The sequence below is a fragment of the Ornithinimicrobium avium genome (assembly GCF_003351765.1).
In the GTDB taxonomy this organism is placed as follows: Bacteria; Actinomycetota; Actinomycetes; order Actinomycetales; family Dermatophilaceae; genus Ornithinicoccus; species Ornithinicoccus avius.
The window spans coordinates 3647699-3703200 of the sequence record NZ_CP031229.1 but is presented as its reverse complement, the minus strand read 5'-3'; the positions used below and the strand labels follow the sequence as shown (position 1 = coordinate 3703200).

At 68.9% G+C, this 55502-nt stretch carries 59 protein-coding genes, 1 tRNA gene, 3 rRNA genes and 1 pseudogene (2 of these 64 running past the window's edge); 7 read left to right on the top strand and 57 right to left on the bottom strand.

What is annotated here, in order from left to right:
- The 3 genes from DV701_RS17105 to DV701_RS17095 form a co-directional block, all read left to right on the top strand.
- Positions 1–60: the final stretch of a carbohydrate kinase family protein gene (locus tag DV701_RS17105; protein WP_114930124.1), read on the top strand. The gene continues 891 nt to the left of window position 1, outside the view; 60 of the gene's 951 nt are visible here — the last part of the coding sequence; its start codon lies off the left edge, out of view; it ends in the stop codon at positions 58–60.
- Positions 61–139: 79 nt separating this feature from the next.
- Positions 140–664, top strand: a complete 525-nt coding sequence (locus tag DV701_RS17100; protein WP_114930122.1) for a beta-class carbonic anhydrase — start codon at positions 140–142, stop codon at positions 662–664.
- Positions 665–693: 29 nt separating this feature from the next.
- Complete coding sequence (locus DV701_RS17095; RefSeq protein WP_114930120.1) at positions 694–1752, top strand: MauE/DoxX family redox-associated membrane protein; 1059 nt, start codon at positions 694–696, stop codon at positions 1750–1752.
- A gap of 41 nt (positions 1753–1793) precedes the next feature.
- Here the strand turns inward: DV701_RS17095 and glmM are convergent, their stop codons facing one another.
- From glmM to rplM, 3 genes are all read right to left on the bottom strand, one after another.
- A complete protein-coding gene (gene glmM, locus DV701_RS17090) occupies positions 1794–3140 on the bottom strand; it encodes a phosphoglucosamine mutase (protein ID WP_114930118.1) in 1347 nt (448 codons plus the stop codon).
- A gap of 172 nt (positions 3141–3312) precedes the next feature.
- Positions 3313–3813 (bottom strand): 30S ribosomal protein S9, encoded by a 501-nt coding sequence (gene rpsI, locus DV701_RS17085; protein ID WP_114930116.1) that lies wholly within the window; start codon positions 3811–3813, stop codon positions 3313–3315.
- 16 nt (positions 3814–3829) lie between these two features.
- The gene (gene rplM, locus DV701_RS17080; RefSeq protein WP_114930114.1) at positions 3830–4273 is read right to left on the bottom strand and encodes a 50S ribosomal protein L13; all 444 of its coding nucleotides are present in this window, start codon (positions 4271–4273) and stop codon (positions 3830–3832) included.
- A gap of 171 nt (positions 4274–4444) precedes the next feature.
- Between rplM and DV701_RS17075 the strand changes: the two genes are divergently transcribed.
- Positions 4445–4996, top strand: coding sequence for an ArsR/SmtB family transcription factor (locus DV701_RS17075; protein ID WP_114930112.1), 552 nt, complete (start codon positions 4445–4447; stop codon positions 4994–4996).
- Between the two features lie 6 nt (positions 4997–5002).
- Here the strand turns inward: DV701_RS17075 and pulA are convergent, their stop codons facing one another.
- The 47 genes and pseudogenes from pulA to rplJ form a co-directional block, all read right to left on the bottom strand.
- Positions 5003–7678 (bottom strand): pullulanase-type alpha-1,6-glucosidase, encoded by a 2676-nt coding sequence (gene pulA, locus DV701_RS17070; protein ID WP_114930110.1) that lies wholly within the window; start codon positions 7676–7678, stop codon positions 5003–5005.
- 97 nt (positions 7679–7775) lie between these two features.
- Positions 7776–8867 (bottom strand): NADH:flavin oxidoreductase/NADH oxidase, encoded by a 1092-nt coding sequence (locus tag DV701_RS17065; RefSeq protein ID WP_228255095.1) that lies wholly within the window; start codon positions 8865–8867, stop codon positions 7776–7778.
- A 97-nt stretch (positions 8868–8964) separates the two neighbouring features.
- Positions 8965–9081, bottom strand: a 5S ribosomal RNA gene (rrf, locus tag DV701_RS17060).
- Between the two features lie 124 nt (positions 9082–9205).
- Positions 9206–12331: ribosomal RNA gene (locus tag DV701_RS17055) — 23S ribosomal RNA — on the bottom strand.
- Between the two features lie 410 nt (positions 12332–12741).
- Positions 12742–14264 (bottom strand): 16S ribosomal RNA (locus DV701_RS17050).
- The 16S, 23S and 5S rRNA genes sit together here, the layout of an rRNA operon.
- A 419-nt stretch (positions 14265–14683) precedes the next feature.
- On the bottom strand, positions 14684–15658 hold the full coding sequence (locus DV701_RS17045; RefSeq protein WP_114931318.1) for a zinc-binding dehydrogenase: 975 nt from the start codon (positions 15656–15658) through the stop codon (positions 14684–14686).
- A gap of 10 nt (positions 15659–15668) precedes the next feature.
- Complete coding sequence (locus tag DV701_RS17040) at positions 15669–16541, bottom strand: tRNA pseudouridine synthase A (protein WP_114930106.1); 873 nt, start codon at positions 16539–16541, stop codon at positions 15669–15671.
- A 102-nt stretch (positions 16542–16643) separates the two neighbouring features.
- Positions 16644–17270, bottom strand: a pseudogene (gene rplQ, locus DV701_RS17035) (50S ribosomal protein L17, sunset domain variant); the annotation flags it as partial.
- Positions 17271–17298: 28 nt separating this feature from the next.
- Positions 17299–18321: a DNA-directed RNA polymerase subunit alpha gene (locus tag DV701_RS17030; protein ID WP_114930102.1), complete on the bottom strand. Its 1023-nt coding sequence runs from the start codon at positions 18319–18321 to the stop codon at positions 17299–17301.
- Positions 18322–18591: 270 nt separating this feature from the next.
- Entirely contained in the window at positions 18592–19200 is a 609-nt protein-coding gene (gene rpsD / locus DV701_RS17025) for a 30S ribosomal protein S4 (protein ID WP_114930100.1), read from the bottom strand.
- A gap of 10 nt (positions 19201–19210) precedes the next feature.
- Positions 19211–19636 carry a 30S ribosomal protein S11 gene (gene rpsK / locus DV701_RS17020; protein WP_114930098.1) on the bottom strand — a complete coding sequence of 142 codons (426 nt, stop codon included), beginning with the start codon at positions 19634–19636 and terminating at the stop codon, positions 19211–19213.
- Between the two features lie 100 nt (positions 19637–19736).
- Entirely contained in the window at positions 19737–20114 is a 378-nt protein-coding gene (rpsM, locus tag DV701_RS17015; protein WP_114930096.1) for a 30S ribosomal protein S13, read from the bottom strand.
- A 238-nt stretch (positions 20115–20352) separates the two neighbouring features.
- Entirely contained in the window at positions 20353–20466 is a 114-nt protein-coding gene (rpmJ, locus tag DV701_RS17010) for a 50S ribosomal protein L36 (protein ID WP_006592630.1), read from the bottom strand.
- A gap of 78 nt (positions 20467–20544) precedes the next feature.
- Positions 20545–20766, bottom strand: a complete 222-nt coding sequence (infA, locus tag DV701_RS17005; protein ID WP_114930094.1) for a translation initiation factor IF-1 — start codon at positions 20764–20766, stop codon at positions 20545–20547.
- 112 nt (positions 20767–20878) lie between these two features.
- A complete protein-coding gene (gene map, locus DV701_RS17000; protein ID WP_114930092.1) occupies positions 20879–21748 on the bottom strand; it encodes a type I methionyl aminopeptidase in 870 nt (289 codons plus the stop codon).
- A 23-nt stretch (positions 21749–21771) separates the two neighbouring features.
- On the bottom strand, positions 21772–22344 hold the full coding sequence (locus DV701_RS16995; RefSeq protein ID WP_114930090.1) for an adenylate kinase: 573 nt from the start codon (positions 22342–22344) through the stop codon (positions 21772–21774).
- Complete coding sequence (secY, locus tag DV701_RS16990; protein ID WP_114930088.1) at positions 22344–23672, bottom strand: preprotein translocase subunit SecY; 1329 nt, start codon at positions 23670–23672, stop codon at positions 22344–22346. The genes DV701_RS16995 and secY overlap by 1 nt, the downstream gene beginning before the upstream one ends.
- Positions 23673–23851: 179 nt before the next feature.
- Entirely contained in the window at positions 23852–24316 is a 465-nt protein-coding gene (gene rplO, locus DV701_RS16985; RefSeq protein ID WP_114930086.1) for a 50S ribosomal protein L15, read from the bottom strand.
- Positions 24317–24318: 2 nt separating this feature from the next.
- On the bottom strand, positions 24319–24501 hold the full coding sequence (rpmD, locus tag DV701_RS16980) for a 50S ribosomal protein L30 (RefSeq protein ID WP_114930084.1): 183 nt from the start codon (positions 24499–24501) through the stop codon (positions 24319–24321).
- Positions 24501–25151 (bottom strand): 30S ribosomal protein S5, encoded by a 651-nt coding sequence (gene rpsE, locus DV701_RS16975; protein WP_114930082.1) that lies wholly within the window; start codon positions 25149–25151, stop codon positions 24501–24503. Before rpsE ends, rpmD begins: the two co-directional genes overlap by 1 nt.
- 31 nt (positions 25152–25182) lie before the next feature.
- Positions 25183–25557 carry a 50S ribosomal protein L18 gene (gene rplR, locus DV701_RS16970; RefSeq protein WP_114930080.1) on the bottom strand — a complete coding sequence of 125 codons (375 nt, stop codon included), beginning with the start codon at positions 25555–25557 and terminating at the stop codon, positions 25183–25185.
- Positions 25558–25560: 3 nt separating this feature from the next.
- Positions 25561–26100 (bottom strand): 50S ribosomal protein L6, encoded by a 540-nt coding sequence (rplF, locus tag DV701_RS16965; protein ID WP_114930078.1) that lies wholly within the window; start codon positions 26098–26100, stop codon positions 25561–25563.
- Between the two features lie 25 nt (positions 26101–26125).
- Complete coding sequence (gene rpsH / locus DV701_RS16960) at positions 26126–26524, bottom strand: 30S ribosomal protein S8 (protein WP_114930076.1); 399 nt, start codon at positions 26522–26524, stop codon at positions 26126–26128.
- 133 nt (positions 26525–26657) lie between these two features.
- Positions 26658–26843, bottom strand: coding sequence for a type Z 30S ribosomal protein S14 (locus tag DV701_RS16955; RefSeq protein WP_114930074.1), 186 nt, complete (start codon positions 26841–26843; stop codon positions 26658–26660).
- Between the two features lie 3 nt (positions 26844–26846).
- On the bottom strand, positions 26847–27440 hold the full coding sequence (rplE, locus tag DV701_RS16950; protein ID WP_228255094.1) for a 50S ribosomal protein L5: 594 nt from the start codon (positions 27438–27440) through the stop codon (positions 26847–26849).
- 7 nt (positions 27441–27447) lie between these two features.
- The gene (gene rplX, locus DV701_RS16945) at positions 27448–27792 is read right to left on the bottom strand and encodes a 50S ribosomal protein L24 (protein ID WP_114930073.1); all 345 of its coding nucleotides are present in this window, start codon (positions 27790–27792) and stop codon (positions 27448–27450) included.
- Positions 27793–27795: 3 nt separating this feature from the next.
- The gene (rplN, locus tag DV701_RS16940) at positions 27796–28164 is read right to left on the bottom strand and encodes a 50S ribosomal protein L14 (RefSeq protein ID WP_114930071.1); all 369 of its coding nucleotides are present in this window, start codon (positions 28162–28164) and stop codon (positions 27796–27798) included.
- Positions 28165–28249: 85 nt separating this feature from the next.
- The gene (gene rpsQ, locus DV701_RS16935) at positions 28250–28624 is read right to left on the bottom strand and encodes a 30S ribosomal protein S17 (RefSeq protein ID WP_324616601.1); all 375 of its coding nucleotides are present in this window, start codon (positions 28622–28624) and stop codon (positions 28250–28252) included.
- A gap of 2 nt (positions 28625–28626) precedes the next feature.
- On the bottom strand, positions 28627–28878 hold the full coding sequence (gene rpmC, locus DV701_RS16930; RefSeq protein ID WP_114930069.1) for a 50S ribosomal protein L29: 252 nt from the start codon (positions 28876–28878) through the stop codon (positions 28627–28629).
- Positions 28878–29297 (bottom strand): 50S ribosomal protein L16, encoded by a 420-nt coding sequence (rplP, locus tag DV701_RS16925; protein ID WP_114930067.1) that lies wholly within the window; start codon positions 29295–29297, stop codon positions 28878–28880. Before rplP ends, rpmC begins: the two co-directional genes overlap by 1 nt.
- Positions 29297–30166, bottom strand: coding sequence for a 30S ribosomal protein S3 (gene rpsC, locus DV701_RS16920; RefSeq protein WP_114930065.1), 870 nt, complete (start codon positions 30164–30166; stop codon positions 29297–29299). Before rpsC ends, rplP begins: the two co-directional genes overlap by 1 nt.
- Positions 30166–30534, bottom strand: a complete 369-nt coding sequence (gene rplV, locus DV701_RS16915) for a 50S ribosomal protein L22 (RefSeq protein WP_114930063.1) — start codon at positions 30532–30534, stop codon at positions 30166–30168. The genes rpsC and rplV overlap by 1 nt, the downstream gene beginning before the upstream one ends.
- Before the next feature lie 26 nt (positions 30535–30560).
- The gene (rpsS, locus tag DV701_RS16910) at positions 30561–30842 is read right to left on the bottom strand and encodes a 30S ribosomal protein S19 (protein WP_097188198.1); all 282 of its coding nucleotides are present in this window, start codon (positions 30840–30842) and stop codon (positions 30561–30563) included.
- Between the two features lie 18 nt (positions 30843–30860).
- A complete protein-coding gene (gene rplB, locus DV701_RS16905; RefSeq protein ID WP_114930061.1) occupies positions 30861–31697 on the bottom strand; it encodes a 50S ribosomal protein L2 in 837 nt (278 codons plus the stop codon).
- 44 nt (positions 31698–31741) lie between these two features.
- Positions 31742–32044, bottom strand: coding sequence for a 50S ribosomal protein L23 (gene rplW, locus DV701_RS16900; RefSeq protein ID WP_114930059.1), 303 nt, complete (start codon positions 32042–32044; stop codon positions 31742–31744).
- Complete coding sequence (rplD, locus tag DV701_RS16895; protein ID WP_114930057.1) at positions 32041–32994, bottom strand: 50S ribosomal protein L4, sunset domain variant; 954 nt, start codon at positions 32992–32994, stop codon at positions 32041–32043. The genes rplW and rplD overlap by 4 nt, the downstream gene beginning before the upstream one ends.
- Positions 32995–32998: 4 nt before the next feature.
- Positions 32999–33664, bottom strand: a complete 666-nt coding sequence (gene rplC, locus DV701_RS16890) for a 50S ribosomal protein L3 (protein ID WP_114930055.1) — start codon at positions 33662–33664, stop codon at positions 32999–33001.
- 8 nt (positions 33665–33672) lie between these two features.
- The gene (gene rpsJ, locus DV701_RS16885; protein ID WP_114930053.1) at positions 33673–33981 is read right to left on the bottom strand and encodes a 30S ribosomal protein S10; all 309 of its coding nucleotides are present in this window, start codon (positions 33979–33981) and stop codon (positions 33673–33675) included.
- 423 nt (positions 33982–34404) lie between these two features.
- Positions 34405–34938 (bottom strand): YceI family protein, encoded by a 534-nt coding sequence (locus DV701_RS16880; protein WP_114931313.1) that lies wholly within the window; start codon positions 34936–34938, stop codon positions 34405–34407.
- 207 nt (positions 34939–35145) lie between these two features.
- The gene (gene tuf / locus DV701_RS16875) at positions 35146–36339 is read right to left on the bottom strand and encodes an elongation factor Tu (RefSeq protein WP_114930051.1); all 1194 of its coding nucleotides are present in this window, start codon (positions 36337–36339) and stop codon (positions 35146–35148) included.
- Between the two features lie 123 nt (positions 36340–36462).
- Positions 36463–38565, bottom strand: a complete 2103-nt coding sequence (gene fusA, locus DV701_RS16870; protein ID WP_114930049.1) for an elongation factor G — start codon at positions 38563–38565, stop codon at positions 36463–36465.
- An 84-nt stretch (positions 38566–38649) separates the two neighbouring features.
- Positions 38650–39120 (bottom strand): 30S ribosomal protein S7, encoded by a 471-nt coding sequence (rpsG, locus tag DV701_RS16865; protein ID WP_114930047.1) that lies wholly within the window; start codon positions 39118–39120, stop codon positions 38650–38652.
- Positions 39120–39494 (bottom strand): 30S ribosomal protein S12, encoded by a 375-nt coding sequence (rpsL, locus tag DV701_RS16860; RefSeq protein WP_010148679.1) that lies wholly within the window; start codon positions 39492–39494, stop codon positions 39120–39122. The genes rpsG and rpsL overlap by 1 nt, the downstream gene beginning before the upstream one ends.
- A 358-nt stretch (positions 39495–39852) precedes the next feature.
- Positions 39853–43779: a DNA-directed RNA polymerase subunit beta' gene (locus DV701_RS16855; RefSeq protein WP_114930045.1), complete on the bottom strand. Its 3927-nt coding sequence runs from the start codon at positions 43777–43779 to the stop codon at positions 39853–39855.
- Between the two features lie 125 nt (positions 43780–43904).
- On the bottom strand, positions 43905–47381 hold the full coding sequence (gene rpoB, locus DV701_RS16850; protein WP_114930043.1) for a DNA-directed RNA polymerase subunit beta: 3477 nt from the start codon (positions 47379–47381) through the stop codon (positions 43905–43907).
- Between the two features lie 473 nt (positions 47382–47854).
- Entirely contained in the window at positions 47855–48247 is a 393-nt protein-coding gene (rplL, locus tag DV701_RS16845; protein ID WP_114930041.1) for a 50S ribosomal protein L7/L12, read from the bottom strand.
- A 75-nt stretch (positions 48248–48322) separates the two neighbouring features.
- Positions 48323–48940, bottom strand: a complete 618-nt coding sequence (rplJ, locus tag DV701_RS16840; RefSeq protein ID WP_114930039.1) for a 50S ribosomal protein L10 — start codon at positions 48938–48940, stop codon at positions 48323–48325.
- Positions 48941–49271: 331 nt separating this feature from the next.
- Here rplJ and DV701_RS16835 point away from each other — a divergent pair, with 331 nt between their 5' ends.
- Together DV701_RS16835 and DV701_RS16830 are read left to right on the top strand one after the other, a co-directional pair.
- Positions 49272–49997 carry an esterase family protein gene (locus tag DV701_RS16835; protein ID WP_114930037.1) on the top strand — a complete coding sequence of 242 codons (726 nt, stop codon included), beginning with the start codon at positions 49272–49274 and terminating at the stop codon, positions 49995–49997.
- Positions 49994–50962, top strand: a complete 969-nt coding sequence (locus tag DV701_RS16830) for a P1 family peptidase (protein WP_114930035.1) — start codon at positions 49994–49996, stop codon at positions 50960–50962. The genes DV701_RS16835 and DV701_RS16830 overlap by 4 nt, the downstream gene beginning before the upstream one ends.
- Before the next feature lie 102 nt (positions 50963–51064).
- On the opposite strand, the gene DV701_RS16825 is transcribed toward DV701_RS16830, so the two are convergent.
- The 7 genes from DV701_RS16825 to DV701_RS16795 form a co-directional block, all read right to left on the bottom strand.
- Positions 51065–51271 (bottom strand): DUF6186 family protein, encoded by a 207-nt coding sequence (locus DV701_RS16825; RefSeq protein WP_114930033.1) that lies wholly within the window; start codon positions 51269–51271, stop codon positions 51065–51067.
- Positions 51259–51906: a hypothetical protein gene (locus DV701_RS16820; RefSeq protein WP_114930031.1), complete on the bottom strand. Its 648-nt coding sequence runs from the start codon at positions 51904–51906 to the stop codon at positions 51259–51261. Before DV701_RS16820 ends, DV701_RS16825 begins: the two co-directional genes overlap by 13 nt.
- Positions 51907–51992: 86 nt before the next feature.
- Positions 51993–52706: a 50S ribosomal protein L1 gene (gene rplA, locus DV701_RS16815; RefSeq protein ID WP_114930029.1), complete on the bottom strand. Its 714-nt coding sequence runs from the start codon at positions 52704–52706 to the stop codon at positions 51993–51995.
- Positions 52707–52872: 166 nt separating this feature from the next.
- Complete coding sequence (gene rplK / locus DV701_RS16810) at positions 52873–53301, bottom strand: 50S ribosomal protein L11 (RefSeq protein ID WP_114930027.1); 429 nt, start codon at positions 53299–53301, stop codon at positions 52873–52875.
- Positions 53302–53430: 129 nt separating this feature from the next.
- Entirely contained in the window at positions 53431–54252 is an 822-nt protein-coding gene (gene nusG, locus DV701_RS16805) for a transcription termination/antitermination protein NusG (RefSeq protein ID WP_114930026.1), read from the bottom strand.
- 70 nt (positions 54253–54322) lie between these two features.
- Positions 54323–54568 (bottom strand): preprotein translocase subunit SecE, encoded by a 246-nt coding sequence (gene secE, locus DV701_RS16800; protein ID WP_324616600.1) that lies wholly within the window; start codon positions 54566–54568, stop codon positions 54323–54325.
- 67 nt (positions 54569–54635) lie between these two features.
- Positions 54636–54708, bottom strand: a tRNA-Trp gene (locus DV701_RS16795).
- A 100-nt stretch (positions 54709–54808) separates the two neighbouring features.
- On the opposite strand from DV701_RS16795, the gene DV701_RS16790 reads away from it, so the two are divergent.
- On the top strand, positions 54809–55502 hold the 5' portion of the coding sequence (locus DV701_RS16790) for a pyridoxal phosphate-dependent aminotransferase (protein WP_114930022.1). It continues 539 nt past the right edge of the window; the window shows 694 of its 1233 coding nt (coding positions 1–694); it begins with the start codon at positions 54809–54811; the stop codon falls past the right edge of the window.

Genomic DNA, 55502 nt, shown 5'->3' with positions numbered 1-55502 from the left:
GCCTCCTGGACGGTCGCCCGGGCGGGGGCGGCCGCGCCGACCCGCGCCGACCTGGTCTGAGCGACCTCACCTGGCTCGGCCCGTCGCGGCGCTCGGGTCTACCCTGCCAGAGAACAGCCATCCCGCAGAGAGGTCCGCCGTGAGCACAACCCCCCGTCCGACCCAGGACACCGACCCCTTCGCCGACCTGCTGGCGGCCAACGTGCGCTACGCCGAGGAGAACGACCTCGACGGCTTCGACGGCATCGCCCGGGCGGGCGTGGCGATCGTGACCTGCATGGACTCGCGGATCGAGCCGCTGCACCTGGTCGGCCTGACCCACGGCGACGCCAAGATCTTCCGCAACCCCGGCGGGCGGATCACCGAGGCCGCCCTCGAGGCGCTCGTGCTCAGCGTCCACCTGCTCAACGTGGACCGGATCCTGGTCGTGCCCCACACCCGCTGCGCGATGGCGCAGATGTCCGAGGACGAGCTGCGCGCGAAGGTCACCGAGGTCTCCGGCATGGACGCCTGGTGGCAGCACTTCCACGTGGTGCCCGACCAACGGGCCGCCCTGGTCGAGGACGTCCGACGGGTCACCAGCCATCCGCTCGTCCACGGCCGCGCCCGGGTGGGCGGCTTCATCTACGACGTGGACACCGGCCTGCTCGAGCAGGTCGTCTGATCCTTGATGCGTCACGTAGTCTTGGGGGCATGCCCACCGCGCTCTCCCTCGCCCCGCTGACGCTCGTCGCGGTCCTCGTCCTCAGCGGGATCGCCAAGCTGGGCGACCCCGGCTCGACCGACAACATGATCCGGTTGTTGCGTCTGCCCTCCTTCCTCGGGCACCGCCTGGTGCCCCGTGCGCTGCCCGTGGTCGAGCTGCTCACCGCGGCCCTGCTCCTCACGCCCTGGCGCTGGACGTATGCCGTGGGCGCGGTCCTCGCGCTCGGACTCTTCACCGCCTTCCTCGTCGTGGTGGCGCGGGCGATGACCTTCGACCCCCGACCCACCTGCGGCTGCTTCGGGCGCGTCGGCGACCACCGGATCAACGCGCGCACCGTCTGGCGCAACGTCCTGCTCCTGGCGCTGGCCCTGGTCACCGCGGGCATCGCGGTGGGCCGCTCGGCGGCAGGCGCCCTCGTCGCCGGCTACGACCGCACCGACCTCGTGTGGCTGCTGCTGGCGGTGGCGCTGGCCACCGTGGCCGTGCTCGTCCTGGGCTCGCCGTCCGGCCGGCCGGTGCACGCACGGCGCACGCACCAGGCGGCCGCGCAGCCGGTGCCGGACGAGCTCGACTACGTTCGCGCCCCCATCCCGCGCGGGGTGCTCCTCTCCGAGGACCAGGAGGTGCGCACCCTGCACGAGCTGGCGCGCGGACGCGCCCAGCTGCTGGTGCTGGCCAACTGCTGGTGCGGCAGCACCGTGGACGCGGTGGAGCGCCTGCCGGGCTGGCGCCAGCGGCTCCCGGAGCTCGACATCCAGCTCGTGCACACGCGGCGCCCCTGGGACGAGCCCCGGCTGGCCGGGCTGGAGGGCGTGTGGTGGGACCCGGGCTCCTCGGTCTACGACGCGCTGCGCTCGGGGGTCAGCCCGGCGGCCGTCCTGCTCGGCGCGGACGGGCTGCTCGCCGGCGGGCCGGTCAACGGCGTCGAGGACATCGAGGCCTTCGTCGCCGACATCGCCGAGGAGCTCTCGGCCGCGGCCGAGGAGCTGCCCGGCGGAGAACCTGCCCACGACCTCGCCCAGGACGCCGCGGGCCGGTCCTCCTAGCACCGGCTCTCCTCTGAGCCGGCCCTCCTGCTGACGCTCCCCTAGAGCGCCAGGCGCTCCTTGACGACCGTCGCGAGGCGGTCGGCATACGCCTGGGCCCGGTCGTGGGTGTCCGCCTCGACCATCACCCGCACGAGCGGCTCGGTGCCCGACTTGCGCAGCAGCACCCTGCCCTGGTCGCCCAGCTCGGCACCGACGGCCGCGACCTGGGCCAGGACCTCCTCGTCGCTGTCCACCCCGTTCTTGTCCACGCCCTTGACGTTGACGAGGACCTGCGGCAGCCGGGTCATCACGCCGGCCAGCCGGCCCAGCGGCGTGCCGCTGGAGACGACGCGCTCGGCGAGGGCGAGCGCGGTGAGGACCCCGTCACCGGTGGTGCCGTGGTCGAGCATGATGACGTGGCCCGACTGCTCGCCGCCCAGCGTGTAGCCGCCGGAGCGCATCTCCTCGAGCACGTACCGGTCGCCCACCGCCGTCTGCACCACGCGGACGCCCTCGCGCTCCATGGCCTGGAGGAGGCCGAGGTTGCTCATCACCGTGGCGACCAGGGTGTCGTCGACGAGGTCGCCCCCCTCGTGCAGCGACAGCGCGAGGATAGCCATGATCTGGTCACCGTCGACCTGCTCGCCGTCGGCGTCGACGGCCAGGCAGCGGTCGGCGTCGCCGTCGAAGGCGACGCCCATGTCCGCGCCGCGCAGACGGACGGCCTCCTGCAGCTCCCCGAGGTGGGTCGAGCCGTAGCCGTCGTTGATGTTGAGCCCGTCCGGCTCCCCACCGATGACGTCCACGGTCGCACCGGCCCTGCGGAAGACCTCCGGACCTACCGCCGAGGCCGCGCCGTGGGCCGCGTCGATGACGACGCGCAGCCCGTCGAGCCGACCGGGCACGGCTCGCAGCAGGTGGTCGATGTAGAACTCGGCGCCGTCCGGGAACGGGCGGATCCGCCCCACCCCCGCACCCGTGGGGCGCTCCCAGTCGTTGCCGACCCGTTCGGAGATCCGGTCCTCGAGCTCGTCGGCGAGCTTGTGCCCGCCCCGGGCGAAGAACTTCAGGCCGTTGTCCGGCATCGCGTTGTGGGAGGCCGACAGCATCGCCCCCATCTCGGCGTTCATCCGGGCGGTCAGGTAGGCGATCGCCGGCGTCGGCAGCACGCCGGCGTCCAGCACGTCGACCCCGGCGGAGGCCAGGCCCGCCGACACCGCCGCCATCAGGAACTCCCCCGAGGCCCGCGGGTCGCGCCCGACCACCGCGGTGGCCCGGTGCCCGCCGAACGCGCCCTGGCCGCCCAGCTCGTGCGCGACGGCGACCGACAGCTCCAGCGCCAGCTCGGCGGTGATGTCCTTGTTGGCCAGCCCACGCACCCCGTCGGTGCCGAACAGTCGTGCCATGCTGCCTCGTCTCCTCGCGCGCTCGCGCGTCGTGCTCGTCGGGTCGTGCTCGTCAGGGTCGTGCTCGGGGCCTGCGAGAGCAGTATGCCGCACACGCCGGAGGCCGGCGGGAGCACCTGCTCCCACCGGCCTCCGGTGCGGGTCGGGCGCCGTCGTCGGGGACGGGCCGCGATCAGCGCTTGCTGTACTGCGGCGCCTTACGGGCCTTCTTCAGGCCGGCCTTCTTGCGCTCGGGGACGCGGGCGTCCCGGGTGAGCAGACCGGCCTTCTTCAGGGTCGGGCGGTTCAGCTCGGGGTCCACGCCGTTGAGCGAGCGGGCCACGCCGAGGCGCACCGCGCCGGCCTGGCCGGAGGGGCCACCACCGTGGACGCGCACGAGCACGTCGTAGGCGCCGTCGAGCTCCAGGGCCACCAGCGGTTCGTTGACGATCTGCTGGTGCACCTTGTTGGGGAAGTAGGCCCCCAGGCTGCGGCCGTTGATCTTCCACTCGCCGCTGCCGGGCACGATGCGCACGCGGGCGATGGCCTGCTTGCGACGGCCGGTGCCGGCGCCGGGGGCGGAGGCCGTCGGACGGGCCGCGGCCTCGACCGGGGCGGCCGACTCGGAGGTGTACTGGGAGACGGCGTTCTCGTCGAAGTCGCCCTGCTCGGGCGCGGTGTCGTTGTCGGTCATGTCTGTCACAAGTTCCTTACTGCGCGACCTGGGAGATCTCGAACGGCACGGGCTGCTGGGCCGCGTGCGGGTGGCTGTCGCCGGCGTAGACCTTGAGCTTGGACAGCTGCTGGCGGCCCAGCGAGTTCTTCGGGATCATGCCGCGGATCGCCTTCTCCACCGCGCGGGTGGGGTGCTTGTCCAGCAGCTGCTCGTAGCTCTCGGCGCGCAGACCGCCCGGGTAGCCCGAGTGGCGGTAGGCCTTCTTCTTCTCCAGCTTGGCGCCGGTCAGGGCGACCTTGTCGGCGTTGATGATGATGACGAAGTCACCGGTGTCCACGTGCGGGGCAAAGATGGTCTTGTGCTTGCCGCGCAGCAGGATCGCCGCCTGGGACGCCAGGCGGCCCAGGACGACGTCCGTGGCGTCGATGACGTGCCAGGCGCGCGTGATGTCGCCGGGCTTGGGGGTGTAGGTACGCACGGTGCAAACCTTCGTAGTCGGACGGGAGGACAACTCCTTAAGTCTACCGAGGTTCTACGCGGCCCCCAAACCGGGGATCATCGCAGGTCAGAGGGCTGCGAGCACCTCCCAGCGGCTCGGTGCAGCGACATTGTGCACATTTATTGTGCATCTGTGGCTAGGGTGGGCAGCATGTCCGACGCCCCCGCTGCCCTCCGGACCCTCGCCCACCCGGTGCGCAGCCGGCTGCTCGCCGAGCTGCGCGTGCACGGCGACGCCACGGCGACCGACCTCGCCGCCGCACTGGGGACGAACACCGGTGCCACGTCCTACCACCTGCGCCGGCTGGCGGAGGTCGGCCTCGTCGAGGACACGCGCACGGGCACCGGTCGCCGCCGGGTATGGCGTGCCGCCCCCGAGCGGGGCGGTCTGCTCTCGGCGGAGACCGCACCGGTCGACGAGGACGACGCCCAGGCCCTGGACTGGCTGGCCATGGACTACCTGGGGCACTTCGGCGACCGGGCGCAGGGCTGGCTGCGCGAGCGCGGCTCCTGGGACGCGACCTGGCAGGAGGTGTGCGGGCTGGAGGACCACGCGGTTCAGGTGACCGCCGAGCAGGCCACCGCGATGCGCGCCGAGCTGCTCGAGGTGCTCGAGCGCTACCGGCGGGTGGGCCAGGGCAACCCGCAGGCCAGGCGGCTGGTGGTCTACACCTGCGCGCTGCCGGTGGAGCGGCGCCGCTGAGGACCGCTAGCCGCGGGGACGGACGAGCACCGCGGCGGTGAGGGCAGGCACCTCGACCGACCCGGCCTGCGCGTCCCAGGTCGTCCCACGCACCACCGGGTCCGCCCCGTCCCGCTGCACGTCGCACAGCCTCCAGCGCTCCGGCGCCAGCCACGGCACGTGCTGGCGCACCGGCCCGGACGACAGGTTCAGCACGACCAGCACCCCGGAGAGCAGCGGGTCGACCTGCTCGCCCGCCGTGTCGTCGACGAGCATGACGACCACGTCCGGCCTGCCGTGCTCGGTCCCCGACACGGGGAAGGACACCTTGTCCAGCACCCTCCCGGACGACCCGAGCCGCAGGAGGGGCAGGTCGCGCCGGATCCGGAGCAGGTCGAGGGCGCAGTCGCGGGCGAGGCGCATGTCCTGCGTCGACGGGCGCAGGGCAGGGTCGCCCAGCAGCGGCGCCAGGACCGGCCAGCGCCGCCCGTTGTCCGGCTCCGGCGGCAGCCCGCGGCCGAACCCGTTGTCGCGCAGGCTGTAGTCGAGGTGGTTGAACCAGTCCCCCGAGTCGAAGCTGTTGCGGTCCAGGCTCTTGCTCCGCAGCACCTCGGTCCCCGCGTGCCAGAAGGAGATGCCCTGCGACAGCGTGACCGTGGCCAGCGCGAGGGTGTTGCGGCGCACGCGCTCGGCCATCGGGGTCTCCTGGGGCAGCTTGAGCAGGAGCGTGTCCCAGAGCGTCTCGTTGTCGTGCGCGTCGACGTAGTTGACGACCTCTTCCGGCGACGTGGCATAGCCGGCGGGCGCCGATCCGTAGGCCACGCCGGCCCCGGTCACCGGCTGCCCGCTCTCCTGGGAGAGGAAGCGCACGCCCGCGAGCCCGCCGGCCAGCCCCACCTGGAGCAGGTCGGTGTCGTGCGGCGACGCGCCGCCCGTGCCCAGCCCACGTCCCGAGCGCGGGTCGTCGTCGTGCACGTGCCCCCGCACGGCGTCGCGCAGCCGGTCGTTGAAGGTGCCGACCCCGGTGCCGGACAGCTGGCCCTGGGTCGCCTGGTAGAAGCGTGCGTTGCCGGCGACCTCCCCGAAGTTCCAGCCCTCGCCGTAGAGGTGGACGGCCCGCCCGTCGACGCCGTCACGCTCGGGCGTCAGCTCGTCGAGGGCCGCGCGGACCGCCTCGAGGTTGGCCCGGCTGTGGTGTCCCATGAGGTCGAAGCGGAAGCCGTCGACCCGGTAGTGGCGCGCCCAGAGCACGCAGCCGTCGACCATCAGCCGCTGGCCCATCGCGTGCTCGGTGGCCAGGCCCTGGCAGCAGGTGGAGGTGGCCACCCAGCCGTCGCGATCCAGCCGGTGGTAGTAGCCCGGGACGATCCGGTCCAGGACCGACGCCCTGTGCAGCCCGGAGTCGGTGGTGTGGTTGTAGACCTGGTCCAGCACCACGCGCAGGCCCAGCCGGTGCAGGTCACCGACCATGGTGCGGCACTGCGCGACCCTCCGGCCACCGTGCGCCTCCCCCGCGCTGGTCGTGTAGGAACCTTCCGGAGCCATGAAGTGCCACGGGTCGTAGCCCCAGTTGAACGCGTCGCGGTCCGCGGTCCGAGCGACCAGCACCTGCTGCCGGGTCCCCGCCGGGTCCTGATCGGAGAGCCACCGCAGCTCGTCGCGGTCCGGCGCGTCCCTGAGCGCGGGGTCCTCCTCGACCGAGGTGAGGTCGAAGACCGGCAGCAGGTGCACCGTCGTGAGTCCCGCCTCGGCGAGAGCGGCCAGGTGCCGGCGCCCGGCCCCGTCCGGCCCGAAGCCCAGGTAGGTGCCTCGCAGCTGCTCGGGCACCTCCTCGTCGTCCCGGGAGAAGTCGCGCACGTGCAGCTCGTAGATCGTCTGGTCCACCGCCCGGATCGCCGTCGGCACCGGTGCGGAACGCCATACCTCGGGAGCCCACGCCGGGTCCTGGAGGTCGACGAGGACGGAGTGGGTGGAGTCGATGGTCAGACCCACCGACCACGGGTCGGTGCTGCGCACCTTCTGCCGCCGGCCGGTCCGGGGTATGACGTGCAGCAGCTCGAGCAGGTAGCAACGGTCGGCCCATTCCGGAGTGCCGGTGACGGTCCAGCAGCCGTCGTCCCCGCGCGTCATCGCCACGACCGCCGGCTCGCCGGGCGGCGCCCACGCCCGATCGCGGTCCGGCCCCGGGACGGAATCCCACAGCAGCAGGTCGACGTGCTGGGCGGTGGGGGCCCAGACGGTGACGGTCGGCGTCCTGGTGCCGTCCTCGTCGGAGGTCCACGTCGGGCCGTAGGACCGGCGGGTGGCGCGGTCGGCGTAGAGGTCGTCGAGGACGCCTGCGACCTGGAGCGAGGTCGCGACCGCGAGCTCGCCGTCCACGTCCCGCCCGAGGAGGACGACCTGACCGGTGAGGAGCTCCTCGGCGCCCGCCGCGTCCTGCCCCGTCAGGTGCAGCGGGTGGCAGGCCGCCAGGTGGGGAAAGGTCTCGGCGACCGGGTGCGGCAGGGCCCCGTCGGCCAGGGCCAGCGTGAGCTCCACCGGGGGCGCCGGCGCGTGCACGGAGAGGCCGCCGCCGGGGGCCACCCCGAGCGTCCAGGTCAGGTCCTCGGCGGCGACGCCCTCGGGCATGGCGTGGACGGGCAGGGCGAGCAGGTCACGGGTCAGCCAGTGGGCGGCGGCCCGGTGCAGGTCGACTGGACGCATCGTCCCATCCTGCCCTGACCGTACGGGCGTGGCGCAGAGCGCCACGCCCCCAAGGGCGTGGGCGAGGAACGGCCGGGCGGGCCGCGCCTGCCAGCGCTCAGAACACGTGCCGGTCGAGGACCCGGCGGTACTGCGGCGGCCAGGGCAGCTCGTGGCCGAGCTCGTGGGCGGCACGGTGCCACCAGTGCGGGTCGGCCAGGGCGGCCCGGGCCAGCGAGACCACGTCGGCCTGCCCGGTGGCGATGACGTGCTCCGCCTGCCGCGCCTGGGTGATCATCCCGACCGTGGCGATCGGGATCCCCACGTCGGTGCGCAGGGCATGGGCGAACCGGGTCTGGTAGCCGGGCCCGACAGGGATGGTCGGGTCAGGCACGTTGCCGCCGGTCGAGACGTCCACGAGATCCACCCCTCGATCCTCCAGCCCCCGCGCGAGCTCGACGGTGCGCCGGAGATCGCCGGTGACCCCACCGGGGGACTCCTCGCTCCAGTCGGTCGCCGAGACCCGCACGAGAACGGGGATGCGTTCGGGCAGGACCGCACGGACGGCTTCCACCACCTCGTAGGTCAGCCGGCGTCGTCCCTCGTCGTCACCCCCGTAGCCGTCCGTGCGCTTGTTGACCAGAGGGCTGAGGAACTGCGCGAGCAGGTAGCCGTGGGCCGCGTGGATCTCTACCGCGTCGAAACCGGCGGTCACCGCACGCCGGGCCGCGTGGGCGAACGAGCGGACGATCCCGTCGAGCTCCTCGACGGACAGTGCCCGCGGGCCCGCGTAGGCGCCGAACGCATCCTCACCCGGACCCACCGTGGCCCAGCCGCCCTCCTCCGCCGGCACGCTCCCGGAACGGCGGTGGAACGGCGCGTAGACCGATCCCTTCCGGCCAGCGTGCGAGAGCTGCACCCCGATCCTGGAGCCGACCCGGTGCACCTGGGTGACGACCCGCTCCCAGCCGCGGATGTGCTGGTCCTCCCACAGCCCGGCGTCCCACGGCGAGATTCGCCCTTCGTTGGTGACGGCCGTGGCCTCGGTGACGATCATCGGCGCACCCCCGACGGCGAAGGAGGTGAGGTGGGCCAGGTGCCAGTCGGTGACGAAGCCCGGCTCGGAGGGGAGGCAGCTGTACTGGCACATCGGCGACACCCACACCCGTCCCTGCACGGTGAGCCCGCGCAGGGTCATCGGCTCAAACATCCGTACCAGCATCGGGCCATTCTGGCACGCGCGGATCCGGACATGACTGTGCCCCCGCACCGAGCGATGTCGGTGCGGGGGCACAATACCAATGTTGGTCCGGCGGTGTCCTACTCTCCCACACCGTCTCCGGTGCAGTACCATCGGCGCTGTCAGGCTTAGCTTCCGGGTTCGGAATGTGACCGGGCGTTTCCCTGACGCTATGACCGCCGTAACACTATCGAGTTGTTCGAACGTTGCCGCGCGTGCCGGGCGCCTGCCCGCACGGGGCGGGTGGGTGCCGGTCGGGGCGTGTTCGTATCTCGAGAGACCGTACAGTGGACGCGTAACATCTTTGTTGTTTTAAGTTGTCGGCTTATTAGTACCGGTCAGCTCCACACATTGCTGTGCTTCCACGTCCGGCCTATCAACCCAGTAGTCTAGCTGGGAGCCTCTCACCCCGTAGGGCATGGAAACCTCATCTTGGAGTGTGCTTCCCGCTTAGATGCTTTCAGCGGTTATCACGTCCGAACGTAGCTAATCAGCGGTGCCCTTGGCAGGACAACTGACACACCAGTGGTTCGTCCATCCCGGTCCTCTCGTACTAGGGACAGCTCTCCTCAAGTTTCCTACGCGCGCAGCGGATAGGGACCGAACTGTCTCACGACGTTCTAAACCCAGCTCGCGTACCGCTTTAATGGGCGAACAGCCCAACCCTTGGGACCGACTCCAGCCCCAGGATGCGACGAGCCGACATCGAGGTGCCAAACCATGCCGTCGATATGAGCTCTTGGGCAGGATCAGCCTGTTATCCCCGGGGTACCTTTTATCCGTTGAGCGACGGCGCTTCCACAAGCCACCGTCGGGTCACTAGTCCCGACTTTCGTCTCTGCTCGACATGTCTGTCTCACAGTCAAGCTCCCTTGTGCACTTACACTCGAAACCTGATTGCCAACCAGGCTGAGGGAACCTTTGGGCGCCTCCGTTACTCTTTAGGAGGCAACCGCCCCAGTTAAACTACCCACCAGGCACTGTCCCTGGTCCGGATCACGGACCGAGGTTAGACATCCAGAACGACCAGAGTGGTATTTCAACGTTGACTCCACGAACACTGGCGTGCCCGCTTCATAGTCTCCCACCTATCCTACACAAGCCGTACCGAACACCAATACCAAGCTATAGTAAAGGTCCCGGGGTCTTTCCGTCCTGCTGCGCGTAACGAGCATCTTTACTCGTAGTGCAATTTCGCCGAGTTCGTGGTTGAGACAGTGGAGAAGTCGTTACGCCATTCGTGCAGGTCGGAACTTACCCGACAAGGAATTTCGCTACCTTAGGATGGTTATAGTTACCACCGCCGTTTACTGGCGCTTAAGTTCTGAGCTTCGCCACCGAAGTGGCTGACCCGTCCCCTTAACGTTCCAGCACCGGGCAGGCGTCAGTCCGTATACATCGTCTTGCGACTTCGCACGGACCTGTGTTTTTAGTAAACAGTCGCTTCTCCCTGGTCTCTGCGGCCGTCGACGCCAACCCGCAAAGGGGTCTCACGTCTTCGGCCCCCCTTCTCCCGAAGTTACGGGGGCATTTTGCCGAGTTCCTTAACCACGATTCACTCGATCGCCTTGGTATTCTCTACCTAACCACCTGAGTCGGTTTGGGGTACGGGCGGCTCGGACCTCGCTAGGAACTTTTCTAGGCAGCATAGGATCACCCTGCTTCCCGCATACACGGTCACCATCAAGCCTCGGACACTGATGGGGCGGATTTACCGATCCCCGGTCCTGCGCTCTTGGACGTGGACAACCATCGCCACGCGGAGGCTACCTTCCTGCGTCCTTCCATCGCTTACCTACTACACGCTAGGGTCACGCGTTCCACTCCCCGCACCACCCCGAAGGGCGGTTGACGGAAAGCTTCAGGCGCTTAGCATCACGCGATTCGGTACTGGGCGGTCCTTCGCCGGTTCCGGAATATCAACCGGATGTCCATCGACTACGCCTGTCGGCCTCGCCTTAGGTCCCGACTTACCCAGGGCAGATTAGCTTGACCCTGGAACCCTTGGTTATTCGGCGGAGGAGTTTCTCGCTCCTCTTTCGCTACTCATGCCTGCATTCTCACTCGTGCCGCGTCCACCCCTCGATCACTCGGAGGCTTCACCCGCGGCACGACGCTCCCCTACCCAGCAGCACGCCTGGACCCCACACGGATGTGAGGCCTGGCAAAGATGCTGCTGCCACAGCTTCGGTGGTGTGCTTGAGCCCCGCTACATTGTCGGCGCGGAATCACTTGACCAGTGAGCTATTACGCACTCTTTAAAGGGTGGCTGCTTCTAAGCCAACCTCCTGGTTGTCTGCGCAACTCCACATCCTTTCCCACTTAGCACACGCTTAGGGACCTTAACTGGTGATCTGGGCTGTTTCCCTCTCGACTACGAAGCTTATCCCCCGCAGTCTCACTGCCATGCTCTCACTTGCCGGCATTCGGAGTTTGGCTGACGTCAGTAACCCGGTGGGGCCCATCAGCCATCCAGTAGCTCTACCTCCGGCAAGAAACACATGACGCTGCACCTAAATGCATTTCGGGGAGAACCAGCTATCACGGAGTTTGATTGGCCTTTCACCCCTACCCACAGCTCATCCCCTCAGTTTTCAACCTAAGTGGGTTCGGGCCTCCACGCGGTCTTACCCGCGCTTCACCCTGGCCATGGGTAGATCACTCCGCTTCGGGTCTAGACCCAGCGACTCAATCGCCCTGTTAGGACTCGCTTTCGCTACGGCTACCCCGCACGGGTTAACCTCGCCACTGAGCACTAACTCGCAGGCTCATTCTTCAAAAGGCACGCCGTCACCAGCCCGCAGGCCAGCTCCGACGGATTGTAGGCACACGGTTTCAGGAACTATTTCACTCCCCTCCCGGGGTACTTTTCACCTTTCCCTCACGGTACTTGTCCGCTATCGGTCACCAGGGAATATTTAGGCTTAGCAGGTGGTCCTGCCAGATTCGTACGGGATTTCTCGGGCCCCGTACTACTTGGGTGGTACGACACGGAGTCGGAAACATTTCGGCTACCGGGGTCTCACCGTCTCTGCCGGGCCTTCCCAGACCCTTCGCCTATGCTACCGATTTCTTACTCCGCACCAGCGTGGTAGCACTGGTACACGCACTCCCACAACCCCCCGTCTGCAACCCCTACCAGGTGTCGCACAGACAAGGTTTAGCCTGATCCGGTTTCGCTCGCCACTACTCACGGAATCACTGTTGTTTTCTCTTCCTGTGGGTACTGAGATGTTTCACTTCCCCACGTTCCCTCCACGCACCCTATATATTCAGGTACGGGTGACAGGCGATGAAGCCTGCCGGGTTGCCCCATTCGGAGATCCTCGGATCGATGTCTGGTTATCGACTCCCCGAGGCTTATCGCAGATTCCCACGTCCTTCTTCGGTTCCTGGTGCCAAGGCATCCACCGTGCGCCCTTAAAAACTTAAAAGCCACAAAGATGCTCGCGTCCACTGTACAGTTCTCAACATACGACCAGGCCCACCCCGGACAGCTCGCCCACCACGCACACCACCAACGGTGCGGGTATGGGAACGACCCCGGGGCCCCGGACGAACCAGAGCAACCAGAACCCCGACCAGCTTCCCGGCCGGGGGCCCGATCCCTCAGGACCCAACAACGTGTCAGCACCGCACCCACCCCGCACGCACCAGCTTTCCCCACCCCCGACGAACGGGAGCCGTACTCACCAGCGACGCACAAGAACCAGGCGCAGCGACAGAGAACCGATGTTCCACCCAGAGCAACCCACCGTGGGACGAACGCCCACGCAGCAGGCCACCTACGACCACGGCCCCGCACCCGAACAGGCGCACGACCACGGCCAGTGACGCTCCTTAGAAAGGAGGTGATCCAGCCGCACCTTCCGGTACGGCTACCTTGTTACGACTTAGTCCCAATCACCAGTCCCACCTTCGACGGCTCCCCCCTACAAGAGGTTGGGCCACCGGCTTCGGGTGTTACCGACTTTCGTGACTTGACGGGCGGTGTGTACAAGGCCCGGGAACGTATTCACCGCAGCGTTGCTGATCTGCGATTACTAGCGACTCCGACTTCATGGGGTCGAGTTGCAGACCCCAATCCGAACTGAGACCGGCTTTAAGGGATTCGCTCCACCTCGCGGCTTAGCAGCCCTCTGTACCGGCCATTGTAGCATGCGTGAAGCCCAAGACGTAAGGGGCATGATGATTTGACGTCATCCCCACCTTCCTCCGAGTTGACCCCGGCAGTCTCCTATGAGTCCCCACCATCACGTGCTGGCAACATAGAACGAGGGTTGCGCTCGTTGCGGGACTTAACCCAACATCTCACGACACGAGCTGACGACAACCATGCACCACCTGTGTACCAGCCTTGCGGGGCCCCCGTCTCCGAGGGTTTCCGGTACATGTCAAGCCTTGGTAAGGTTCTTCGCGTTGCATCGAATTAATCCGCATGCTCCGCCGCTTGTGCGGGCCCCCGTCAATTCCTTTGAGTTTTAGCCTTGCGGCCGTACTCCCCAGGCGGGGCGCTTAATGCGTTAGCTGCGGCACGGACCCCGTGGAATGGGACCCACACCTAGCGCCCAACGTTTACGGCGTGGACTACCAGGGTATCTAATCCTGTTCGCTCCCCACGCTTTCGCTTCTCAGCGTCAGTAATGGCCCAGAGACCTGCCTTCGCCATCGGTGTTCCTCCTGATATCTGCGCATTCCACCGCTACACCAGGAATTCCAGTCTCCCCTACCACACTCTAGCCTGCCCGTACCCACTGCAAGCCCGGGGTTAAGCCCCGGGTTTTCACAGCAGACGCGACAAGCCGCCTACAAGCTCTTTACGCCCAATAATTCCGGACAACGCTCGCACCCTACGTATTACCGCGGCTGCTGGCACGTAGTTAGCCGGTGCTTCTTCTGCTCCTACCGTCACAAAAGCTTCGTCAGAGCTGAAAGCGGTTTACAACCCGAAGGCCGTCATCCCGCACGCGGCGTCGCTGCATCAGGCTTTCGCCCATTGTGCAATATTCCCCACTGCTGCCTCCCGTAGGAGTCTGGGCCGTGTCTCAGTCCCAGTGTGGCCGGTCACCCTCTCAGGCCGGCTACCCGTCGTCGCCTTGGTAGGCCATTACCCCACCAACAAGCTGATAGGCCGCGAGTCCATCCACCACCGATAAATCTTTCCACCCCATACCCATGCAGGTTGAGGTCATATCCAGTATTAGCACCGGTTTCCCGGAGTTATCCCAGAGTGAAGGGCAGGTTACTCACGTGTTACTCACCCGTTCGCCACTAATCCACGGTGCAAGCACCGCTTCATCGTTCGACTTGCATGTGTTAAGCACGCCGCCAGCGTTCGTCCTGAGCCAGGATCAAACTCTCCGATAAAAACCTAAACTCTTACCAAAGAGAACAGATTCCTGACAAAAAAGCTACCACGCCCCACCGGGGGCGGCACGACGCAGCAGCACAAAATAAACTATGGCATCAATAATCTGACACGCTGTTGAGTTCTCAAAGATCGGACGCACACCGTCGTTCCGCCCGCTGTGCGGGCCTCCCGTCCGGGGCAACCTCTCCAGCCGACCTGACCAGTCCCCGTGCTCCAAATCCGTGTCCGGATCGTCGAGCTGGGGCCAGGACTTCCTGGCTGGGATGCCGCTTCCCACTTCCGTGGGCGGCGAAGACCTACTGTACACCCCCACGAGCCGGGGTCCAAACCGCGCGGAGGACCCACCTGCGGCGGCGGTGGGGACCGCGGGTCAGTGCAGGTCAGAGGCCTGCGGGCTGGTGGGCGTGGGCCTACGTCACGCCACCTCGATGCCGATCTTGCCGACGACGTGGCCGCTCTCCAGCTGCGCCAGAGCCTCGGCGGTCCGGTCCAGCGGGTAGGTGCGGTCGAGGACGGGCCGCAGGGCGGTGGCGGTGACGAAGCTGCACAGCTGCCGCAGCTCGGCCAGCGTGCCCATCGTCGAGCCGACGACGCGCAGCTGCTTGAAGAAGATCTTGGTCAGCTCGGCACGCTCGGGGGCGTCGCCGGAGGTCGCCCCGCAGATGACGATCGTCCCGCCGGGGCGCAGCGCGTTGACGGAGTGCGACCAGGTCGCCGCTCCCACGCTCTCCAGGACCGCGTCGACCCGGGCCGGCAGCCGCTCCCCCGTGGCGAAGGCCTGCTGAGCGCCCAGGCCGAGGGCCCGCTCCGCCTTGCCCTCGTCCCTGCTCGTCACCCACACGTTCAGCCCGGCCGCCGCGCCGAGCTGCACCAGGGCGGTCGCCACACCACCGCCGGCCCCCTGCACGAGGACGGTGTCGCCGGGGCGGACCGCCGCGTTGCGGAAGAGCATCCGGTATGCCGTCAACCAGGTGGTCGACAGCGCGGCCGCCTCGACGGCGCTGAGGTGATCAGGCCGCGGGGCCCAGTGCCCGTCCGGCACCGCCACCCGCTCGGCCAGGGTGCCCTGGTGCAGCTCGGAGAGCAACGAGCGGCGTGGGTCGAGGGTGATGTCGTCGGCCCAGCCGGGGGTGCCGGTCACGACCGGTAGCACCACCACCTCGCCGTGCTCAGGGTGGCGCACGACCGCGTCACAGCCGAGGATCATCGGCAGCCGCTCCTGCGGCAGGCCGACGCCGCGCAAGGACCACAGGTCGTGGTGGTTGAGGCCGGCGGCCACGACGGGCAGGACGGTCCAACCGTCGCGCTGCTCGGGCTGGGGCCGCTCGCCCACCACCAGCCCCGAGAGCGGGTCGTCGGCGGAGACGGTCTCGGCGTAGGCGGCGAGCATGTCCTCCAACCTAGCCGGTAGGAGCGTCTCCTTCCTGCCCGACCTGCGGGTCGTTCAGGGAACGGACGGCCCGGCTCTCCCGGTCCCGGATCGCGAGCGCCTCCTCCCCCTCCGGATAGCAGATCTCCTCCAGGCACAGTCCGTGCGCCGGCATGACCTGGACCGCCGGGTCGCGTCGACCGGCCCGCAGCACCTCCAGCGGCCAGCCGACAGGCCGACGGCCCTCACCGACCGCCACGACCGAGCCGACGAGCGCCCGCACCATGGAGTGGCAGAAGGCGTCGGCCTCCACCGTGCCGACCAGCACGCCCGTGTCGTCACGCCACCAACCGTGGGCGAGCAGCGTCCGCACGGTGGTGGCGCCGTCGCGCCGGCGGCAGAACGCCGCGAAGTCGCGCAGCCCGAGGAGCGTGCCCCCGGCCTCGTCCATGAGGGCGACGTCGAGCGGACGGCGCCAGACCACGGTGTCGTGCCGCCGCAGCGGGTCCAGCAGGTGTGGCCGGTCGCAGACCCGGTAGGTGTACCGCCGACGCAGCGCCGAGAACCGCGCGTCGAAGGTGCCAGGCACCGCTGTGGCCGCCCGCACCACCACGTCGCCGGGCAGCACCCCGCGCAGCCTGCTGACGAGCGCCTCACCGGAGGGGCGGGCGGAACGTCCCGGCAGCGCACGCCATACCCGGGGGTCGACCTCGAGGTGACACACCGAGCCACGGGCGTGTACCCCGGCGTCGGTACGCCCGCCGACGGTGAGCTTTGGGGGCGGGGTGCGCAGGACGGTGCCCAGCCCCTCGGCGAGGGTCTGCTCCACGCTCCGCAGCCCGGGCTGGCGCGCCCAGCCGGAGAAGTCGGTGCCGTCGTAGGCGAGGTCGATCCTGATCCGCACGGCACCATCCTGCCCTGCCGCCGACGCGACGAGGCCGCCTCCCCCGTCAGGGAAGGCGGCCTCGTGGTCGGTCCGGGACGACCGGGTGGCTCAGCTCTCGTCGTCGGCGTCGCCCTTGACGTCCGAGCCCTCGGGCGCCGGACCGTCCTCGGTGGCCGGACCGCTGTCGGCGCCGGGGTCGCGCGCGTCGTCGGCACCGGCCGAGACCATGGCGGCCTCGGTGGTGTCCTCGGCGGCGGTCTCGTTGACCTCGACGACCTCGGCCGGGGCGGCGGGAGCCACCTCGGCCTGCGCGGCCTGCGCGGCCTGCGCGTCCTTGGCGGCGCGCTTGGTGGCGCCCTCCGCCTGGGTGACGACGGCCTTCCTGGCGACCGGCTCGCGGACCAGCTCGATCACGGCCATGGGGGCGTTGTCGCCCTTGCGCGGCGCGATCTTGGTGATCCGGGTGTAGCCGCCGGCGCGCTCGGCCATGTCCGGCGCGATCTCGGTGAAGAGGCGGTGGACGACGCCCTTGTCCCGGATGCTGGACAGGACCCGTCGGCGGTTGTGCAGATCGCCGCGCTTGGCGAAGGTGATCAGCCGCTCGGCCAGCGGGCGCAGACGCTTGGCCTTGGCCTCGGTGGTGGTGATGCGGTCGTGCTCGAACAGGGCGGCGGCCAGGTTGGACAGCATCAGGCGCTCGTGCGCCGGACCGCCGCCGAGGCGCGGACCCTTGGTGGGTGCAGGCATTTAACAGACTCCTCGGGTGAAGTAGATATCAGTACTGCTCGTCCTCGACGAACGCGGTGTCACCCTCGTCGTCGTAGGACCCGTCCTCGTAGCCGGCCGCGCCCTCGAAGCCGGCGGGGCTGTCCTTGAGCGCCAGGCCCATCTCGGCCAGCTTGTCCTTGACCTCATCGATGGACTTCGCGCCGAAGTTGCGGATGTCCAGCAGATCGGCCTCGCTGCGGCCCACGAGCTCGCCCACGGAGTGGATGCCCTCGCGCTTGAGGCAGTTGTAGGAGCGGACGGTCAGGTCCAGCTCCTCGATCGGCAGCGCCAGGTCGGAGGCCAGGGCCCCGTCCCCGTTGGCCGGGCCGATCTCGATGCCCTCGGCCTCGACGTTGAGCTCGCGCGCCAGGCCGAAGAGCTCGACCAGGGTCTTGCCGGCGGAGGCCATCGCATCGCGCGGGGAGACGGAGTGCTTGGTCTCCACGTCGACGACCAGACGGTCGAAGTCGGTGCGCTGCTCGACACGCGTCGCCTCGACCTTGTAGGTCACGGCGAGGACCGGGCTGTAGATGGAGTCGACCGGGATGCGCCCGATCTCCTGGTCGCCGGACTTGTTCTGCTGGGAGGAGACGTAGCCGCGACCGCGCTCGACGGTCATCTCCATCTCGATCTTGCCCGAGTCGTTCAGGGTCGCCAGGTGCAGGTCGGGGTTGTGGATCTCCACGCCCGCCGGCGGGGCGATGTCCGCCGCGGTGACCGCGCCGGCGCCCTGCTTGCGCAGGTACATCACGACGGGCTCGTCGTGCTCGCTGGAGACGACCAGGCTCTTGAGGTTGAGGATGATCTCGGTGACGTCCTCCTTCACCCCGGGGATGGTGGAGAACTCGTGCAGCACGCCGTCGATGCGGATGCTGGTCAACGAGGCGCCGGGGATGCTGGAGAGCAGCGTCCGGCGCAGGGAGTTGCCGAGGGTGTAGCCGAAGCCCGGCTCGAGCGGCTCGATGACGAACCGCGACCGGTTGTCGGCCACGACCTCCTCGGAGAGGATGGGGCGCTGTGCGATGAGCACTGGTGGTGTCCTTTCCACGGGCGACCGCTATATGACGCCCGGTGCGTCTCCGGCCTTGCGGCCGGCTGACCGCGGTCACCTCTGTCCGTGACCGCGGCGGTGAGCGGACCGGTATGTGGTGCAAGACCGCATACCTGCCCGCTCGCGGAGCGAGCCCGGGGAATCCGGCGAGCTCGCGAGCCCTGGATTCCCCGGAACAGCCAGGAGCGCGCGAGCGACGCGAGCTCCTGGCCGTCGGGGGGCAGGTGGGGGGCGGAGCCCCCCGCCCGCTTAGTTCTTGGAGTAGAGCTCCACGATGAGCTGCTCGGTGAGGATCGTGTCGATCTGCTCACGCGTGGGCAGCTGGTGGATGAGGATCTGCAGGGTGCCGGGGACGACCTTCATCCAGGCGGGGACCGGACGGTCGCCGTAGGTCTCGCGAGCGAGCTGGATCGGGAAGGTCTCGACCGACTGCGGGCGCACCTCGACGATGTCGTACTGCGAGACGCGGTAGGACGGGACGTCGACCCGGTGGCCGTTGACCATGAAGTGACCGTGGGTCACCATCTGACGGGCGGCGCGGCGGGTGCGGGCCAGGCCGGCCCGGTAGATGACGTTGTCCAGACGCGACTCGAGGATGACGAGCAGGTTCGCGCCGGTCTTGCCGGGGCGGCGGGCCGCCTCGGCGTAGTAGCGACGGAACTGCTTCTCCATCACGCCGTAGGTGAAGCGGGCCTTCTGCTTCTCCTGCAACTGGGTGAGGTACTCCTTCTCCTGCGTGCGGCGACGGCCGTGCTGCCCCGGCGGGAACGGGCGCAGGTCGAAGTTCTTGTCGCCGCCGACGAGATCGACCTTCAGCCGGCGGGACTTCTTGGTGATGGGTCCGGTGTAACGGGCCATGGTTGTCTACCTAGTTCCTTCCGGTGCTCTTAGTTGCGACGCTTCTTGGGGGACGGACTCCGTTGTGCGCCTGGGGCGTCACGTCGGAGATCGCGCCGACCTCGAGGCCCGCGGCGGTCAGCGACCGGATCGCGGTCTCGCGGCCCGAGCCCGGGCCCTTGACGAAGACGTCGACCTTGCGCATGCCGTGCTCCATGGCGCGACGGGCGGCCGCCTCGGCGGCCATCTGCGCGGCGTAGGGCGTCGACTTGCGCGAACCCTTGAAGCCGACCTGGCCCGAGGAGGACCAGGCGATGACGGCACCGGTCGGGTCGGTGATCGAGATGATGGTGTTGCTGAACGTGCTCTTGATGTGAGCCTGCCCGAGGGCGACGTTCTTCTTTTCCTTGCGGCGCGTCTTGCGCGCGCCAGTAGCCTGACGGCTCTTGGGTGGCATGTGTTTTCTCCTGGTGGAAGAGCAAGTATGCGGTGGCGCACACGTCGCGGTCCCGGTTCACCGGGGCGGCGGGTCCGCCGTGGTCGGGGGGCCGACCGACCTAGCGGGTGGCCTTCTTCTTGCCGGCCACGGTGCGCTTGGGGCCCTTGCGGGTCCGCGCGTTGGTCTTGGTGCGCTGACCGTGCACCGGGAGGCCGCGACGGTGCCGCAGGCCCTGGTAGCTGCCGATCTCCTGCTTGCGGCGGATGTCGGCGGCCACCTCACGGCGCAGGTCGCCCTCGAGGCGGTACGCGCCCTCGAGATGGTCGCGCAGGGCGACCAGCTGCTCCTCCGTCAGGTCCTTGACACGCACGGACGGGTCGACACCCGTCGCCGCGAGCGTCTGGTCGGCGCGGGTGCGACCCACGCCGAAGATGTAGGTGAGAGCGACCTCGACGCGCTTGTCGCGCGGCAGGTCGACACCGATGAGTCGTGCCATCTGGCAGTGCTCCTGATGATCGAGCGAGAGTGTGGTGACAGCACCGGTCCGCATCCTCATGTCCTGGTGGGCATCTGCCCGCGGTCCCCGGCTCTCGCGGCCGGGGGTGACGTCCCGCGTCTGCGGGGGTCGGGTGCTGCTGTTGTCGTCGTGCGATGTTCAGTTGTGCTTGCTCAGTCGTGCTGTTCTGTCGTCAGTCGCTTCTCGCGAAGCTGCGACACGTGCGGTCGCTCTCTGCTCAGCCCTGGCGCTGCTTGTGGCGCAGGTTCTCGCAGATCACCATGACCCGACCGTTACGGCGGATCACCTTGCACTTGTCGCAGATCTTCTTCACGCTCGGCTGAACCTTCATGGCCTGCCTGCTTTCGGTGTGATCTGTGAGCTTGGATTTCGTGGAACGTGCAGCGGTCGACCCCGGGGGGGCCGGACGTCAGCGGTAGCGGAAGACGATACGTCCGCGGGTGAGGTCGTACGGGCTGAGCTCCACCACGACCCGGTCCTCGGGGAGGATCCGGATGTAGTGCTGACGCATCTTGCCGGAGATGTGAGCCAGCACAACGTGACCGTTGCTCAGCTCGACCCGGAAGTTCGCGTTCGGGAGGGCCTCGACAACCGTGCCCTCGATCTCGATGACGCCGTCCTTCTTCGCCATGTCCTCCACATTTCGTCGACTGCTGTGCGCCGTCGTCAGACACGACGGCATCGGCCCACGCGGGACCGACGACCCATCCTACGCGACGCGCCAGGCCGAAGGCTAATCCGCGTCAGTCACCGAGGGGGGCGCAGCGCACGCCACGGGCCGCGAGCTGCTCCGCTCCCCCGTCGTGCGCGGTGAGGACCCATAGCCCGTCCTCGGTGACGGCGACCGTGTGCTCCCAGTGCGCGGCCCGGCTGCCGTCGGTGGTCACCACGGTCCAGTCGTCGTCGAGGGTGCGGGTCTGGATCGTCCCCAGCGTGACCATCGGCTCGACCGCGAAGGTCGACCCGGCGGGCACGGTGGGCCCGGCCGAGGTGACCGCGTAGTTGGGCACCTGCGGGTCCATGTGCATCTGCCGCCCGATGCCGTGCCCGACGAAGTCCTCCAGGACGCCGTACTCGCCGACCTGTCCCTGCGCCCGGCGCCGTTCGAGCGCCGCGTCGACCGACCCCTCGACCGCCTGGCCCACGGCATACAGCCGGCCTCCGGCGCGCAGCGCCGCGATGCCGTCCCAGAGCGAGACCTCGGTGTCGTCCATGAGGGCGAGGTCGGCCGGCCGTGCAGATGTCCGCCCGCCGACCACGAGGCTCACGGCGGCGTCGCCGTGCCAGCCCTCGACGATCGCCCCGCAGTCGATGGAGACCAGGTCGCCCTCGGCGAGCACCCGGTCCCCCGGGACGCCATGCACGACCTCGTCGTTGACCGAGATGCACAGGCTCCCGCGGAAACCGTGGTAGCCGAGGAAGCTGGGGACCGCACCGGCGCTGCGGATCGCGTCCTCGGCGAGGGCGTCGATCTCACGGGTGGTCCGGCCTGCGACGGCGGCGTCGCGGGCCAGTGCCAGGGTGTCGGCGACGACGAGGCCGGCGCGCCGCATGGCACGCAGCTCCTCGGGTGTCTTGGTCTCGATCCGGGAACGTCGGCGGAAGATCGACATCGTGGGGTATGCCGCGCGCCGGCTCAGCCGGTCGTCCGGGCCAGGGCGGCCTCGAGCCGGCCGGTGACCTCCTCGACGGTGCCCATGCCGTCCACCTGGGACAGCAGCCCGCGCTCGCGGTAGACGGCGGCCAGCGGCGCGGTCTCCTCGGCGTAGATGCGCATCCGCTCCCGGACGACCTCCTCGGTGTCGTCGGCGCGCCCCTGGTCCTGGGCCCGGGCGAGCAGTCGCTGCACGACCTCGTCGGTGTCCACGGTCAGCTCCACCACGGCGTCGAGGCTGTGGCCGGCCTCGGCCAGCATCGCGTCGAGCGCCTCGACCTGACCGGTCGTGCGGGGGTAGCCGTCCAGGAGGAACCCGTGGGCCGCGTCCTGCTCGGCCAGCCGGTCGCGCACGATGGCGTTGGTGATCTCGTCGGGGACGTAGCCGCCGGAGGCGGTGATCTCCTTGACCTGCCGGCCCAGCGCGGTCTCGTTCTTGATGTTGGCACGGAAGATGTCGCCGGTGGAGATGGCGGGCACCCCGTTGGCGGCGGAGACACGGGCGGCCTGGGTGCCCTTCCCGGCACCGGGCGGGCCCAGCAGGATGAGTCGCATCAGCGGAGGAACCCTTCGTAGTCGTGCTGCTGGAGCTGGGACTCGATCTGCAGGACGGTCTGCAGGCCCACGCCCACGATGATCAGGATAGACGCACCGCCCAGCGGGAAGTCGGAGACGTTGAGCACGTTGAAGGCGATCAGCGGGATGAGGGAGAGGATCGCCAGGTAGATGGCACCGGGGGTGGTGATCCGGGTGGACACGTACTGGAGGTACTCGGCGGTGGGCCGACCGGCACGGATGCCGGGGATGAACCCGCCGTAGCGCTTCATGTTGTCGGCGACCTCGGTCGGCTGGAAGGTCACGCCGACGTAGAAGAACGTGAAGAAGATGATCATCGCGGTGTAGACGACCATGTAGACCCAGTGCGTGCCCGTACCGCCCATACCCATCGACAGGTAGCGGTCGATGAAGGTCACCCAGCCCGGCTGCTCCGTGGCGGTGGGGTCGGTGGGCCGGGAGAAGTTCGCGATCATCTGCGGCAGCATCAGGATCGAGGCCGCGAAGATGATCGGGATGACGTTGGCCATGTTGAGCTTGAGCGGGATGTAGGTCGAGGTCCCGCCGTACTGACGCCGGCCGACCATCCGCTTGGCGTACTGCACCGGGATCCGGCGGCTGGACTGCTCGACGTAGACGACCGCGGTGATGATCGCCAGGCCCATGATCATCACCAGCACGAAGGTGGTGACCGACTGCTGGTAGATCACCGACAGCGAGGAGGGGAACGTCGCGGCGATCGAGACGAAGATCAGCAGGGACATGCCGTTGCCGATCCCCTTCTCGGTGATCAGCTCGGCCAGCCACATGATCAGTCCGGTGCCGGCGGTCAGGGTGAGCACCAGCAGGACGAGGGTGCCGATGCCGTCGTCCGGCATGATCGTGGTGCACGTGCCGCCGAAGAGCCGCGCCGGTTCCCGGGCGATGACCACGAGCGTGGAGGCCTGCAGCACCGCGAGACCGATGGTGAGGTAGCGCGTGTACTGCGTCATCTTGGTCTGGCCGGCCTGCCCCTCCTTCTTCAGCTCCTCGAAGCGGGGGATGACGACCGTCAGCAGCTGGACGATGATGGCCGCCGTGATGTACGGCATGATGCCCAGCGCGAACACCGACAGCTGCATCATCGCGCCGCCGGAGAACAGGTTGGCCATCCCCAGGATGCTCCCCGAGGCGCTGGCCGTCTGCTGGCACTGCTGCACGAGGCTGTAGTCGATGCCCGGGCTGGGCAGGTGGGTGCCCAGCCGGTAGATCGCCATGATCGCGAGCGTGAAGAGGATCTTGTTGCGAAGATCCGGTGTCTTGAACGCACGCACGAAGGCGGAGAGCATTCGAAGGTCCTCCTGTGGTCCCCCGGCCGCCGCTCTCGCTGTGGAGACGTCGGGCGCCGGGGAGCGGGCTTGATCGCAGACGACGATAACACCCGTCGCTGCTGGGACTGAATGGCCGAAGGCCCCGGGTCGCTCCTCGCGACCCGGGGCCTCACGACGTGCTGCGACCGAGCTCGGTCTCAGCTCTCGGTGACGGTGCCACCGGCAGCCTCGATCTTCTCCTTGGCGGAGGCCGAGAACTTGGCGGCGGTCACGTCGACCTTCACGCTGATGTCGCCGTTGCCGAGCACCTTGACCGGGTGGCCCTCGCGGACCGCGCCCCGGGTCACCAGGTCCTCCACGGACACCGTGCCACCCTGCGGGAACAAGGAGGACAGCTGGTCCAGGTTGACGACCTGGTAGGTGACCTTGAACGGGTTCTTGAAGCCACGCAGCTTGGGCAGCCGCATGTGCATCGGGGTCTGGCCGCCCTCGAAGGTCTCGGGCACCTGGTAGCGGGCCTTGGTGCCCTTGGTGCCGCGACCCGCTGTCTTGCCCTTCGAGCCCTCACCGCGACCCACACGGGTCTTGGCGGTCTTGGCGCCGGGGGCCGGACGCAGGTGGTGCACCTTCAGCGCGGCAGTCTCTCGCTTGGCGTCTGCCATGATCAGTCAACCTCCTCGACGGTCACCAGGTGGGCGACCGTGCGGACCATGCCACGGAACTCCGGGCGGTCCTCCTTGATGACGGTGTCGCCGATCCGCTTCAGCCCCAGGCTGCGCACCGTCTCGCGGTGCATGTGCTTGGTGCCGACGGTCGACCTGACCTGGGTCACCTTCAGACGGGCCATCACGCACCCGCCTTCGCAGCGTTGGCCGCGGCCCGGACGCGGAGCATAGCCGCTGGTGCCACGTCCTCGACCGGCTTGCCGCGGCGGGCGGCCACGGCCTCGGGCTGCTCGAGCCCCTTGAGCGCGGCGACCGTGGCATGCACGATGTTGATCGCGTTCTGGGAGCCGAGCGACTTGCTCAGCACGTCCTGGATGCCGGCGCACTCGAGCACGGCGCGGACGGGGCCGCCGGCGATCACACCGGTACCGGCGCTGGCCGGCTTGAGCAGCACGACGCCCGCGGCCTTCTCGCCCTGGACGGGGTGCGGGATGGTGCCGGCGATGCGGGGCACGCGGAAGAAGTTCTTCTTGGCCTCCTCCACGCCCTTGGAGATCGCGGCAGGCACCTCCTTCGCCTTGCCGTAGCCGACACCGACGGTCCCGTCGCCGTCACCCACCACGACCAGCGCGGTGAAGCTGAAGCGGCGGCCGCCCTTGACGACCTTGGACACGCGGTTGATGGTGACGACGCGCTCCAGGTACTGGTTGCGCTCTTCCTCACGGCCTCCACGACGGTTGTCGCGGTTGTCGCGGCCGCCCCGACGGTTGTCGCGGGCGTCGCCGGACGACGCGCGGTCGCCGGTGCCGCGGCGCTGGAAATCACCAGCCATGGTCAGTTCCTCTTTCCGTTGGTCGGGGTGGTCACAGGGACAGTCCCCCCTCGCGAGCGCCGTCGGCGATCGCGGCGATCCGACCGGCGTAGCGGTTGCCGCCCCGGTCGAAGACGACGGCCTCGACACCGGCGGCCTTGGCCCGCTCGGCGACGAGCTCGCCGACGCGGCGTGCCTTGGCGGTCTTGTCGCCCTCGAGGGAGCGCAGGTCCTGCTCCATCGTGGACGCGGAGGCGATGGTCCGGCTCACGGTGTCGTCCACCAGCTGCACGAAGACGTGCCGGGAGGAACGGTTCACCACGAGACGGGGACGCTCGGCCGTGCCGGTGACCTTCTTGCGCAGGCGCAGGTGCCGACGGCCGCGGGCCGCCGACTTGCTCTTGGCGCGCTTGACGATCTGTGCCATCGCTTACTTACCAGCCTTTCCGACCTTGCGACGGATGTGCTCACCCTCGTAGCGCACGCCCTTGCCCTTGTACGGGTCCGGCTTGCGCAGCTTGCGGATGTTGGCAGCGGTCTCGCCGACCAGCTGCTTGTCGATCCCCGTGACCGAGAACCGGGTCGGGTTCTCGACCTGGAAGGTCACGCCCTCCGGGGCCTTGATCAGGATCGGGTGCGAGTAGCCCAGGGCGAACTCGAGGTCGCTGCCCTTGGCGGTCACGCGGTAGCCCGTTCCGTGGATCTCGAGCTTCTTGGTGTAGCCGTTGGTCACGCCCTCGACCATGTTGGCGATGAGGCTGCGGGTCAGGCCGTGGCGGGCGCGCGAGTCGCGCTCGTCGTCGGGCCGGGACACCTGGAGGGTGCCGTCCTCGGCCTTCTCGACCGAGATGGGCTCGGGCATCGCGAGACCGAGCTGGCCCTTGGGCCCCTTGACGGTCACGTTGGCGCCGTCGATGCTCACGTCGACGCCGGAGGGGACGGTGATCGGGAGTCGTCCGATTCGAGACATGGTTTCCTCTACGCTCCTTCCCTGGTCACCAGACGTAGGCGAGGACTTCCCCGCCCACACCCTTCTCGGCAGCCTGCCTGTCGGTGAGCAGGCCGGAGGACGTGGAGATGATCGCCACGCCCAGGCCTCCCAGCACCCGGGGCAGGTTGGTGGACTTCGCGTAGACGCGCAGTCCCGGCTTGGAGATACGGCGCACACCGGCGATCGAACGCTCCCGGTTGGGGCCGTACTTGAGGTCGACGAGCAAGGTCTTGCCGACCTCGGCGTCCTGCGAGGTCCAGGAGGCGATGTAGCCCTCGGCCTTGAGGATGTCGGCGATGGTCGCCTTGAGCTTGGAGTACGGCATGGCGACCTGGTCCTTGTGCGCCGAGTTGGCGTTCCGGATCCTCGTCAGCATGTCCGCGATGGGGTCGGTCATGGTCATGGGGCTTCGTGCCCTTTCTCACCGCGGTTTCGTTCCTGCGCCGGCGGCGGCGTGCGCCGCACCGGCCTGCAGGGCCGACCTGCGATGTTCCAGGTGGATGTCGGGTATGGGTGGCGTGGTCCGGGACGGACTTCTACCAGCTGGACTTGGTCACGCCCGGGAGCTCGCCCCGGTGCGCCAGCTCGCGCAGGCAGATCCGGCACAGGCCGAACTTGCGGTAGACCGAACGCGGACGCCCGCACCGCTGGCAGCGGCTGTAGGCGCGCACGGCGAACTTCGCCTTGCGGTTGGCCTTGTTGATGAGCGCGGTCTTCGCCATGCGTCAGTTCTCCTTGAACGGGAAGCCCAGGCGCTTGAGCAGGGCCCGGCCCTCGTCGTCGTTGGTGGCGGTGGTGACGACCGTGATGTCCATGCCGCGGACGCGGTCGATCTTGTCCTGGTCGACCTCGTGGAACATCGACTGCTCGTTGAGGCCGAAGGTGTAGTTGCCCCGCCCGTCGAACTGCTTGGGCGACAGGCCGCGGAAGTCGCGGATGCGCGGCAGCGCGAGCGCGATCAGCCGGTCGAGGAACTCCCACATCCGGTCGCCGCGCAGCGTGGTGTGCGCACCGATCGGCATGCCCTCGCGCAGCTTGAACTGGGCGATGGACTTGCGGGCCTTGGTCACGGCCGGGCGCTGCCCGGTGATCGTGGCCAGGTCGCGGATCGCACCCTCGATCAGCTTGCTGTCGCGGGCCGCCTCGCCGACGCCCATGTTGACGGTCACCTTGACCAGACCGGGCACCTGCATCGGGTTGGTGTAGCCGAACTCCTCGACCAGGGCCGGGGTGATCTCCTCGGCATAGCGCTGCTTGAGACGCGGGGTGGGCCGCTCGGCGGCGCCCTGGCCCGCGGTCTCGTTCATCGTGTCAGTCATCGGTGAATCACAGGTCCTTACCCGAGCGCACCGCGACGCGGCTGCGCACCGTCTTGGTCCGACCCTCGCGCTCCTCGGTCTCCACGCGCGTCCTGACCCGGGTGGGCTTCTTGGTCTCGGGGTCGACCACCATCACGTTGGACACGTGGATGGGGGCCTCCTGGACCTGGATGCCACCGGTGTTGACGCCGCGGTCGCTGCCGGCACGCGTGTGCTTGGTGATGCGGTTGACGCCTTCCACCAGGACCCGGTCGGTCTCGGTGTAGACGGCGATAACGCGGCCCTGGAGGCCCTTGTCCTTGCCCGCGATGACCTGCACGAGGTCGTTCTTCTTGATCTTCATCTTCGCCATGGCTCAGATCACCTCCGGTGCGAGCGAGACGATCTTCATGAACTTCTTGTCACGCAGCTCGCGGCCCACGGGGCCGAAGATGCGGGTGCCCCGGGGGTCACCGTCGGTCTTGAGGATCACCGCGGCGTTCTCGTCGAAACGGATGTACGACCCGTCGACGCGCCGGCGCTCCTTGCGGGTCCGGACGATGACCGCCTTGACGACGTCGCCCTTCTTCACGTTGCCGCCGGGGATGGCGTCCTTGACCGTGGCCACGATGGTGTCCCCGATGCCCGCGTAACGGCGCCCGGAACCACCGAGCACGCGGATGCACAGGATCTCCTTGGCACCGGTGTTGTCGGCGACGCGAAGTCGCGACTCCTGCTGGATCACTGTTCGTTCTCCTAATGTCGGCAGGTTCTCAGGGTGGTCGATGACCGCCGGGCTGAGCCTTGCCGAACGTTGTGGACGGGTAGTTTTACTTGGCCTTCTCGAGGATCTCCACCACGCGCCAGCGCTTGGTGGCGCTGAGCGGGCGGGTCTCCATGATGAGGACGCGGTCGCCGACACCGGCAGCGTTCTGCTCGTCGTGCGCCTTGACCTTGTGGCTCTTGCGCAGGACCTTGCCGTAGAGGGCGTGCTTCACACGGTCCTCGACGATGACGGAGACGGTCTTGTCCATCTTGTCGCTCACCACGAGGCCCTGGCGGGTCTTGCGGTAGTTGCGGTCTCCGCCGTGGCCGAGCGCCTTGGCGTCCGGCTCGTGGGTCACGACCGTCGTCTCGACGTCGGCGGACTCCACCTCGGTGGTATCGGTGTTCGTGGTCTCGGTGCTCACAGTGTTCTCGCTCATCCTCAGCCGACCTTCTGGTCGCTCGTCCCGGCCTCGCGGCCGATGCCGAGCTCACGCTCGCGCATCTCGGTGTAGATGCGTGCGATGTCCCTGCGGACCGCACGCAGACGGCCGTGGTTCTCCAGCTGGCCGGTGGCGGACTGGAACCGCAGGTTGAACAGCTCCTTCTTGGCCTCCACCAGGGCGTCGGCCAGCGGGCCGGGCTCCAGGCCCCGAAGCTGCTCGGGGGTCAGGTTCGTGGAACCGACTGCCATCAGATGTCACCACCCTCACGCGTGACGAAGCGGGTCTTCATGGGGAGCTTGTGCATCGCCAGGCGCATGGCCTCGCGAGCCACGTCCTCCGTGACGCCGGAGAGCTCGAAGAGCACGCGACCGGGCTTGACGTTGGCGATCCACCACTCGGGCGAGCCCTTGCCGGAGCCCATGCGGGTCTCGGCCGGCTTCTTGGTCAGCGGACGGTCGGGGTAGATGTTGATCCACACCTTTCCGCCTCGCTTGATGTAGCGCGTCATGGCGATACGCGCGGACTCGATCTGCCGGTTGGTGACGTAGGCGGGCTCCAGGGCCTGGATGCCGTAGTCGCCGAACGCGATCGCGGTGCCGCCCTTGGCCATGCCGCTGCGCCCCGGGTGGTGCTGCTTGCGGTGCTTGACTCGACGGGGAATCAACATCAGGACTGCTCTCCCTCGGTGGTAGCGGGGGCGGCCTCGGCCGGAGCTGCGGTCACCGCGCCCTCCTGGGACGGCGCGGGTGCGGCGCTGTCGTCCCGGCGCGGACCACGGTCGCCCCGGCCGCCGCCACGGCGGTCGCCGCCGCGAGGACCACGGTCACCGCGGTCGCCGCGGCCACCGCGACGGTCACCGCGCGGTGCCTGGGAGGCCTCCTCGCGGGCCAGCTCCTTGGACGTCAGGTCGCCCTTATAGATCCAGACCTTGACACCGATGCGGCCGAAGGTGGTCCGGGCCTCGTAGAAGCCGTAGTCGATGTTCGCGCGGAGGGTGTGCAGGGGCACGCGGCCTTCGCGGTAGAACTCCGAGCGCGACATCTCGGCGCCGCCGAGGCGACCGGAGCACTGGATCCGGATGCCCTTGGCACCGGCCCGCAGCGCCGACTGCATACCCTTGCGCATCGCGCGCCGGAAGGTGACGCGGGCGGCCAGCTGCTCCGCGATGCCCTGGGCGACCAGCTGCGCGTCCACCTCGGGGTTCTTCACCTCGAGGATGTTCAGCTGGACCTGCTTGCCGGTGAGCTTCTCGAGCTCGCTGCGGATGCGGTCGGCCTCGGCGCCACGGCGGCCGATGACGATGCCGGGACGCGCGGTGTGGATGTCCACCCGGACGCGGTCACGGGTGCGCTCGATCTCGACCTTGGAGATGCCGGCCCGGTCCATGCCCTCGGAGAGCAGGTTGCGGATCGCGACGTCCTCCTTCACGTAGTCCCGGTAGCGCTGACCCGGCTTGGTCGAGTCGGCGAACCAGCGGCTGCGGTGGTCGGTCGTGATGCCCAGGCGGTAGCCGATCGGGTGAATCTTCTGCCCCATCAGCGGGCACCTCCCTTGGTCGAACGCGGCGCGACGTGCACGGAGATGTGGCTCGTACGCTTGTTGATACGGCTGGCGCGGCCCTGCGCACGGGGTCGGAACCGCTTCATGGTCGGTCCCTCGTCCACGTACGCGGCCGAGACCACGAGAGCGTTCTCGTCGAACGCCTCACCGGTCTGGTCCGCGGTGAAACGGGCGTTGGCGACCGCGCTGTCCAGGACCTTGAGCACGGGCTCGCTGGCGCTCTGCGGGGCGAACCGCATGAGGGCCACGGCCTCCGGGACGCTCTTGCCCCGGATCAGGTCCACGACACGGCGGGCCTTCATCGGCGTCACGCGCACGAAGCGCGCCACGGCCTTGGCTTCCATGGTGTTTCCTTCGGTCTGGGTAGTCATCAGCGACGGCGACCCTTCTTGTCGTCCTTCTCGTGACCCTTGAACGTGCGGGTCGGAGCGAACTCACCGAGCTTGTGGCCGACCATCGACTCGGTCACGAAGACCGGGACGTGCTTGCGGCCGTCGTGCACGGCCAGGGTGTGGCCGAGCATGTCGGGGGTGATCATCGACCGGCGGGACCAGGTCTTGATGACGTTCTTGGTGCCGGCCTCGTTCTGCGCGTCCACCTTCTTGACAAGGTGGTCGTCGACGAACGGGCCCTTCTTCAGGCTGCGAGGCATGTCTCGTTAACTCCCTGCTCAGCGCTTCTTGCCGGTCCGGCGACGACGGACGATGAGCCGGTCGCTCGGCTTGTTGGGCTTACGGGTGCGGCCCTCTTTCTGACCCCACGGGCTGACCGGGTGCCGGCCGCCGGAGGTCCGGCCCTCGCCACCACCGTGGGGGTGGTCGACCGGGTTCATCACCACACCGCGGACGGACGGGCGCTTGCCCTTCCACCGCATACGGCCGGCCTTGCCCCAGCTGATGTTGCTCTGCTCGGCGTTGCCGACCTCGCCGATAGTGGCGCGGCAGCGGGCGTCGACGTTGCGGATCTCGCCGGAGGGCATGCGCAGCTGCGCCATCTTGCCCTCCTTGGCGACCAGCTGGACGCGGGTGCCGGCGGAGCGGGCGATCTTGGCGCCGCCACCGGGCCGCAGCTCGATGCAGTGCACGACGGTACCGATCGGGATGTTGCGCAGCGGCAGGTTGTTGCCGGTCTTGATGTCGGCCGAGGGGCCGTTCTCGACCACGTCGCCCTGCTTGAGCTTGTTCGGCGCCACGATGTAGCGCTTCTCGCCGTCGGTGTAGTGCAGCAGCGCGATGCGAGCGGTGCGGTTCGGGTCGTACTCGATGTGGGCGACCTTGGCGTTCACGCCGTCCTTGTCGGCGCGGCGGAAGTCGATCACACGGTAGGCGCGCTTGTGCCCACCACCGATGTGCCTGGTCGTGATGCGACCGGTGGCGTTGCGCCCGCCGGTCTTGGACAGGGGCCGGACCAGGGACTTCTCGGGGGTGGTTCGGGTCACCTCGACGAAGTCCGCCACGCTCGAGCCGCGTCGGCCCGGCGTCGTCGGCTTGTACTTACGGATAGCCATGTTGGTATGCAGTCCTTATACGTTCTCGTCTCGACGTCCGCGGCTCAGAGCGTGCCGAAGATGTCGATGGTGCCTTCCTGGAGCGTCACGATCGCGCGCTTGGTGTCCTTGCGGCGGCCCGTGCCGAACTTCGTGCGGCGGGTCTTGCCGGGGCGGTTGAGCGTGTGCACCGAGCTGACCTTGACGCCGAAGATGTTCTCCACGGCCTTCTTGATCTCGGCCTTGTTCGAACGCGGGTCGACCAGGAAGGTGTACTTGCCCTGGTCCAGAAGCGCGTACGACTTCTCGGAGACGACCGGTGCGAGCAGGATGTCCCGCGGGTCCTTGTTGATGGCGGTGGTGCTCACTTGCCGTCCTCCTCGGTGGTGCCCAGGTCGGCACCCGCGTCGACGCCCTGGGCGGCAGCACCGCCGGCAGGCGCGAAGCCGGCGGCCTCGGCCGCCGCTGCGGAGCTGAACCAGACCTCGGCGGTCGTGGCGTCGTACCAGCGCGAACCCTCCACGTGGTACTTCATCGAGTCCTTGTTGCCCTTGACGGTGAAGCCCTCGGGCGCGCTGCCGTCCTCGGTCGGGCCCGCGGAGTCGGCACCGAAGCCACCGTCCGCGACCTGGTCGGTCTCGACGGTCTCGAGGGTGTCCTCGCCGGCCGCGGTCTCCGCGACAGCCTTGCCCCGGGGCGCCTTGGTGACGTACGCCTCGAGCGCGGCCTGGGTGAAGACCACATCGTCCGAGCACAGCACGTCGTAGGTGTTGAGCTGGTCCACGTAGAGCACGTGCACGGTCGCGAGGTTGCGCAGGCTGCGCAGCGCGATCTCGTCGGCGCGGTCGATGACGACGAGCAAGTTGGGACGCTCGGTCAGCGTGCTCAGCGCGGCCCACGCGGTCCTGGTCGAGGGCGAGTCGCCCTCGACGACGGCGGACAGCACGTGGATGCGGCCGTGACGCGCCCGGTCGGAGAGGGCACCGCGCAGGGCGGCGGCCTTCATCTTCTTGGGCGTGCGCTGGCTGTAGTCGCGCGGCGTCGGGCCGTGCACGACGCCACCGCCGGCGAACTGCGGGGCGCGCGTCGAACCCTGCCGGGCGCGGCCGGTGCCCTTCTGACGGTACGGCTTGCGCCCACCGCCACGGACTTCGCCGCGGCTCTTGGTCGAGTGGGTGCCCTGACGGGCGGCAGCGAGCTGCGCCACGACGACCTGGTGGATGAGCGGCACGTTGGTCTGCACGTCGAACAGCTCGGCGGGCAGCTCCACCGTCCCGGCGTCACCGCCGGTCGGCCTGGTGATGGTGACTGTCGTCATGAGCTCACGCCCCCTTCGCTGCCGTGCGGACCAGGACGACGCCGCCGCGGGGACCGGGGACGGCACCCTTGATCAGCAGCAGACCCTTGTCGGCGTCCACGGCGTGGATGGTCAGGTTCGAGGTGGTCTGGCGCTCGCCGCCCATGCGGCCGGCCATGCGCTGACCCTTGAAGACGCGGCCCGGGGTGGCGCAGCCACCGATCGAGCCCGGCTTGCGGTGGTTGCGGTGCGCACCGTGGGAGGCCGAGACGCCGTGGAAGCCGTGACGCTTCATGACGCCAGCGAAGCCCTTGCCCTTGGTGGTACCGGTGACGTCGACCGTCTGGCCGGCCTCGAAGGTCTCCACGGTCACCTCCTGGCCGAGCGAGTAGTCGCCCGCGTCAGCGGTGCGCAGCTCGACGAGGTGACGGCGCGGCGTGACGCCGGCCTTCTCGAAGTGGCCCTTGAGCGGCTTGGTGACCTTGCGCGGGTCGATCGCGCCGAAGGCGAGCTGCACCGCGTCGTACCCGTCGGTCTCGGCTCCCCGGACCTGGGTGATGACGTTCGGCGCGGCCTGCACGACGGTCACGGGAACGAGGCGGTTCTCGGCGTCCCAGACCTGGGTCATGCCGAGCTTCTCGCCGAGGACGCCCTTGACGGTGCGGGTGCTGGTGGTGGTCGTCGCAGTCATTGTGGTGCTCACAGCTTGATCTCGATGTTGACGTCCGCCGGCAGGTCGAGTCGCATCAACGAGTCGACCGCCTTGGGGGTGGGGTCGACGATGTCGATCAGACGCTTGTGCGTGCGCATCTCGAAGTGCTCGCGGCTGTCCTTGTACTTGTGGGGCGACCGGATGACGCAGTAGACGTTCTTCTCCGTCGGGAGCGGCACCGGGCCAACCACGGTGGCGCCGGCACGGGTCACCGTGTCAACGATCTTGCGCGCCGAGCTGTCGATGACCTCGTGGTCGTACGACTTAAGCCGGATGCGGATCTTCTGTCCCGCCATCGCTTTCTGACTCTCTCTCGTCGTCCTGCTGAAACATTCGTGGGTAACGTCCGCGGCTTGGCCCGGGCACCGACCCCCGAGGTCGGGCGTGTCGCCCTTTCCTCGTGGGCGCCCCATGTCAGGATCTGCACATCGGGCGGTGTCCGCACCCGGCCGTGGCCGGGGCTTGCGCTGCCGTCGCCCGCGCCGTGACCTGCCCCAGACCGAGTCTGTCCGCAGGATGTGACGCGTGCCGGACGGCCGACGGTAGGCACACAGGTGCACACCGTGCGTCAAGCAACCTGTCTAGTGTGCCACGGATGTGCCCGGGCGCCCAAATCGGGGTTCAGCTCGACCTGGCAGGCCCCCTGCCGCCGCACACCGCGGGCCCGACCACCCCCTCGAGGGTGGCCGGGCCCGGTGTGCGGCGCGCGGGCGCGAGCCTCAGCCCTCCTGCTTGATCGCCGAGATCTCGAACTCGAGGGACACCTTCTCCGAGACCAGCAGCCCGCCGGCGTCCAGCGGCATGTTCCAGTGCAGCCCGAAGTCGCGCCGGTTGAGCCGCCGGGTGGCCTCGAAGCCGGCACGCAGGTTGCCCATGGGGTCGCGCTGCACCCCGAGCAGGGCGATCGGGATCGCCACCTGCTTGGTCACGTCCCGGATGGTCAGGTCCCCCACGACCATGAAGTTGTCCTCCTCGACCTCGTCGATCGTGGAGGAGCGGAAGACGATCTGCGGGTACTTCTCCACGTCGAAGAAATCGGGACTGCGCAGGTGCTCGTCACGCTGGTCGTTGTTGGTGGTGATGCTGGCGGCACCGAGCGTGACCTCCACGGAGGAGGAGGCGATGTCGTCCACGTCCAGGTGGATCACGCCGGCCACGTCGGTAAAGGTGCCGCGCACCGTGGTCACCATCGCGTGACGGGCCGAGAAGCCCACGCGCGTGTGTCCGGGATCGAACCTCCACGCTCCGCTCATCGATGGGTCGAGGTCGGTCAAAGCCCCTCCTGGGGTTCTTGCGGGGCGGCCCACCGCAGGTGGACACGTCATCTGTCGGCCCGAGCCTACATGGCGCGCGGCTGCGGACCGTCCCGACGAGGCCGGGGACATGCGGACGGGCCCCCGCCACCAGGTGGTGGCGGGGGCCCGGCGTCCTGACCGCGGTCAGGTGGTGCGGGGGTCAGATCACGTGAGGATCTTGGTCACGCGGCCGGCACCGACGGTGCGGCCACCCTCGCGGATGTTGAACATCAGGCCCTCCTCCATGGCGATCGGCTGGATCAGCTCGACGCGCATGTCGGTGTTGTCGCCCGGCATGACCATCTCGGTGCCCTCGGGAAGGTGCACGACGCCGGTCACGTCCGTGGTACGGAAGTAGAACTGCGGGCGGTAGTTGTCGTAGAACGGGGTGTGACGACCGCCCTCGTCCTTGGACAGGATGTAGGCCTGCGCCTCGAACTCGGTGTGCGGGGTGATCGAGCCCGGCTTGACGATGACCTGGCCGCGCTCGACGTCCTCGCGCTTGGTCCCGCGAAGCAGCAGACCGACGTTCTCGCCCGCACGACCCTCGTCGAGCAGCTTGCGGAACATCTCGATGCCGGTGACGGTGGTCTTGCTGGACGTCGGACGGATGCCGACGATCTCGACCTCCTCGTTGACCTTGAGGATGCCGCGCTCGATACGACCGGTGACGACGGTGCCGCGACCGGTGATCGTGAAGACGTCCTCGACCGGCATCATGAACGGCTTGTCCAGGTCACGGACCGGCTCGGGGATGTACTCGTCGACGGTGCTCATGAGCTCGAGCACGCTGTCGACCCACTTCTGCTCACCCTCGAGAGCCTTGAGCGCCGAGACGCGCACGACCGGCAGGTCGTCGCCCGGGAACTCGTAGGAGGACAGCAGCTCGCGGACCTCCATCTCGACGAGCTCCATGATCTCCTCGTCGTCGACCATGTCGGACTTGTTGAGCGCCACGACGATGTAGGGGACGCCGACCTGGCGGGCCAGGAGGACGTGCTCCTTGGTCTGCGGCATCGGGCCGTCGGTGGCGGCGACCACGAGGATCGCACCGTCCATCTGTGCCGCACCCGTGATCATGTTCTTCACGTAGTCGGCGTGGCCCGGGCAGTCGACGTGCGCGTAGTGGCGCTTGTCGGTCTGGTACTCGATGTGCGAGATCGAGATCGTGATGCCGCGCTGCCGCTCCTCGGGCGCCTTGTCGATCATGTCGAACGGCGACGCCTCGTTGAGGTCCGGGAACTGGTCGTGCAGCACCTTGGAGATGGCTGCGGTCAGCGTCGTCTTGCCGTGGTCGATGTGCCCGATCGTGCCGATGTTGACGTGCGGCTTGCTCCGCTCGAACTTGGCCTTAGCCACTGGTGTCCTCCTGTTGGACTCTTCTTGTGCGATCGTCACCGGCTGGGGTGCCGCGACGACGATTCGGTTCTGGATGGATGGTGGTGCTCGGTCCATCACTCCGCGGCGCGGAGTGAGTTCAGCTCACTCGCCGCGGACCTTCTTGATGATCTCCTCGGCCACGTTCCGGGGAACCTCGGCGTAGGAGTCGAACTGCATCGTGTAGTTGGCACGACCCTGGGTCTTGGACCGGAGGTCACCAACGTACCCGAACATCTCCGACAGCGGCACGGTCGCCTTGACGACCTTGGCGCCCGAGATGTCCTCCATGGACTGGATCTGCCCACGACGGCTGTTGAGGTCGCCGATGACGTCACCCATGTACTCCTCGGGCGTGCGCACCTCGACGGCCATCATCGGCTCGAGCAGGGCCGGGTCGGCCTTGCGGGCGGCCTCCTTGAAGGCCATCGAGCCGGCGATCTTGAACGCCATCTCCGAGGAGTCGACGTCGTGGTAGGCACCGTCGAGCAGGGTCGCCCTGACGCCCACCAACGGGTAGCCGGCCAGGATGCCCAGCTGCATGGCGTCCTGGATGCCTTGGTCGACCGAGGGGATGTACTCCTTGGGCACACGGCCACCGGTGACCGAGTTCTCGAAGGTGTAGAGCTCGCCCTCGTGGGTGTCCATCGGCTCCAGACGGATCTGGATCTTGGCGAACTGGCCCGAGCCACCCGTCTGCTTCTTGTGGGTGTAGTCGAACTTCTCCACCGTGCGCCGGATGGTCTCGCGGTAGGCGACCTGCGGGGCGCCGACGTTGGCCTCGACCTTGAACTCCCGCTTCATGCGGTCGACCAGGATGTCGAGGTGGAGCTCGCCCATGCCACCGATGACGGTCTGACCGGTCTCCTCGTCCAGGCGGACGGTGAAGGTCGGGTCCTCCTGGGCCAGCTTCTGGATCGCGGTGCCCAGCTTCTCCTGGTCGCCCTTGGTCTTGGGCTCGATGGCCACGTGGATGACCGGCTCGGGGAAGGTCATCGACTCCAGGATGATCTGTTCGCTGACGTCGCAGAGCGTGTCACCGGTAGTCGTGTCCTTGAGCCCGATCACCGCGTAGATGTGGCCCGCGGAGACCTTCTCGACCGGGTTCTCCTTGTTGGCGTGCATCTGGAACAGCTTGCCCAGACGCTCCTTGCGGCCCTTGGTCGCGTTCATGACCGGGGAGCCTGCGGTGATCTCGCCGGAGTAGACCCGGATGTAGGTCAGCGTGCCGAAGAACGGGTGCGTGGCGATCTTGAAGGCCAGCGCGGAGAACGGCTCGGACGCCTCCGCCTTGCGGTAGATCACGGTCTCCTCGTCGCCGGGCTTGTGCCCCTCGGTCGGGGGCACGTCCAGCGGCGAGGGCAGGTAGTCCACGATGGCGTCCAGCAGCGGCTGGACCCCCTTGTTCTTGAACGCGGTGCCGCAGAAGACCGGGTTGACCTCGCCGGCCAGGGTGAGCGCACGCACTCCGCCCTTGATCTCGTCCTCGGTCAGCTCCTCGCCGCCCAGGTACTTCTCGAGCAGCTCCTCGTCGGCCTCGGCGACCTTCTCGATGAGCACGTTGCGGTACTCCTCGGCCTTCTCCTGCAGGTCGGCAGGGATCTCCTCGATCTCGTAGGCCTCGCCCAGCGGCGTCTCCTTGGACCAGGTGAACGCCTTCATGGAGACCAGGTCGACCATCCCGAGGAAGTCGGCCTCGGCACCGATGGGCAGCTGCATGACCAGCGGGGTCGCGCCGAGGCGGTCCACCATGGTCTGCACCGAGAAGTAGAAGTCGGCGCCCATCTTGTCCATCTTGTTGATGAAGCACATGCGCGGCACGCCGTACTTGTCGGCCTGGCGCCAGACCGTCTCGGACTGGGGCTCCACGCCCTCCTTGCCGTCGAACACGGCGACCGCGCCGTCGAGGACGCGCAGGTTGCGCTCCACCTCGACGGTGAAGTCGACGTGGCCGGGGGTGTCGATCAGGTTGATCTGGGTGCCGTGCCAGAAGCTGGTGACGGCCGCGGAGGTGATGGTGATCCCCCGCTCCTTCTCCTGCTCCATCCAGTCGGTCGTGGACGCACCGTCGTGCGTCTCGCCCATCTTGTGGTTGACCCCCGTGTAGAACAGGATGCGCTCGGTGGTCGTCGTCTTTCCGGCATCGATGTGCGCCATGATGCCGATGTTGCGGACCTTCCTCAGGTCCGTCAGGACGTCCTGTGCCACGGTCTCTCTCTCTGCTTGTCTCTCGTGAGGTCGGTGTGCGGTGCGGTGGGCGGGGGCGCTAGGAGCGCGCCCCGGCCGGCCGGGTCACCAGCGGTAGTGCGCGAAGGCCTTGTTGGCGTCGGCCATCTTGTGGGTGTCCTCGCGGCGCTTGACCGCAGCACCCAGGCCGTTGCTGGCGTCGAGGATCTCGTTCATCAGCCGCTCGGTCATCGTCTTCTCGCGACGCTGGCGCGAGTAGCCGACCAGCCAGCGCAGAGCCAGCGTGGTCGAGCGGGTCGGCTTGACCTCGATCGGCACCTGGTAGGTCGCACCGCCGACACGGCGGGACTTGACCTCGAGGGCCGGCTTGACGTTGTCGAGGGCGCGCTTGAGCGTCTGCACCGGGTCGGTGCCGGTCTTGGCGCGGCACCCCTCGAGCGCGCCGTAGACGATGCGCTCGGCGGTCGACTTCTTGCCGTCCACGAGGGTCTTGTTGACGAGCTGGGTGACCAGCTGCGAGCCGTAGACCGGGTCCTGGATCAGCGGGCGCTTGGGAGCGGGGCCCTTACGAGGCATTACTTCTTCTCCTTCTTGGCGCCGTAGCGGGAGCGGGACTGGTTGCGTCCCTTGACGCCCTGGGTGTCCAGGGACCCGCGGATGATCTTGTACCGGACGCCGGGAAGGTCCTTCACGCGACCGCCGCGCACGAGCACGATCGAGTGCTCCTGCAGGTTGTGGCCGACGCCCGGGATGTAGGCCGTGACCTCGACGCCGCTGGTGAGGCGCACGCGGGCGACCTTGCGCAGGGCGGAGTTCGGCTTCTTCGGGGTGGTCGTGTAGACACGGGTGCAGACGCCGCGGCGCTGCGGGTTGCCCTTCAGGGCCGGGGAGTTGGTCTTCTTGACCTTGTCCTGCCGGCCCTTGCGGACGAGCTGGTTGATCGTGGGCACTGACGCTCTTCTCGGTCGATGTTGTCGTGCGGTCCCCCGGCTGGACGCCGGGTTCACGCTCCTTGGGTTCTGCCTGCCCTGCGACGCCCACCTGGGCTCCACGGACACGCTGCTCTCCCCTGCACTTCCCGACCGGCCCACCCGTGGTGCATGATGTGCGTCACGGGGATGGGCCAGGCGGACTGCCCGGCGAGAGGTGTTCGCCTGCGACCGGCAGGACCGGCCACGGGCACGCGCGCAGGACCTCGCCCACACACGGCTCTCCAGACTACCGGTCACCCGCGCACGCGACCAAATCGCCGGGGGCGGGTATGCCGTGAGCTCACGGCATACCCGCCCCCGGCGGTCGGTCAGCTGCTCAGAAGCGCTCGTCCATCGGCAGGTCGTCGAGGCGGACCGCCTCGCCGCTGCCCTGACCGAACGCGCTGGCGTAGTCGAAGTCGTCGTAGACAGGCACCGCGTAAGCCTCGGCCTTGGCCTCCTCGGTCGGCTCGACCGTGAGGTTGCGGTAGCGGGTCAGACCCGTACCGGCCGGGATCAGCTTGCCCAGGATGACGTTCTCCTTCAGGCCGAGCAGCGGGTCGCTCTTGGCGTCCATCGCGGCCTCGGTAAGGACGCGGGTGGTCTCCTGGAAGGAGGCCGCGGACAGCCACGAGTCGGTCGCCAACGAGGCCTTGGTGATGCCCATGAGCTCCGGACGCCCCGAGGCGGGACGTCCGCCCTCGGAGACGACGCGACGGTTCTCGGTCTCGAACTTGCCCTTCTCGGCCAGGGTGCCCGGCAGCAGCTCGGTGTCGCCGGCCTCGATGATCGTGATCCGGCGCAGCATCTGCCGCACGATGACCTCGATGTGCTTGTCGTGGATCGACACGCCCTGCTGGCGGTAGACGCCCTGGACCTCGTCCACCAGGTGCTGCTGGGTCTTGCGCGGACCCAGGATGCGCAGCACCTGCTTGGGGTCGATGGCGCCGGTGACCAGCTGGGTGCCGACCTCGACGTGATCGCCGTCGGCGACGAGCAGGCGCGCGCGCTTGCTCACCGGATAGGCGTGCTCCTCGGAGCCGTCGTCCGGGGTGAGCAGGATGCGGCGTGCCTTGTCGGTGTCCTCGATCTCGACCCGGCCGGTGGCCTCGGCGATCGGAGCGACCGCCTTGGGCGTGCGGGCCTCGAAGAGCTCGACGACGCGGGGCAGACCCTGCGTGATGTCGTCACCGGCCACACCACCGGTGTGGAAGGTGCGCATCGTCAGCTGGGTGCCCGGCTCACCGATCGACTGGGCCGCGATGATGCCGACGGCCTCGCCGATGTCGACGAGCTTGCCGGTGGCCAGCGAACGGCCGTAGCACTTGGCGCAGGTGCCGACCAGCGACTCGCAGGTCAGGACCGAGCGGACCTTGACCTCCTCGACGCCGGCCGCGACCATCCGGTCGATGGCCACGTCACCGAGGTCGATGCCCGCCTCGGTCAGCACCGTGCCGTCGGCGTCGGTGACGGTCTGGGCGAGGGTGCGTGCGTAGACGGCCGTCTCGACGTCGTCGTGCTTGCGCAGGCCGCCGCTGGGCGTGCGGACCGCGATCGGCATGAGGAAGCCGCGGTCGGTGCCGCAGTCCTCCTCGCGGATGATGACGTCCTGCGAGACGTCCACCAGGCGCCGGGTCAGGTAGCCCGAGTCGGCGGTGCGCAGCGCGGTGTCGGCCAGACCCTTGCGGGCACCGTGCGTGGAGATGAAGAACTCCAGGACCGAGAGGCCCTCGCGGAAGTTCGACTTGATCGGGCGCGGGATGATCTCGCCCTTCGGGTTGGCCATGAGGCCACGCATGCCGGCGATCTGCCGCAGCTGGAACCAGTTACCCCGCGCGCCCGAGGTCACCATCCGGTAGATGGTGTTGTCCTTGGGCATCGTGGTCTCGAGCTCCTTGGCCACCTCGTTGGTCGCCTGGGTCCAGATCTCCACGAGCTCCTGACGGCGCTCGTCGTCGGTGATCAGACCGCGCTCGTACTGCAGCTGCACCTTGGACGCCTTGGCCTCGTAGCCGGAGAGGATCTCGGCCTTGCGCTCCGGGGTCTTGACGTCGGAGATCGCCACGGTGGTGCCCGAGCGGGTCGCCCAGTGGTAGCCCAGCTCCTTGAGCTGGTCGAGGCTGGCCGCGACCTGCACCTTGGTGTAGCGCTCCGCCAGGTCGTTGACGATCGTCGAGAGACGCTTCTTCTCCACCACGTCGTTGACGAACGGGTAGTTCATCGGCAGCGCCCGGTTGAACAGCGCCCGACCCAGCGTGGTCTCCAGCTCGAAGGAGTCGGCGATACCGTCCTCGGAGACCGTCGAGCCCTCGCCGGGGTCGAAACCGGTCGGCAGCGCGGCGCCCTCCAGGCGCAGGTGCACCGGGGTGCCCAGCGCGATCTGGCCGGCGTCGAAGGCCATCCGGGCCTCGGCGACGCTGGAGAAGGAACGCAGGTGCTGGTTGCCCTCGTCGTCCACGCGGATGTCGTCGGTGCCGGCGCCGGCCTCCACCTGCGAGGTGAGGTGGAACAGGCCGATGACCATGTCCTGCGTGGGCATGGTGACCGGGCGACCGTCGGCCGGCTTGAGGATGTTGTTGCTCGAGAGCATCAGGATCCGGGCCTCGGCCTGCGCCTCCGCGGACAGCGGCAGGTGCACGGCCATCTGGTCGCCGTCGAAGTCGGCGTTGAAGGCGGTGCAGACCAGCGGGTGGATCTGGATCGCCTTGCCCTCGACCAGCTGGGGCTCGAAGGCCTGGATCCCCAGACGGTGCAGCGTGGGCGCACGGTTGAGCAGCACGGGGTGGTCGGTGATGACCTCCTCCAGGACGTCCCACACGACGCTGCGGCCACGCTCGACCATCCGCTTGGCCGACTTGATGTTCTGCGCGTGGTCGAGGTCGACCAGACGCTTCATCACGAACGGCTTGAACAGCTCGAGCGCCATCTGCTTGGGCAGACCGCACTGGTGCAGGCGCAGCTGCGGGCCGGCCACGATGACCGAGCGGCCCGAGTAGTCCACGCGCTTGCCCAGCAGGTTCTGGCGGAACCGGCCCTGCTTGCCCTTGAGCATGTCGGACAGCGACTTCAGCGGGCGGTTGCCCGGTCCGGTCACCGCACGGCCGCGGCGGCCGTTGTCGAAGAGGCTGTCGACCGCCTCCTGCAGCATCCGCTTCTCGTTGTTGACGATGATCTCGGGCGCGCCGAGGTCCAGCAGCCGCTTGAGGCGGTTGTTGCGGTTGATGACGCGGCGGTAGAGGTCGTTGAGGTCGGAGGTCGCGAAGCGGCCACCGTCCAGCTGGACCATCGGACGCAGGTCCGGCGGGATGACCGGGACGGCGTCGAGGACCATGCCGGCCGGCTCGTTCTTGGTCGTCAGGAAGCTGGTGACGACCTTGAGCCGCTTGATCGCACGGGTCTTGCGCTGGCCCTTGCCGGTGGCGATGATCTCGCGCAGCGACGCGGCCTCGGCGTCCAGGTCGAAGGTCTGCAGACGCTTCTGCAGCGCCGCCGCGCCCATGCCGCCCTCGAAGTACAGGCCGAACCGGTCCCGCATCTCGCGGTAGAGGATCTCGTCGCCCTCGAGGTCCTGGACCTTGAGGTTCTTGAACCGGTCCCAGACCTGCTCGAGCCGCTCGACCTGCTGGTCCGCGCGGCGGCGGATCTGGTTCATCTCCCGCTCGGCGCCGTCCTTGACCTTGCGGCGCGCGTCGGCGCGGGCGCCCTCGGCCTCGAGCTCGGCCAGGTCGGCCTCGAGCTTCTTGGCGCGGGCCTCCACGTCGGCGTCGCGACGGTTCTCCAGCTGCTTCTTCTCGGTGTCGATCTCGGCCTCGAGCGAGGGCAGGTCGGCGTGCCGCTTGTCCTCCTCGACGGAGGTGATCATGTAGGCCGCGAAGTAGATGACCTTCTCCAGGTCCTTCGGAGCCAGGTCCAGCAGGTAGCCCAGCCGCGAGGGGACGCCCTTGAAGTACCAGATGTGGGTGACGGGCGCCGCCAGCTCGATGTGGCCCATCCGCTCGCGACGCACACCGGCGCGGGTCACCTCGACGCCGCAGCGCTCACAGATGATGCCCTTGAAGCGGACGCGCTTGTACTTGCCGCAGTAGCACTCCCAGTCCCGGGTGGGGCCGAAGATCTTCTCGCAGAAGAGCCCGTCCTTCTCCGGCTTCAGGGTGCGGTAGTTGATGGTCTCGGGCTTCTTGACCTCGCCGTGGCTCCAGCCGCGGATGTCCTCCGCCGTGGCCAGGCCGATACGCAGTTCGTCAAAGAAGTTAACGTCAAGCACTTCGTGCTTCCTTCTCTCGTAATGCAGGAAAACTCAAGTTCTTTGCTCGGTCGCCGGGCGGGGCGGTCGGGCTCCGCCCGGCGACCTGACGTCTGCCGGAGGCAGGCGCTGCGCGCCCCTCCCGATCAGACCTCTTCGACAGAGCTCGGCTCGCGGCGGCTCAGGTCGATCCCGAGCTCCTCCGCGGCCCGGAAGACCTCGGTGTCGGACTCGCGCAGGTCGATCTGCGTGCCGTCGGAGGACAGGACCTCCACGTTCAGGCACAGCGACTGCATCTCCTTGATGAGCACCTTGAAGGACTCCGGGATCCCCGGCTCGGGGATGTTGTCGCCCTTCACGATCGACTCGTAGACCTTCACGCGGCCGGTCACGTCGTCGGACTTGATCGTCAGCAGCTCCTGCAGCGCGTAGGCCGCGCCGTAGGCCTCGAGCGCCCAGACCTCCATCTCACCGAAGCGCTGGCCGCCGAACTGCGCCTTGCCGCCCAGCGGCTGCTGGGTGATCATCGAGTAGGGGCCGGTGCTGCGGGCGTGGATCTTGTCGTCCACGAGGTGGTGCAGCTTGAGGATGTACATGTAGCCGACCGAGATCTCGTCCGGGAAGGGCTCGCCGGAGCGGCCGTCGAACAGCTTGGCCTTGCCGCGGTTGTCGATGAGGCGCACACCGTCGCGGGTGGGCGTCGTCGAGTCGAGCAGTCCGCCGATCTCCTCCTCACGGGCACCGTCGAAGACAGGGCTGGCCACCCGGGTGAAGGGGGTCGCCTCGCGGGCGTCTGCCGGGATGAGCCGCGCCCAGTCCGGCTCGCCCTCGATCTTCCAGCCCTGTGCCGCGGCCCAGCCGAGGTGCAGCTCGAGGATCTGGCCGATGTTCATCCGGCCGGGCACGCCCAGCGGGTTGAGCACGACGTCGACCGGGGTGCCGTCCTGGAGGAAGGGCATGTCCTCGACCGGGAGGATCTTGGAGATGACGCCCTTGTTGCCGTGGCGGCCGGCGAGCTTGTCGCCGTCGGTGATCTTGCGCTTGTTGGCCACGTAGACGCGCACCAGCTGGTTGACGCCCGGGGGCAGCTCGTCGCCGTCCTCGCGGTCGAACACCTTGACGCCGATGACCGTGCCGGTCTCGCCGTGCGGCACCTTCATCGAGGTGTCGCGCACCTCGCGCGCCTTCTCGCCGAAGATCGCGCGCAGCAGGCGCTCCTCCGGGGTCAGCTCGGTCTCACCCTTGGGCGTGACCTTGCCGACGAGCAGGTCGCCGTCGCGGACCTCGGCACCGATGCGGATGATGCCGCGCTCGTCGAGGTCGGCCAGGACCTCGTCGGAGACGTTCGGGATGTCCCGCGTGATCTCCTCCGGGCCCAGCTTGGTGTCGCGGGCGTCGATCTCGTGCTCCTCGATGTGGATCGAGGACAGGACGTCGTCCTGCACGATCCGCTGGGAGAGGATGATCGCGTCCTCGTAGTTGTAACCCTCCCACGGCATGAACGCCACGAGCAGGTTGCGCCCCAGCGCCATCTCGCCACCGTCGGTCGCGGGGCCGTCGGCGATGAGCTGGCCGGCCTCGACCCTGTCCCCCGCGTCGACCCGGACCTGCTGGTTGTAGCAGTTGCCCTGGTTGGAGCGGGTGAACTTGCCGATCTTGTAGGACGTGTAGGTCCCGTCGTCGTTGGCCACGGTGACCAGGTCGGCGGAGACCTCCTGGACGGCGCCCGGCTTGACGGCGCGCACGACGTCCCCGGAGTCCAGGGCGGCGCGGTGCTCCATACCCGTGCCGACCAGCGGGGCCTCGGCCCGCACCAGCGGCACGGCCTGGCGCTGCATGTTGGCGCCCATGAGCGCACGGTTGGCGTCGTCGTGCTCGAGGAAGGGGATCATCGCGGTCGCGGCGGAGACCATCTGTCGCGCCGAGACGTCCATGTACTCCACCTCGGCGGCAGGCACGTCGACGGCCTCGCCGGTGCCCTTGGCCCGGACCAGCACGCGCTCGTCGGCGAAGGTGCCGTCCTCGTTGAGCTCGGCGTTGGCCTGGGCGATGACGAAGCGGTCCTCCTCGTCGGCAGAGAGGTAGTCGACCACGTCGGTGACCGTGCCGTCGTGGACCCTGCGGTAGGGCGTCTCGACGAACCCGAACGGGTTGATCCGGCCGTAGGAGGCCAGCGAGCCGATCAGTCCGATGTTGGGCCCCTCGGGGGTCTCGATCGGGCACATGCGGCCGTAGTGCGAGGGGTGGACGTCGAGGACCTCCATGCCGGCGCGGTCGCGGGACAGACCGCCCGGGCCCAGCGCGGACAGACGACGCTTGTGCGTCAGCCCCGAGAGCGGGTTGTTCTGGTCCATGAACTGGCTCAGCTGGCTGGTGCCGAAGAACTCCTTGATGGAGGCGACGACCGGCCGGATGTTGATCAGGGTCTGCGGCGTGATCGCCTCGACGTCCTGGGTGGTCATCCGCTCGCGGACGACGCGCTCCATCCGCGACAGGCCCGTGCGGACCTGGTTCTGGATGAGCTCGCCGACGCTGCGCAGGCGACGGTTGCCGAAGTGGTCGATGTCGTCGACCTCGACCGGGATGTCGCCGACCGGCATGTCGATCGTCGAGTCGCCGGCGTGCAGCGCGACGATGTAGCGGATCGTGGCGACGATGTCGTCGATACCGAGGACGGACTCCTCCAGCGGTGCCTGCAGCCCCAGCTTCTTGTTGATCTTGTAGCGACCGACCTTGGCCAGGTCGTAGCGCTTGGGGTTGAAGTAGAGGTTGTCCAGCAGGGTCTGGGCGGCCTCCTTGGTCGGCGGCTCGCCCGGACGCAGCTTGCGGTAGATGTCGAGCAGCGCCTCGTCCTGGTCGGCCGTGTGGTCCTTCTCCAGGGTGGCCCGGATCGACTCGTAGTCGCCGAACTGCTCGAGGATCTCGGCCTCGGACAGGCCCAGGGCCTTGAGCAGGACGGTCACGCTCTGCTTGCGCTTGCGGTCGACGCGCACGCCGACCTGGTCGCGCTTGTCGATCTCGAACTCCAGCCAGGCGCCGCGGCTCGGGATGATCTTGGCCGAGAAGATGTCCTTGTCGGAGGTCTTGTCGAGGCTGCGCTCGAAGTAGACCCCCGGGGAACGGACCAGCTGGGAGACGACGACACGTTCGGTGCCGTTGACGATGAACGTGCCGCGCGGCGTCATGAGCGGGAAGTCGCCCATGAAGACCGTCTGGCTCTTGATCTCACCGGTGGAGTTGTTGATGAACTCCGCGGTCACGAAGAGCGGCGCGGAGTAGGTCATGTCCTTCTCCTGGCACTCCTCGATGGAGTACTTCTGCTCCTCGAACCGGTGGTCGCGGAAGCTCAGCGACATGGAGCCGGAGAAGTCCTCGATCGGGGAGATCTCCTCGAAGATCTCCTCCAGACCGGAGGTGCCGGGCATGTCTGTGCGACCCTCGGCCTCGGCGGCGGCGACACGCGCCTGCCATGCCTCGTTGCCGAGGAGCCAGTCGAAGCTCTCCGTCTGGAGGGCGAGCAGATCAGGGACCTCGAGGGGCTCCCTGATCTTTGCAAAGCTCAGACGGCCGGAAGCCGTACGAGCGGTGGACACAGTCTTCTTCGCAGTGCGCGAGGCAGCCAAGGATTGGTCCTTCCACGGGCCTGTTGGGCGGCTAGTTCGTGCGACCACCAGTCCCTGCGGGCGCAGCGCGACGCACGTGCACGTCGGCCGGCGGGAGCGACGTGGTCAGCAGCGGTGAGCGGTGAGCAGGAGAAGGGCAGCGCAAAGAGACAGCATACACATCTCGCGCCCCCAAGTCCAACTCGCGTGACTATGCGTCCCGCGGACCTTCTGCGACGGCCCCGCACGGGCTGCCCAGCCCGTGGTCCTGGCCACCGCCGCCCGTGGGAACGGCTGTGTTCGTACGTACTCTGCGCCCTCATCCCACCCGGCGTCAAGCCCGGGCCTGGCGTGTCGCCGTGGCGGTACGGTCCGCGGGCGCGCCGACCGGTCACGCGCGGGCGGCAACGACGACGGGCGGGGCCGCACCGTGCGGTGCGACCCCGCCCGTGGCGGGAGCGTCCCGGACCGGTCGAGACCGGTCCGGGACGGGCTCACTTGAGGGTGACGGTGGCGCCGGCGCCCTCGAGCTGCTCCTTGGCCTTGTTGGCGGCCTCCTTGTCGACCTTCTCCAGGACGGGCTTGGGAGCGCCGTCCACGAGGTCCTTGGCCTCCTTCAGGCCGAGGGAGGTCAGGGCGCGGACCTCCTTGATGACCTGGATCTTCTTGTCGCCCGCGGCCTCCAGGACGACGTCGAACTCGTCCTGCTCCTCGACCGCGGCGGCGTCGCCGCCGCCGGCGGCCGGCGCACCGGCGGCCGCGACGGCGACCGGGGCGGCGGCGGTGACCTCGAAGGTGTCCTCGAAGGCCTTGACGAACTCGGACAGCTCGATCAGGGTCATCTCCTTGAACTGGTCAAGGAGCTCCTCGGTGCTCAGCTTCGCCATGATGGCGTCCTTTCTACTTCTTGCCGTGAGTGGCGTGGTGGAAATGTCCTGACCTTGGGGCGGGTGCCCGGCCGGTCAGTTGTCGTCGCCACCCTCGGCGACGTCGGTGGTGGCCTCGGCGGCAGCCTCGGCCGGGGCGGCGTCGGCAGGTGCCTCGGCCGCGGGGTCGGAACCGCCCTGCTCCTCGACCTTCGCGCGCAGCGCGTCGACGACCCTGGCGGTCTGCGACAGCGGAGCGGCGAAGAGGTAGACAGCCTTGCTCAGGTTCGCCTTCATGGCGCCGGCGAGCTTGGCCAGCAGGACCTCGCGGGACTCGAGGTCCGCGAGCGTGGTGATCTCCTCGGGGGTCAGTGACTTGCCGTCGAGGATCCCCGTCTTGATGACCAGGGCCGGGTTGGCCTTGGCGAAGTCACGCAGGCCCTTGGCCGCCTCGACCGGGTCACCGGAGACGAAGGCGATGGCCGTGGGACCCACCAGGTGCTCGTCGAGGCCCTCGATACCGGCCTCGGCAGCTGCCCGCTTGGTCAGCGTGTTCTTCACCACGGCGTAGGTCGCGTGCTCTCGGACCGAGGTGCGCAGCTCGGTGAGCTGGCTCACCGTCAGGCCGCGGTAATCGGTCAGCACGGCCGCACCGGAGCTGCGGAACTTCTCCGCCAGCTCGGCGATGGCTGCTGCCTTCTGGGGCGTCGCCATAGTGGCCTCCTTCGTCACGTGGTGCCGGCTACCCCCGGGTCCCCGACGACGAAGAGCCCCGGCGCAGGCGCGCGGGGCTCGTAGGTCTGCGGGTCGATGTCCTGACAAGGACGTCGGGCCGCGCAGCGGCTCGCATCTCACCTGCGCTGGTCGCCCTCCTCGAGGGAACCTTCGGCCGGTGTGTCCTGGTGCTTCTCGCACCCGGGCACGCCGACGACCGGCGGTCATGGGTATGCCGAAAGGTTACGGCATACCTGCTCCGCCTCCCAAATCCGCCGGCCGCGGGCCGGACAGGTGGCGGGAGGGGGCCCTCATCAGGTAGGACTGGCGCATGAAGACCGTCGAGCGCTGGAGCTCCCCGCGCATGGGACAGGACATCACGCTGGTGCGGTGGGGGCACGGCGGCGTCCCTGTCCTGTGGCTGCCCACGGCCGGCGGCGACGCCGAGGAGGTGGAGCGGCACAAGATGGTCGGCGTGCTCGGCGACGCGATCCGGGCGGGCTCGATGCGGCTGTACTCCTGCGACAGCGTGGCCGGCGAGGCGATGATGAAGGGGTGGGGCGACGTCGGCTACCGGTGCTGGCTGCTCAACCAGTTCCACCAGGCCGTGGCGCACGAGGTGGTCCCCGCGATGCAGGCGGACAGCGGCCACGCACTGGTCACTGTCGCCGGCTCCTCGATCGGGGCGTTCAACGCGGTGGCGCTGCTGTCCCGCTTCCCCCACCTCTTCCGGGCCGCGGTCGCGATGAGCGGGACCTACGACATCGAGCGCTTCATCGGCGGCAGCACCGACGACCTCTACTTCTCCACGGCGATGAGGTTCCTGCCCGGCCTGGAGGGCCCCGCCCTGGAGCTGCTGCGCCAGCGCTTCGTGCTGCTCGCCTCGGGCACCGGCGCGTGGGAGGACGTGAACGAGTCCTGGCGGATGGCCGACGTGCTCGGCTCGCGGGGCGTGCCCAACCGCGTGGACGACTGGGGTCCGGCCTACGAGCACGAGTGGCCGACCTGGTGGGCGATGCTGCCGCAGTACCTCCACGAGCTGCTCGGGGTCGGATGACGCCGACCGGCATCACGGACGTCGCGGGCGTGCGTGTCGGGCACGTGACGCTGTCCGGGCCGGGGGTGCGCACCGGCGTCACCTGCCTGCTGCCCCGCCCCGACGACCTGCTCGCCCGGCCGGTGACCGCGGCGGCGCACGTGGTCAACGGCTACGGCAAGCCGCTGGGCCTGGCCCAGCTCACCGAGCTCGGCGAGCTGGAGACGCCGGTGATCCTGACCAGCACCCTGTCCGTCGGCGCTGCCCACGAGGGCGTGGTGCGCCACCTGCTCGGACGCCACCCCGACCTCGGCCGCCCAGGCACGGTCAACCCCGTGGTGCTGGAGTGCAACGACGGCCGGCTCAACGACCTGCGCGCCCTCGCCGTCCGGCCCGACCATGTCGAGCAGGCGCTGGCGACGGCCCGGGTGCAGCCCGAGGGTCACCGGGTGCAGGAGGGCGCGGTCGGCGCGGGCCACGGCATGGTGGCGTTCGGCTGGAAGGGCGGGATCGGCACCGCCGCCGCGGTCGTCGACGACGGCACCTGGCACGGCACGCTCGGCGCGCTGGTGCTCACCAACATGGGGCGCCCCGAAGACCTGCGGGTGGGCGGCCGGGCCGTCGGCGGGTGGCCCGCCGACGCCCCTCCCCTGCCGCCGGACCTGACGGACACGGTCGCCGGGTCCGTGGTGGTGCTGCTGGCCACCGACGCCCCGCTGGACGCGCGGCAGCTGGGCCGGCTCGCGCGCCGCGCCCAGAACGGCCTGGCCCGCACCGGCGTCCCGACCGACCACGGGTCCGGCGAGTTCGTGCTCGCGCTCAGCACCGCCCCGCCCCGGGTCCGGCGCGACGACCGCTGGCTGCGACCGTGGTTCGCGGCAGTGGCCGACGTCGTGGAGGAGGCGGTCCTGCGCTCGCTGCGCGCAGCGGTGACCACGACCGGGCGCGACGGCGTCACCGCATACCGGTGCCCGGCGGAGGTCTGAGGGGGCTGCCCCGACCGGCTCCACCGTGACACGCCGGTACGCCCACGTACCGCCGTGGCACGGCATTTCTGCACGGGGGTTCGCGGCGCCGCGGTATCCCGCTCAGGCCAGCGTCGCCCCCGCGAGGAAGTGCCACCCCAGCCACCACCAGAACACCACGAGGACCACCCGGGCCGCGGGCTCGCCCATCATCCGGTCGGCGAGCACCGACGGACGCTCGAGGAGGTCGGGGCGCACGCGCGGCAGGACGAGGAGCGCGGCCACGAGCAGCGCGACGGCGCTGTAGGCGGCGACCGTCACGAGCCGCACGGCTCACCCTCCCAGCTCCCGCGCCGCAGCAGCCCCACGCCGGCCGCCAACCAGGCGACGACGTAGAGCGCGTGCCAACCCGGGTCGTCCAACCACGGGTCGAGCAGGTCCGAGATCGAGGGCATCGTGCTGCCGTCGGTGATGCCGATGTCTCCCAGCACGAACGAGGACGCCTCCACCACACCGGCGACCACGATCACACCTGCCCACAGGACAGCGGCCCGTCGCGTCCTCACCCGTGCGGTCGGCTCGGCCGGGGCGTCCCACTCCTGCCTGCCACCCGCCCCGTCGCCGACGAGCGCGAGGGCCGTCACCGCCACCCCGAGGACGGCGAGCACCACGACCGAGGCCGTCCCGTGGCGGGGCACGAGCACCAGCACCCCACCGACGACCACCGCCGCCGCCACCAGGACCGCGATCCGCGGACGGGACCGCAGCGCACGGTGCAGGTGCAGCGGACGCAGCCCGCCGGGCAGCACCGCGTCGAGGAGGACGAGGACCAGGGCGGTGGCGAAGACGATGACGTCCACCGGCTGGCGGCGCACCACCTGGAACAGCGTGGTGACGGCCAGCACCCCGGCCCAGGGCGCGGCGCGGACCAGCCCTGCCGTCCGGCCTGTGCCCAGACCCACCATCTGCGCATCGTACGCCGACGCCCCCGACGACTCGGGTCGTCGGGGGCGTCGGGTTGCCGGGGGACCGGCGAGGTGCGCTCAGAGCCTCACTCGGAGGCGGCCTCCAGCACGGTGCTCACGCGCGATGGGTCGAGCGGGATGCCCGGGCCCATCGTGGTGGCCATCGTGGCCTTGGTGACGTAGCGGCCCTTGGAGGCGGCCGGCTTGAGCCGCAGCACCTCGTCGATCGCCGCGCTGTAGTTCTCCACCAGCGCCTTCTCCTCGAAGGAGGCCTTGCCGATGATGAAGTGCAGGTTGCTGTGCTTGTCGACGCGGAACTCGATCTTGCCGCCCTTGATGTCGGTGACGGCCTTGGCGGTGTCCATCGTCACGGTGCCGGTCTTCGGGTTCGGCATGAGGCCCCGGGGACCGAGGACCTTGCCGAGCCGGCCGACCTTGCCCATCAGGTCCGGGGTGGCCACGACCGCGTCGAAGTCGGTCCAGCCGCCACCGATCCGCTCGATCAGGTCGTCCGAGCCGACCCAGTCGGCGCCGGCCTCGCGGGCGGCCTCCGCCCTGTCACCGTTGGCCAGCACGACGACGCGTGCGGTCTTGCCGGTGCCGTTGGGCAGGTTGACGGTGCCGCGCACCAGCTGGTCGGCCTTGCGCGGGTCGACACCCAGCCGCAGGGCGACCTCGACGGTCGAGTCGTACTTGGTGGAGGCGGTCTCCCGGGCCAGGCGCACGGCCTCGACCGGGGTGTAGAGCTTGCCGTCCTCGATCTTCTCCGCGGCGGCGCGGTATGCCTTGCTGCGCTTCATGTTCAACTCCTTGGGGTGGTGGTGGAGCTGTGGTCGGACGGGCCGGCGCAGGCCCTGCCACAGGTGGGGTGTGCCGGGGGCACGCGGAATGCGCGCGTCCCGGCCACCCCGGCCGGGTGGGCCGTCCGCCCGGTCGGGCGGACGGCATACCCGGACGATCTGGTGCTCAGCCGGTGGTGATGCCCATCGAGCGGGCGGTGCCCGCGATGATGCGCTTGGCCATGTCGACGTCGTTGGCGTTGAGGTCGGCCATCTTCATCTCGGCGATCTCGGTGAGCTGCGCGTCGGTGAGCTTGGCGACCTTGGTCTTGTGCGGCTCGCCGGAGCCCTTGGTCACGCCCGCCGCCTTCTTGATCAGCTCGGCGGCCGGCGGGGTCTTGGTGACGAAGGTGAACGAGCGGTCCTCGTAGACCGTGATCTCGACCGGGATGACGTTGCCGCGCTGGGACTCGGTCGCGGCGTTGTACGCCTTGACGAACTCCATGATGTTCACGCCGTGCTGACCGAGCGCGGGGCCGACGGGCGGGGCGGGCGTCGCGGCGCCGGCCTGGATCTGCAGCTTGATGAAGCCTGCGACCTTCTTCTTGGGGGGCATGGTGCCTCTTCTCTGTTGTGGGCCTACGCCGTGGGCGATGACCCGGTTGCACCCGTCGGTCCGGTGGGGCCGGCGGGGTCTGGGGCGGAGCCCCAGGGGGTGCACGGGGGGGCGGCGCCCCCCTGCGGATCAGATCTTGGCGACCTGGTTGAACGACAGCTCGACCGGGGTCTCGCGGCCGAAGATCGAGACCAGGACCTTGAGCTTGCTGCTCTCGGGGATGATCTCGGAGATGGTGGCGGGCAGGGTCTCGAACGGGCCCTCCATGACGGTGACCGACTCGCCGACCTCGAAGTCGACCTCGGGCTGGGTGGAGGTGGCCGCCCCGTCGCCGCCCGCGCCCTTCGCGGCGGGTGCCGCGGCCGTCTCGAAGACGGGGGCGAGCATGCTGACGACCTCGTCGATCGACAGCGGCACCGGCTGGTGGGCGTTGCCGACGAAACCGGTCACGCCCGGGGTGTGGCGCACCGCGCCCCAGGACTCGTCGGTCAGATCCATGCGGACCAGCACGTAGCCCGGCATCCGCACGCGGCGCACCAGCTTGCGCTGGCCGTTCTTGATCTCGCTGACCTCCTCCATCGGGACCTCCACCTCGAAGATGTGGTCCTCCATGTTGAGGCTGGTGATGCGGGTCTCCAGGTTCAGCTTGACGCGGTTCTCGTAACCGGCGTAGGAGTGGACGACGTACCAGTCGCCGTACTTCCCGCGCAGGACATCCTTGAACTCCTCGAGCGGGTCGACCGTCGGCTCGTCCTCGGCGCCCACCTCGTCGGTCGCGGCGGGCGGCGCCACCTCGTCGGTCGCGGCGGCCGGCGCCACCTCGTCGGTCGCGTCGTCAGCCGCGTCGGGCTCGACCTGCGGGGCGGCCTCCTCGGCCGCCTCCGGGGACAGGTCCTCCACGGAGGGGTCGCCGCCGTCGAGGCGGTCGTCGTTCTCGGGAGTCTCGGACATGCCCTACTTCCTGCTAGATCTGGTTCGACCGGCGCGCTCGCGCCGCGGTGGTGCTCCTCGGCCCGGGGGTTCAGGACCCGAAGACGAGGCCCATCACCCACCGGAAGAGCTGGTCGGCGCCGAACACGAAGGCCATGATCGCGGCGACGAAGACGAGCACCACGATCGTGTAGGTGATCAGCTCCTGCCGGGTCGGTTGGACGACCTTGCGCAGCTCGGCCAGCACCTGCTCGACGAAGTTCGCCGGGCGGGCAGGCTGCCCGGAGCCGTGCTGGCTGCGGGCGACACCTTCGGTGTCGTGGGCCGGGTTCGCCACGGGGTACCTTCCTCGAGCTGGTCTGTGGTCGCGACCGGAGCGCCAGGTCGGCGCACGGTCGTTCACGCAGGGCATGAGGGACTCGAACCCCCAACCGCTGGTTTTGGAGACCAGTGCTCTACCAATTGAGCTAATGCCCTTCACCGGATGATCGCTGGCCGGACTGCGTTGGGGGCAGGCTGGCGCGCGGTGCGAACACCCGAGGAGGCAGTCTACGTGAGCCTCGACGCAGGTGCAAAGATGGACCGCGTGAGCGAGCAGACCCAGACCCCCGCCTCCCGCATCTCCCGCCGCATCGGCTCGATCGCCGAGTCCGCGACCCTGGCCGTCGACGCCAGGGCCAAGGCCCTCAAGGCCGAGGGACGCCCCGTCATCGGCTTCGGCGCCGGCGAGCCGGACTTTCCGACGCCCGACTACATCGTCGACGTGGCCGCCGCCGCCACGCACGACCCGGTCAACCACCGCTACTCCCCCGCGGGCGGCCTGCCCGCTCTCAAGGCCGCGATCGTCGCCAAGACCCGGCGCGACTCGGGGTATGCCGTGGAGCCGGCCCAGGTGCTCGTCACCAACGGCGGCAAGCAGGCGGTCTACAACACCTTCGCCACGCTGCTCGACCCGGGCGATGAGGTCATCCTGCCCACGCCTTACTGGACGACCTACCCGGAGGCGATCCGGCTGGCCGGCGGCGTGCCGGTGGAGGTGTTCGCAGGCGCGGACGCCGCATACCTCGTGAGCGTGGACCAGCTGGAGGCCGCCAGGACCGAGAAGACCAAGGTGCTGCTGTTCTGCTCCCCCTCCAACCCGACCGGCGCGGTCTACCCGCCCGAGCAGGTGGAGGCCATCGGACGCTGGGCCCTGGAGCACGGCATCTGGGTGGTCACCGACGAGATCTACGAGCACCTGCTCTACGACGGGGCGCAGGCGCCCTCGATGC

Excerpts from the sequence above, each read along its gene's own strand:
- DV701_RS17095 (WP_114930120.1), top strand. The coding sequence starts at position 694 with ATGCCCACCGCGCTCTCCCTCGCCCCGCTGACGCTCGTCGCGGTCCTC.
- glmM (WP_114930118.1), bottom strand. The coding sequence starts at position 3,140 with ATGGCACGACTGTTCGGCACCGACGGGGTGCGTGGGCTGGCCAACAAG.
- rpsI (WP_114930116.1), bottom strand. The coding sequence starts at position 3,813 with ATGACCGACAACGACACCGCGCCCGAGCAGGGCGACTTCGACGAGAAC.
- DV701_RS17075 (WP_114930112.1), top strand. The coding sequence starts at position 4,445 with ATGTCCGACGCCCCCGCTGCCCTCCGGACCCTCGCCCACCCGGTGCGC.
- pulA (WP_114930110.1), bottom strand. The coding sequence starts at position 7,678 with ATGCGTCCAGTCGACCTGCACCGGGCCGCCGCCCACTGGCTGACCCGT.
- DV701_RS17065 (WP_228255095.1), bottom strand. The coding sequence starts at position 8,867 with ATGTTTGAGCCGATGACCCTGCGCGGGCTCACCGTGCAGGGACGGGTG.
- DV701_RS17045 (WP_114931318.1), bottom strand. The coding sequence starts at position 15,658 with ATGCTCGCCGCCTACGCCGAGACCGTCTCCGCCGACGACCCGCTCTCG.
- rpsD (WP_114930100.1), bottom strand. The coding sequence starts at position 19,200 with ATGGCCCGTTACACCGGACCCATCACCAAGAAGTCCCGCCGGCTGAAG.
- rpsK (WP_114930098.1), bottom strand. The coding sequence starts at position 19,636 with ATGCCACCCAAGAGCCGTCAGGCTACTGGCGCGCGCAAGACGCGCCGC.
- rpsM (WP_114930096.1), bottom strand. The coding sequence starts at position 20,114 with ATGGCACGACTCATCGGTGTCGACCTGCCGCGCGACAAGCGCGTCGAG.
- rpmJ (WP_006592630.1), bottom strand. The coding sequence starts at position 20,466 with ATGAAGGTTCAGCCGAGCGTGAAGAAGATCTGCGACAAGTGCAAGGTG.
- infA (WP_114930094.1), bottom strand. The coding sequence starts at position 20,766 with ATGGCGAAGAAGGACGGCGTCATCGAGATCGAGGGCACGGTTGTCGAG.
- map (WP_114930092.1), bottom strand. The coding sequence starts at position 21,748 with ATGTCGATCTTCCGCCGACGTTCCCGGATCGAGACCAAGACACCCGAG.
- DV701_RS16995 (WP_114930090.1), bottom strand. The coding sequence starts at position 22,344 with ATGCGACTCATCCTGCTGGGCCCGCCCGGTGCCGGGAAGGGCACCCAG.
- secY (WP_114930088.1), bottom strand. The coding sequence starts at position 23,672 with ATGCTCTCCGCCTTCGTGCGTGCGTTCAAGACACCGGATCTTCGCAAC.
- rplO (WP_114930086.1), bottom strand. The coding sequence starts at position 24,316 with ATGGCAGACGCCAAGCGAGAGACTGCCGCGCTGAAGGTGCACCACCTG.
- rpmD (WP_114930084.1), bottom strand. The coding sequence starts at position 24,501 with ATGGCCCGTCTGAAGGTGACCCAGGTCAGGTCGACCGTCGGCACCAAG.
- rpsE (WP_114930082.1), bottom strand. The coding sequence starts at position 25,151 with ATGGCTGGTGATTTCCAGCGCCGCGGCACCGGCGACCGCGCGTCGTCC.
- rplR (WP_114930080.1), bottom strand. The coding sequence starts at position 25,557 with ATGGCACAGATCGTCAAGCGCGCCAAGAGCAAGTCGGCGGCCCGCGGC.
- rplF (WP_114930078.1), bottom strand. The coding sequence starts at position 26,100 with ATGTCTCGAATCGGACGACTCCCGATCACCGTCCCCTCCGGCGTCGAC.
- rpsH (WP_114930076.1), bottom strand. The coding sequence starts at position 26,524 with ATGACCATGACCGACCCCATCGCGGACATGCTGACGAGGATCCGGAAC.
- DV701_RS16955 (WP_114930074.1), bottom strand. The coding sequence starts at position 26,843 with ATGGCGAAGACCGCGCTCATCAACAAGGCCAACCGCAAGGCGAAGTTC.
- rplE (WP_228255094.1), bottom strand. The coding sequence starts at position 27,440 with ATGACTGACACGATGAACGAGACCGCGGGCCAGGGCGCCGCCGAGCGG.
- rplX (WP_114930073.1), bottom strand. The coding sequence starts at position 27,792 with ATGGCGAAGATGAAGATCAAGAAGAACGACCTCGTGCAGGTCATCGCG.
- rpsQ (WP_324616601.1), bottom strand. The coding sequence starts at position 28,624 with ATGAGCGAGAACACTGTGAGCACCGAGACCACGAACACCGATACCACC.
- rpmC (WP_114930069.1), bottom strand. The coding sequence starts at position 28,878 with ATGGCAGTCGGTTCCACGAACCTGACCCCCGAGCAGCTTCGGGGCCTG.
- rplP (WP_114930067.1), bottom strand. The coding sequence starts at position 29,297 with ATGTTGATTCCCCGTCGAGTCAAGCACCGCAAGCAGCACCACCCGGGG.
- rpsC (WP_114930065.1), bottom strand. The coding sequence starts at position 30,166 with ATGGGGCAGAAGATTCACCCGATCGGCTACCGCCTGGGCATCACGACC.
- rplV (WP_114930063.1), bottom strand. The coding sequence starts at position 30,534 with ATGGAAGCCAAGGCCGTGGCGCGCTTCGTGCGCGTGACGCCGATGAAG.
- rpsS (WP_097188198.1), bottom strand. The coding sequence starts at position 30,842 with ATGCCTCGCAGCCTGAAGAAGGGCCCGTTCGTCGACGACCACCTTGTC.
- rplB (WP_114930061.1), bottom strand. The coding sequence starts at position 31,697 with ATGGCTATCCGTAAGTACAAGCCGACGACGCCGGGCCGACGCGGCTCG.
- rplD (WP_114930057.1), bottom strand. The coding sequence starts at position 32,994 with ATGACGACAGTCACCATCACCAGGCCGACCGGCGGTGACGCCGGGACG.
- rplC (WP_114930055.1), bottom strand. The coding sequence starts at position 33,664 with ATGACTGCGACGACCACCACCAGCACCCGCACCGTCAAGGGCGTCCTC.
- rpsJ (WP_114930053.1), bottom strand. The coding sequence starts at position 33,981 with ATGGCGGGACAGAAGATCCGCATCCGGCTTAAGTCGTACGACCACGAG.
- DV701_RS16880 (WP_114931313.1), bottom strand. The coding sequence starts at position 34,938 with ATGAGCGGAGCGTGGAGGTTCGATCCCGGACACACGCGCGTGGGCTTC.
- rpsG (WP_114930047.1), bottom strand. The coding sequence starts at position 39,120 with ATGCCTCGTAAGGGCCCCGCTCCCAAGCGCCCGCTGATCCAGGACCCG.
- rplL (WP_114930041.1), bottom strand. The coding sequence starts at position 48,247 with ATGGCGAAGCTGAGCACCGAGGAGCTCCTTGACCAGTTCAAGGAGATG.
- rplJ (WP_114930039.1), bottom strand. The coding sequence starts at position 48,940 with ATGGCGACGCCCCAGAAGGCAGCAGCCATCGCCGAGCTGGCGGAGAAG.
- DV701_RS16835 (WP_114930037.1), top strand. The coding sequence starts at position 49,272 with ATGAAGACCGTCGAGCGCTGGAGCTCCCCGCGCATGGGACAGGACATC.
- DV701_RS16830 (WP_114930035.1), top strand. The coding sequence starts at position 49,994 with ATGACGCCGACCGGCATCACGGACGTCGCGGGCGTGCGTGTCGGGCAC.
- DV701_RS16820 (WP_114930031.1), bottom strand. The coding sequence starts at position 51,906 with ATGGTGGGTCTGGGCACAGGCCGGACGGCAGGGCTGGTCCGCGCCGCG.
- rplA (WP_114930029.1), bottom strand. The coding sequence starts at position 52,706 with ATGAAGCGCAGCAAGGCATACCGCGCCGCCGCGGAGAAGATCGAGGAC.
- rplK (WP_114930027.1), bottom strand. The coding sequence starts at position 53,301 with ATGCCCCCCAAGAAGAAGGTCGCAGGCTTCATCAAGCTGCAGATCCAG.
- nusG (WP_114930026.1), bottom strand. The coding sequence starts at position 54,252 with ATGTCCGAGACTCCCGAGAACGACGACCGCCTCGACGGCGGCGACCCC.